Below are 57,671 nucleotides of genomic sequence, written 5' to 3'. Positions count from 1 at the left end.
CTGGAACAGCGCGCGGCGTTTCTCTGACACATTCTCGGTGGCGCGTGTCTGCTCGTCGGTTCGCGGAATGGCCAGATACGACTGCCATGCGGCGTCGGACAGCCGCGCGAAGTCCTGGGCCGTGGCGGCGCGGGCCTTGGCATCGGCCGCCTCGGTGGCAAAGGCCGCCTGGTCCAGCAGCACACGCACCAGCAGTTGATTCGAGCGCGCCTCCGCCAGATACGTGGCGGCCGACAATTGCTGCTGGTAGATCTGGCGCGTGGCGTCGTTGCTACGCGACATGCCGATCCAACCAACGGCACCGACAATCAACAGCAACAAGTTTGTGACAATTGTCAGAAGCCACAAACGGGTTCCAATCGTAGTGTTGCGAAACATGGGGCAGTTCTCTCCGTGACTTGAATATCGGCCACTCCTCCATGGCCGTCGCCCCAATGACGGCATTGTCGTGGCCGACTTGATTGCCTCCCGGTGATAGTCAGTCCTTCATTTTCGTGATGGATCGCAAAACGTTAAGCGGGCGCCACTTGACGTGCGTATGGAGGAAATCCTCGGTGCGAATCTGGCGGAAATATGCACACTTGCGCCATGACATCCTCCATGACATCGGGCGCTACCCCCGCCCAGGGTTTTGACCCCGGCCTGATCCTGCTAGCCTTCGCGCCAGTCTTCGTGCTGACGATTGGCTGGGAGGCCTGGTACTGGTCCAGGCGCGACCGCTCGGTCTACAGTTGGCGCGACACGCTGTCGAACGCCACGCTGGCGCTGATGCACCAGGCATCGGACGCCTTCTTTCTCTGGTTGATGATCCGCACGGTCTACACATGGTGCTACGCCCACGGCCTGCGCGCCGTGCCCCAGACGTGGTGGTCTTTTGCGCTGCTGTTGCTGCTGCAGGACTTTCTTTATTACTGGTTCCACCGCGCCAGCCATCGGGTGCGATGGATGTGGGCGTCGCACGTGGCCCATCACTCGTCGGAAGGCATGAACTTCTCCACGGCGTTCCGGCAAAGCCTGACCTATCCGGTCTCGGGCATGTGGATGTTCTGGATTCCGCTGGCTTTTATCGGATTTTCTCCAGATTGGGTCATCCTGGCCGTCGGCCTGAACCTCGCGTTCCAGTTCTTCGTCCATACGCGGCTCGGACAACGCTGGCCGATCGTTGAGAAGATCGTCAATACGCCAAGTGTGCACCGCGTACATCATGCGAAGAATCCGCAGTACATCGACCGCAACTACGCCGGCGTGCTGACGGTCTGGGACCGCATGTTCGGCACCTTCGTGCCCGAGCAGGAGGCGCCGCAATACGGCATCACGCGCCAGGTCCGTACCTACAACCCGCTGACGCTGACGTTTCACGAATGGCGCGACATGTTTGCCGATGTGCGGCGCGAGCGCGATCTCCGGTATTTGTGGAAGCCGCCGGAGTGGCGAGGACCACGGGCTGCGGCTTCGGAGGTTGATATGCTTGCCCTCTCCCCCGGCCCCTCTCCCGCGAGCGGGAGAGGGGAGCAAACCTAAGTCGGGCGACGAAAAAAAACCGCGCCACATGGGCGCGGTTTTCGTTTCCAAGGACCGGCCAGCAGGCCGGACGCCGGAAATCAGTTCGCGTCGCGCGAAGCACGCTTGCGCTCGTGCTCCTTCAGGTGACGCTTGCGCAGACGGATGCTCTTCGGCGTGATTTCCACCAGTTCGTCGTCGGCGATGAATTCCACCGCGTATTCCAGCGACATCTGGATCGGCGGCACCAGGCGCACCGCTTCGTCGGTACCCGACGCGCGCACGTTGGTCAGCTGCTTGCCCTTGATCGGGTTCACGACCAGGTCGTTGTCGCGGCTGTGGATGCCGATGATCATGCCTTCGTACAGCGCATCGCCCGGCTTCACGAACATGCGGCCGCGATCCTGCAGCTTCCACAGCGCGTAGGCCACGGCGTCGCCGTCGTCCTGCGAGATCAGCACGCCGTTGTGGCGCTCGCCCAGGCCGCCTTCGCGCACCGGCGCGTAGTCGTCGAAGATGTGGCTGATCAGGCCCGTACCACGGGTCAGCGTCAGGAATTCACCCTGGAAGCCGATCAGGCCACGCGCCGGAATGCGGTATTCCAGGCGGGTACGGCCCTTGCCGTCCGACGCCATGTCGAGCAGTTCGCCCTTGCGGCGGCCCAGCTCTTCCATGACCGAACCCTGGTGGCCGTCTTCGACGTCCACGGTCAGCAGTTCGTACGGCTCGTGCTTGACGCCGCCGATGTCCTTGAACACCACGCGCGGACGCGACACGGCCAGCTCGTAGCCTTCACGGCGCATGTTTTCCAGCAGAATGGTCAGGTGCAGTTCGCCACGGCCCGACACTTCGAAGATGGTGTCGTCGCCGGTATCGGCCACGCGCAGCGCCACGTTCGACTTCAGTTCGCGGTCCAGACGCTCGCGCAGCTGGCGGCTGGTCACGAACTTGCCTTCACGGCCGGCCAGCGGCGACGTGTTGACGCAGAAGTTCATCGTCAGCGTCGGCTCGTCCACCTTCAGCATCGGCAGCGCGTCCTGGGCTTCCGGGGCGCACACGGTGCAGCCGATGCCCAGTTCCTCGATACCGTTGATCAGCACGATGTCGCCGGCTTCCGCCTCGGCCACGATTTCGCGCTCCAGGCCGCTGAACTTCAGCACCTGGTTGATACGGCCCTTGATCGGATTGCCTTCCGGGCCGAACTTGACCACCACGTCCTGCAGCGGCTTGGCGCGGCCACGGGAAATGCGGCCCACGCCGATCTTGCCGACGTAGCTCGAATAGTCCAGCGAGATGATCTGCATCTGCAGCGGGCCGTTCGGGTCGTCGTTACGCACCGGTACCTTGTCCAGCACGGTCTCGAACAGCGGCTTCATGTCGCCGTCGCGCACGTCCTCGGTCAGGCCGGCGTAGCCGTTCAGGCCCGACGCGTAGATCACCGAGAAATCGAGCTGGTCGTCGTTGGCGCCCAGCTTGTCGAACAGGTCGAAGGTCTGGTTGATCACCCAGTCCGGGCGGGCGCCCGGGCGGTCGATCTTGTTGATCACCACGATGGGCTTCAGGCCCAGGGCCAGTGCCTTGCGCGTCACGAAACGCGTTTGCGGCATCGGGCCTTCCACGGCGTCCACCAGCAGCAGCACGCCGTCGACCATCGACAGGACGCGCTCCACTTCACCGCCGAAGTCGGCGTGGCCCGGGGTATCGACAATGTTGATGTGCGTGCCGTTGTACTCGACGGCACAGTTCTTCGCGAGGATGGTAATCCCGCGTTCCTTTTCCAGGTCGTTCGAGTCCATCACCCGTTCGGCGATTTGCTGGTTGTCGCGGAAGGTGCCTGCCTGGCGCAGGAGTTGGTCGACCAGGGTGGTCTTGCCATGATCGACGTGAGCGATGATGGCGATATTACGGATGGCGCGGGTCATTCGGCGTCCCCTGAAGGCGGAGCTATCGGAAAAAATTAACCCGACATTCTAGCATGTTGCAGCGCAGAACACCCTATTGCTGTCCAGCATAGATCAAGACGCGTCATTGCGTTTTCCGCAATAACAAATTTCAGTGCTTGAACATCACTTGCGGCATGCTTATATTTGCCCAGGCAAAGATTGCAGCGACAAGAGATGACCTACCCGACACCCCTACCCCCGCCCGAAGACCTGTTCGACCCGGCCGACTATGAAATCGGCAAGAGCGTCGGCTACCTGCTGGGGCGCGCCAAGAACACGCTGTCGCAGGGCGTGGAGCAGGAGGTCAGCAGCCTGGACATGACCCAGGCCCAGGCAAGCTGCCTGATGATGCTGGCCAAGGGCGAGGCCACCACGGTGACCGACCTGGCCCGCAAGCTGAACACCGATGCCGGATCGGTCACGCGCCTGCTGAGCCGCATGGAAAAGCGCGGCCTGATCGCGCGCACGCGCCGCGACGACGACCGCCGGGTGGTGGACCTGTCGATCACCCCGGCCGGCAACGCCATGGTCGAAAAGCTCCCGGCCGTCTTCTGCAATGTCATGCGCCGTCATTTCGAGGGCTTCACCCATGACGAGATCGAGGCGCTGCGCGGCATGCTGCTGCGGATCCTCGCCAACCACGGCGGCCCCGACCCGGCGGGCTGTCCCTTCGAGCGCAACACAGGATAGGCGGGCCGCCCCGACACCGAAGAAGAATTCCAATCGTCAGACACGCCATTCCTGAAATCGCCAGACCGCGTCACAGTTCACCGCCTATGACCACCGCTCATTCTCTTTCCCACCGTGCCAGCCGCGCGGGCCAGCTTCGCCGCACGGGCACGCTCGCGCTGACCGTGCTGGCCGCTGCCGTGCTGGCCGGTTGCGCCGCGCTGGGCAATTCGCACAGCACGCAGACCATGACCGACGCCGGCACGCTGGCATCGCCGCAGACCTTCGCCAGCGAACACGGCCAGTGGCCGTCGCAGGACTGGGTCGATCAGTTCCACGATCCGCAACTGCGTGCGCTGGTGGACGAAGCCATCCAGGGCAATCCGAACCTGCAGGTGGCCTTTGGCCGCCTGGAAGCCTCGCGCGCGATGGCCGATGCCACGCGTTCGGCGCTCTACCCCGGCGTGGACTTTGAAGGCAGCCTGGTGCGCCAGCGTTTCTCGGAGACCGACCTGTTTACGGGCACGCCGCTGGCCGGGTCATGGCAGAACCAGTCGCGCCTGCAGCTGGGCCTGTCGTGGGACCTCGATTTCTGGGGCAAGAACCGCGATGCGCTGGAAGCCGCGCTGTCCGATGACCGTGCGATGGAAGCCGAGACCCAGGCCGCACGGCTGATGCTGACCACATCGGTGGCCCGCGGCTACAACCGCCTGGCCGCGCTGTACGCGCAGCGCGACGTGGCCGAACGCGCCATCGCCCAGCGCCGCGACCTGACCGACCTGTCGCGCCAGCGCCTGGCCGCCGGCCTCGACACCCAGGTGGAAACCACCCAGGCGCGCGGCACCGTGGCCGCCGCCCAGACCGACCTGCAACGCGTTGACGAGGAAATCGCGCTGGCGCGCAACCAGATCGCCGCGCTGCTGGGCAAGGGGCCCGACCGCGGTCTGCAGATCACGCGGCCCACGCTGCTGGCCAACGCCACGCCGCAACTGCCCGACGACCTGACCATCGGCCTGATTGGCCGCCGCCCGGACATCGTGGCCGCGCGCTGGCGCGTGGAGGCTTCGTCCAAGGACATCACCGTGGCGAAGAAGGAATTCCTGCCCGATGTGAAGCTGACCGCCTTTGCCGGGGTGGCCTCGCTCGATCCGTCGAACCTGCTGATGAGCATGAGCCGCACGTTCGGCGTGGGGCCGTCGGTCACGCTGCCGATCTTCCAGGGCGGCCGCCTGCGCGCCAACCTCAAGGGCAAGTACGCGCAGTACGACATCGCGGCGGCCAGCTACAACCAGACGCTGGTCGACGCGCTGCGCGAGACCGCCGATACCGTGACCAGCATCCGCAGCGTGGACCAGCAGATCGAGACGCAGCGCGAGGCGCTGAACCTGGCCGAACATGCCTACGCACTGTCCACCACGCGCTACAAGGCCGGCCTGGGCACGCAGCTGACGGTGCTCAACGCCGAAAGCAACGTATTGCAACAGCGCCGGCTCGCCACCGATCTGCAGGCGCGCCGGCTGGACCTGCAGATGAGCCTGATGAAGGCGCTTGGCGGTGGCTACCAGGAAGCCGAGGGCGCCAGTCACGGCGCATCCGGCAAGCCTGCAAGCGCGGCCCCGGGCACGCAGGGTTGAGGGCAGCGCCTGACGGAAACGGCTGAAACCAGACAAGACGACACATCGCAGAGATTCGAGAGATCCCATCATGAGCACCAACCAGCAAGCAGCCCCCGCGGGCGACAACAACGGCAAGCGCAAGCGCCTGCTCGTTTCCCTGACCGCCGCGGTCGTGGTGGCCGGCATCGGCTATGGCCTGTACTGGGGCCTTTACGCCCGCCATTTCGAGAACACCGACGACGCCTACGTCGCCGGCAACGTCGTGCAGGTCACGCCGCTGGTGGGCGGCACCGTGGTGTCGATTGCCGCCGACGATACGCAGCTGGTGACCGCCGGCCAGCCGCTGATCCAGCTCGATCGCGCCGACACCCAGGTGGCGATGGAGCAGGCCGAAGCCCAGCTGGCCCAGGCCGTGCGCGAGGTGCGCACGCTGTACGTCAACAATGGTTCGCTGTCCGCACAGGTGGCGTTGCGCGAAGCCGATGTGGCCAAGGCGCGCGATGACCTGCGCCGCCGCCAGGCCATTGCCGGTTCGGGCGCGGTGTCGAGCGAGGAAATCGCCCACGCCCAGACCGCGCTGAAGGCGGCCGAGTCGGCGCTGGTTGCCGCCCGCGAGCAACTGGCCTCGAACCAGGTACTGACCGACCAGACCACGGTGGAAAAGCACCCGAACGTGCAGCGCGCCGCCGCCAACCTGCGCTCGGCCTATCTGGCGTTCGCGCGCTCGACGATGCCGGCGCCCGTGACGGGCTACGTGGCCAAGCGTTCGGTGCAGGTGGGCCAGCGCGTGGCGGCCGGCACGCCGCTCATGGCCGTGGTGCCGCTGGATCAGGTCTGGGTCGACGCCAACTTCAAGGAAGTGCAGATCACGCATATGCGGATCGGCCAGCCGGTGGAACTGGAAGCCGACGTCTACGGATCGAAGGTCAAGTACACGGGTCATGTGGAAGGCTTTTCGGCCGGCACCGGCGCCGCGTTCTCGCTGCTGCCGGCGCAGAACGCCACCGGGAACTGGATCAAGGTGGTGCAGCGCCTGCCGGTGCGGATCGCGCTGGACGCGCAGCAACTGAAGGACCACCCGCTGCGCGTGGGCCTGTCGATGAACGTCACGGTCGACGTGCGCAAGGAAGAAGGCGCGTCGCTGGTCAGCGCCAAGTCCGCCAGGCCCCTGCAGACCGATGTGTACGACAAGGTGGCGCAGGACGCCGACGCGCTGATCGCCCGCATCATCGCGGTCAACAACGGCGGCCGCCCGCCGGCGCCGGGCGCGGCGGGTGCCGCAAGCGCGGCCAGCGCGGCCGCGGCGCGTGCGGCGGCCAAGCCCGCCCGTACCTGAATCGATCCGATCCGACCTGTTTGACTGGCTGACTGCCCATGGCAAATTCCACCACCGCGACGCCGGACAGCGGCGCGGCACCGGCCCCGAAGCCGGCGCCCGCCCGCCCCGCCGCGCATCCGCCGCTGACCGGCGGCAAGCTGATTCTGGGCACCATCGCGCTGTCGCTGGCCACGTTCATGAACGTGCTCGATTCGTCGATCGCCAACGTGTCGATCCCGGCCATCTCGGGCGACCTTGGCGTGTCGCCGAACCAGGGCACCTGGGTCATCACGTCTTTCGCGGTCGCCAACGCAATCTCGGTGCCGCTCACCGGCTGGCTGACCACGCGCTTTGGCGCGGTGCGGCTGTTCGTGCTGTCGATCCTGCTGTTCGTGGTGTCGTCGTGGCTGTGCGGCGTGGCGCCGAACCTCGAAACGCTGCTGGCCGCCCGCGTGCTGCAGGGCGCCGTGGCCGGCCCGATGATTCCGCTGTCGCAGGCCCTGCTGCTGGCCAGCTATCCACCCGCCAAGAGTTCGATGGCCCTGGCGCTATGGGGCATGACCACGCTGGTCGCGCCCATCATGGGGCCGCTGCTGGGCGGATGGATCTCGGACAACATGACCTGGCCGTGGATCTTCTACATCAATGTGCCGATCGGCATCGTCACCGCCTGGGTCACGTGGTCGATCTACCGCGAGCGAGAAACGCCCACCAAGATGCTGCCGATCGACCGCATCGGCCTGGCGCTGCTGGTGATCTGGGTCGGCTCGATGCAGCTGATGCTGGACAAGGGCAAGGAGCTCGACTGGTTCCATTCGGGCGTAATCGTGGCGCTGGGCGTGACCGCCGTGGTCGGCTTCCTGTTCTTCCTGGCCTGGGAACTCTACGAAAAGCATCCGATCGTCGACATTCACCTGTTCAAGGGCCGCAACTTCGCGGCCGGCGTGGTGGCGATCTCGGTGGCTTACGGCCTGTTCTTCGGCAATCTCGTGATCCTGCCGCTGTGGCTGCAGACCATCGTCGGCTACACCGCCACCGATGCCGGCCTGGTGACCGCGCCGGTGGGTATTTTCGCCATCATCCTGTCGCCGATCATCGGCCGGGTGCTGCCGAAGATCGACGCACGCTGGGTGGCCACCACGGCGTTCATCACGTTCGGGGCGGTGAGCTTCATGCGGGCCGGCTTCACCACGGGCGTGGACACGCGGGCGCTGGTGATCCCCACGCTGATCCAGGGCGCGGCCATGGCGATGTTCTTCATCCCGCTGACGTCGATCATCCTGTCGGGCCAGCCGCCCGAGAAGATTCCGGCAGCCTCGGGCCTGTCGAACTTCGTGCGGATCACGTTCGGTGCCATCGGGGCGTCGATCTCGACCACGGTCTGGGAAAACCGCTCGGCGCTGCATCATGCGCAGCTGGTCGAACAGGTCAACCCGTACAACCCGACATACCAGGCCCAGCTCGATCACCTGATGGCAATGGGCATGTCGAAGATGCAGGCCATCGGGCTGATCGAGCGGAACATCTCGCTGCAGGCGTCGATGCTGGGCGCCAACGACATCTTCTGGATCTCGGGCGTGCTGTTCTTCGCGCTGATCGGCTTTGTCTGGCTGACCAAGCGTGCCAAGGGTGGCGGCGGCGCCGACGCGGCCGGGGCGCACTGACCGGCCGGCTTGCGGCATGTGGCATGCGCCACGCGGCATGAAAAAAGGGCATCGATGCTGGTCGATGCCCTTTTTCTTTGGGATGCTTGCCGTCGGAGCCGGTAAAACTCAGAGTTTTACGAGCCGCTCGGGCCGCAGCGCGCCTTCCTTCATCCGCGCCACGCCCAGCAGTTTGCCTTCGGCATAGACGCGCGCCAGCGTGCCCGCTTCCGGCGCCTGGCCTTCGGGCAGGTCACGGTGCGCGATACGTTGGCCCTGCAGGAAGCGTCCGGCCGACACCGCATCCAGATGAACCGGCGGGCAACGCTGCAGCAGCGCGTCTACCGGCGCGAGCAGCGTCGGACGCACATCGTCCGCCTGTGCGTCGATCTGTTCCAGCGTTACTGCGCCGTCCAGCGTCAGGTCGCCCACGCCCGTGCGCCGCAGCCCGGTCAGATGCGCACCGCAACCGAGCGCCTCGCCGATATCTTCGGCCAGCGTGCGAATGTACGTTCCCTTGCTGCAGGTCACTCGCATCGTAAAACGGCAATTTTTTAGATCGACTTCGAGCAGCGTGATCGCGCGGATGGTCACCTGGCGTGCCGCGCGCTCCACGGTCTGCCCTGCCCTCGCATATTCGTAGAGCGGCTTGCCGTCCCGCTTCAGCGCCGAGTACATCGGTGGCACCTGTTCGATCTCGCCCGTGAAGCCCACGATTGCCGCATCGAGCGCCGCACGGTCGCACGTGACCGGACGTTCGCTGACGATATCGCCCTCCGCATCGCCGGTGGTCGTGGTCGCCCCCAGGCGCACGGCGGCTTCGTAGGTCTTGTCGGCATCGAGCAGATCCTGCGAAAACTTGGTGGCCTCGCCAAAGCACAGCGGCAAGAGGCCCGTGGCCAGCGGATCGAGCGTACCGGTATGGCCGGCCTTGTTCGCGCGCAGCAGACGCTTGGCGCGCACCAGCGCATCGTTGGACGACAGGCCAAGCGGCTTGTCGAGCAGCAGCACGCCATGCACGTCACGGCGCGGCAGCCGGGGCGGACGGTTGGCTTGGGAATCGGTCATTGCGGGGGGAAGAGGTTTGCGGCGCCAGCCCGGAGGCCGGCTCGCGAGAAAACGGCAAAAAACGCCGATGCCTTATTCGTCGTCCTTGGCGCGCGTCGAATTGGCTTCGTTGATCAGCTTCGACATCTCGATGGCATGCTCCACCGACGTATCGTGATGGAAATGCAGCGTCGGGACGGTATGGATGTGCAGGCGCTTGAACAGCAGCGAATGCAGGTAGCCAGCCTTTTCCCGGAGGACGCCGGCCGCCACTTCGGGCTCTGCGCCGAGCACCGTGAAGTAGACCTTGGCGTGCGCGTAGTCGGGCGTCAGCGCCACCGACTGCAGCGTGACCAGCCCCAGGCGCGGATCGCGGAGCTCGCGCTGGATCATCTCGGCCAGTTCCTTCTGGATCTGGTCGGACAGGCGCAAATTACGGGAGGAGATATTGCCTTTCTTGGCCATGCAAAACTTTTTGCTTTACCGATGATGTGAAAACGGCAGGCCGGAGCCTGCCGTCTTTGCGTATCGCCTTACAGCGTACGCGCCACCTCGGTGATTTCGTACACCTCGAGCTGGTCGCCTTCCTGAACATCGTTGAAGTTCTTGATCGACAGACCGCACTCGAAGCCCTGCTTGACTTCCTTGACGTCGTCCTTGAACCGCTTGAGCGAGTCCAGTTCGCCGTCGTGGATCACCACGTTGTTGCGCAGCACACGGACCAGCGACGTACGCTTGACCAGGCCGTCGGTGACCATACAGCCGGCCACGGCGCCAACCTTCGGCACGCGGAAGACCTGGCGGACTTCCACCTGACCGATCGTGGTCTCGCGCTTCTCCGGCGCCAGCATGCCCGACATGGCCGCCTTGATCTCGTCCACAGCATCGTAAATGATGTTGTAGTAGCGGATGTCGATGCCATTGTGCTCGGCCAGCTTGCGCGCACCGGCGTCGGCACGCACGTTGAAGCCGATGATCACCGCCTTCGAAGCGGTGGCCAGGTTGACGTCCGATTCCGAGATGCCACCCACGCCACCGTGCACGATCTGCACGCGCACTTCGGCGGTCGACAGCTTCTGCAGCGACTGCACCAGTGCTTCCTGCGAACCCTGCACGTCGGCCTTCACGATCAGCGGCAGCGTCTGGACTTCGCCCTCGGCCATCTGCTCGAGCATCGTTTCCAGCTTGGCCGCCTGCTGCTTGGCCAGCTTCACGTCGCGGAACTTGCCTTGACGGAACAGGGCGATTTCACGCGCCTTGCGCTCGTCCGGCAGCACCAGCACTTCCTCACCGGCGGCAGGCACTTCCGACAGACCCTGGATTTCCACCGGGATCGACGGGCCGGCTTCCTTGGCCGGCTTGCCGTTTTCGTCCAGCATGGCGCGCACGCGGCCATAGGCACTGCCGGCCAGCACGACATCGCCGCGCTTGAGCGTACCGCTGCTCACCAGGATCGTCGCGATCGGGCCCTTGCCCTTGTCGAGCTGGGCTTCCACCACCAGACCCTTGGCCGGGGCGTCCACCGGGGCGCGCAGTTCCAGCACTTCGGCCTGCAGCAGCACGTTCTCGAGCAGATCCTCGATGCCCTGGCCAGTCTTGGCCGACACCGGCACGAACGGCGAATCGCCGCCGTACTCTTCCGGCACCACCTGTTCCGCCACCAGTTCCTGCTTGACGCGGTCCGGGTTGGCTTCCGGCTTGTCGACCTTGGTGATTGCCACCACGATCGGCACGCCGGCAGCCTTGGCGTGCGCAATCGCTTCCTTGGTCTGCGGCATCACGCCGTCGTCGGCCGCCACCACCAGGATGACGATGTCGGTCGCCTTGGCGCCACGGGCACGCATGGCCGTGAAGGCCTCGTGACCCGGGGTGTCCAGGAACGTGATCACGCCACGGTCGGTTTCGACGTGGTACGCGCCAATGTGCTGCGTAATGCCGCCGGCTTCGCCTGCGGCAACCTTGGTGCGGCGGATGTAATCCAGCAGCGAGGTCTTGCCGTGGTCGACGTGACCCATCACGGTCACCACCGGCGGACGCGGCAGCAGCTCGGCATCGGTCTGCTCTTCGCCTTCCGTCACCAGCAGCAGGGCTTCCGGATCGTCCAGCTTGGCGGCATATGCCTTGTGGCCCATTTCTTCCACCACGATCATGGCGGTTTCCTGGTCCAGCACCTGGTTGATCGTCACCATCTGGCCGAGCTTCATCATCTGCTTGATGACCTCGGATGCCTTGACGGCCATCTTGTGGGCCAGATCGGCCACCGAGACGGTCTCGGGCACGTGCACTTCGCGCACCACCGGCTCGGTCGGCGCCTGGAAGTTGCTGCGGCCATCGTCACCATGCTGCTTGCCGCCACGGCCACGCGGGCCGCTGCGCCAGCCGCCGGTACCGCCCGACGAATCGCCACGGGTCTTCAGGCCACCGCCCTTGCCCTTGCCACGGCTGTCGTCCTGCCAGCTGCCGCCGCCCTTGCCCTTGCCACCCTTCTTGTCAGCGGTGGCAGTGGTCGTCGTGGCGGCCGGCGCGGCGGCGGTCTTCTTCTCGTCCTTCTTGACTTCGGTGCCAGCCGGCTTCACCGGCTTGTGCAGCGTGCCGGTCTGCTCGGCCTTCTTTTCCTCGGCCTTGCGCTCCGACGGCGCCTTCAGCACGCGGGGCGGCGCATTCAGCATCTGCTGGATGGCGCGGGCCTCGGCTTCGGCGGCTTCGCGGCGACGGCGCGCGGCGGCGTCCTGCTCGGCACGTGCCTTGTCGGCCGCAGCCTTGGCGCTGTCCTGCTCGGCGCGGGCCTTGTCGGCGGCAGCCTTGGCGTCGTCGGCGTTCTTCTGCGCCTGGGCGCGTTCGGTGGCCAGACGTGCCTTGTCTTCTTCAGCCTTCTTGCGCGCGGTTTCCTCGGCGGCGTCGGAGGCTGCCTGGGCGGCAGCGGCTTCCTCGGCAGCCTTCTGGGCCAGCAGTTCAGCCTGGCGGCGCTGTTCGGCCTCCAGGGCTTCCTGCCTGGCGCGGCGGTCGGCTTCCTCGCGCTCGGCGGCCTCGCGGGCCGCCTGGGCTTCGGCTTCCTGGCGTGCCAGGGCCTCGGCCTGCTCGCGGCGCTGTTCCTCGTCGCGACGGGCCAGCTCGGCAGCCGCCTCGGCTGCGTGGGCGTCGGCACCGTCGTCGTGCGATTCGACGTCGTCGCGCTTGATCAGCACGCGCTTCTTGCGCACCTCGACCTGCACGGTGCGGGTCTTGCCGGTGGAGTCGGATTGACGGATTTCGGACGTTTCGCGCTTGGTCAACGTGATTTTCTTGCGTGCGCTGTCATCGGCCTGACCGTGCGACCGCTTCAGGTAATCCAGCAGCCGGGTCTTGTCCGATTCGGTAATGATGTCTTCAGGCGTCGCCTTGCCCACCCCAGCTGCCTGCAATTGTTCCAGCAGTGCAGCAGGGCTGCGGCTCAGTTCTGCGGCCAGTTGGGCAACTGTTGTGCTTGCCATTCAAACCCTTTCAATGCTCGGTTTCTACGTCGGGACAATTCGTGTGCGGAAAGCGCGTCCGGGCGTTGAACCCGGACGTGTCCCTCAGTTAAACCAATGTTCCCGTGCTTTCATGATCAGCGCCTTGGCTTCATCCTCGCCAACGCCGGCCATCTCGACCAGCTCGTCCACGGCCAGTTCGGCCAGGTCGTCACGCGTATGGATGTTGCCTTCGGCCAGTTTGCCGATCAGCTCGGGGGTCAGGCCGTCGAGCGAACGCAGATCCTGCGACACCTCTTCCACCTTTTCTTCCCGGGCCAGTTCCATCGTCAGCAGCGCATCGCGGGCGCGGTTGCGCAGCTCGTTGACGGTGTCTTCGTCGAAGGCCTCGATTTCCATCATTTCGCTGATGGGCACGTAGGCCACTTCTTCCAGCGTGGAGAAGCCTTCCTCGATCAGGATGTCCGCCACTTCCTCGTCCACGTCCAGCTTGGCCATGAACAGCTTGCGCACCACTTCGCTTTCCTCGGCCTGCTTCTGCGCCGATTCTTCCTGCGTCATGATGTTGATCTGCCAGCCGGTCAGCTCCGACGCCAGGCGTACGTTCTGACCGCTGCGGCCGATGGAGACGGCGAGGTTTTCCTCGTCGACCACCACATCCATGCTGTGCTTCTCTTCGTCGACCACGATCGACTGCACCTGTGCCGGCGCCAGCGCGCCGATCACGAACTGCGCCGGGTCTTCAGACCACAGTACGATGTCCACGGCCTCGCCGCCAATCTCGTTACGCACCGCCGTGACGCGCGTGCCACGCACGCCCACGCAGGTGCCGATCGGATCGATGCGCTTGTCGTGCGCCACCACGGCGATCTTGGCGCGCACGCCCGGGTCGCGGGCCGCCGCCTTGATTTCCAGCAGGCCCTGTTCCATTTCAGGCACTTCGTTCTCGAAGAGCTTGATCAGGAACTCGGGCGCGGTGCGCGACAGCTCGATCTGCGGGCCACGCGCGGCGCGGTCCACGTTCAGGATGTACGCACGCACACGGTCGCCGGTGCGCAGGTTTTCCTTCGGAATGATCTGGTCGCGGGCCAGCAGCGCTTCCACGCGGCCGGATTCGACGATCAGACCCTTCTTGTCGGCGCGCTTGACCGTGCCGGTCATGATCTTTTCGCCGCGATCCAGGTAGTCGTTCAGGATCTGCTCGCGCTCGGCGTCGCGGATACGCTGCAGAATCACCTGCTTGGCGGCCTGCGCGCCGATACGGCCAAACTCCACCGACTCGATCTGCTCTTCGATGAAATCGTCCAGCTGGATGTCGGCGTTCTGGTCGCGGGCTTCGAACAGCAGGATCTGCTTGTCCGGTTCCTGCAGACCCTGTTCGTCGGGGACGACAAGCCAGCGGCGGAACGTTTCGTGCTCACCGGATTCACGGTCGATATGCACGCGGATATCCACGTCTTCCTCGAAACGCTTCTTGGTGGCCGAGGCCAGCGCGGCCTCCAGTGCACCAAAGACCACATCCTTGTCAACGTTCTTCTCGCGCGCTAGCGCATCGACGAGCAACAGAACTTCGCGGCTCATTGCTTGTTCCCTTTTCTTTGATTTCCCTTGAAGTCGATCACAGGCACCAGACGGGCCTTGTCGACATCGGATATGGCGAATTCCAGCAGTGCAGCGCCGTCCTTGCCCTCGAATTCCAGGCCGATCTTCTCGGCCCCGGCCTCGCCTGCGGGTTCGCGCAGGATGCCGACGAAGTTCTTCTGGCCGTTGACCGGCAGGCGCAGCGTGACCCTGGCTTCCTCACCGGCGAAGCGGACAAAATCGGCCAGCTTCTTGAGCGGACGGTCCAGGCCCGGCGACGACACTTCGAGGCGCTCGTAGTCGACGTTCTCGACCATCAGCACGTGCGTGAGCTGGCGGCTGACTTTCTCGCAATCCTCAATGACGATGCCGGTTTCAGGCTGATCGATATAGACACGCAGAAGTCCGGCCGGGGCACGCTCAAGCTCAACCAACTCGTAGCCCATGCCGTTAAGGGTGGTTTCGATCAAATCTGCCAGATGCACTGTATTCCCGAGTAGTGGCTTTCAATACCTTGGCAGACACCGGACAACACAACGTTCTGAAATCGAGGTTCCGAAACGGCCTGTAAGCCCTGCCTGCCCATCATCCCCACCAAACCAGCGCGTCATGTGACGCAATCCAGCCGCAAGCACAAACGGGCGAACAAAAAAAAAATGGGCGCAATGCCCATCATTCGCCCATCCTCGCCGAGGATGATACTTTTGAATAGACTTGGATTATACGCGGATTATGACTAAAAGGCAAAAGCCTGCTGGGATCCGCGCCGGAACGCGGCCGATCCCGGACTTTTCCGGCATCGGCCCCTTCCGAATCAGCGTTGACCGCTCCGGCCACCGCCGCGCGGCCGGCGATTGCCGCCGCCACCACCGCCGCCGCCCTTGGCGGCCTTCGGCATCACATTGCCGTTGACGTCACCGCCGCCCCGGCGCTGGCGGTTTCCGCCTGCGTTTCCCGCATTTCCGGCGTTGCCGCCCATGCCGCCGCGTCCGCCACGCCCGCCGCCAGCACCCTTGCCGCCCGCGGCGCCACGCATGCCGCCCGTGCCGCCCGTGCCGCCCGTACCGCGCAGGGCGCCGGCGCCACCCAGGCCGCCACTGAACTTCGTCGTGTGCGACGTCAGCGGTGCCGGCCCCGACGGGATGTAGCCCATCGAGGTCTGCATCGGATCAGGCTGGCCCCGCCCGGCGTTGCCGCCGCCGCGGTTGCCGCCTGCCTTTTCAAAGCGCGGCAGGCCGTCCATGCCCGTGTGCATTGGCATGCCCGCAATGGCGGCTTCGGTACGCGCCTTGCGGCCGCCCACCTTTGTCACGCCACCCTTGCCACCGCCCTGCTCGGCCTTGGCCGGCGCCTTCAGGCCGATGTTGGCCATCAGGTTGCGCACGTCCGTGGCTTCCAGCTCCTGCCAGCGGCCGCGCTTGAGACCACGCGGCAGCAGGAACTGGCCGTAGCGGGTGCGGATCAGGCGCGACACGGTCAGGCCGACGGCTTCGAACATCCGGCGCACTTCGCGGTTCCGGCCTTCGGTCAGCGCCACGTGATACCACTGGTTCACACCCTCGCCACCGCCGTCGGCGATGCGCAGGAAGTTGGCCTCGCCGTCGTCGAGCTGAATGCCATGCAACAGCGCCTGGCGATCGGCTTCCGCCAGTTCGCCCAGCGTCCGCACCGCGTATTCGCGCTCCACGCCGTAGCGCGGATGCATGAAGCGGTTGGCGATATCGCCGGACGTGGTAAAGATCAGCAGGCCTTCGGTGTTGAAGTCCAGGCGGCCCACCGCCACCCACTTGCCGTTCTTGATGCGCGGCAGGCTGTCGAATACGGTCGGACGGCCTTCCGGGTCCGACTGGCTGACGATCTCGCCGGACGGCTTGTGATACAGCAGCACACGCGGCGGCTTGGTCGTTACCTTGCGATGAATCAGCTTGCCGTTCACGCGGACCTGGTCGGCCGGCAGGATGCGCTGGCCGATATGCGCGGGCAGACCGTTGACGGACACCCGGCCCTGCAGGATCAGCTCTTCCATCTCGCGGCGCGAGCCCAGGCCGCCTTCGGCCAGCACCTTGTGCAGCTTCGGCGCATCGTCATCCGACGTCAGTTCGCGCACCGGCTTGGCCTTGGTGCGCGGCACGACGGTATCTTCCTCGTCGAACTGCTCGGAGATCACGAAGCGGAACACGTCCTCGGCACCGGCGGCAGCCTTGGCGCCACCGGTCTTGCCGGCCGGCTTCGCCGACTTGTCGCCCTGACGCTGTTCGCCACGGGCGCCCTGCTTGCCGGCACCCCCCTGATTCTTGCGCTGGCCATTGCGATTGCGCTTGCCGGCCTGTTCGGCCGCCGGCTTGTTGTCGCCGTCGACCAGTGCGGCCTTGCGCTGCGGCTGCTGGCGGCGCTTGCGCTGACCAGGCTGGGCCTGTGCCTCGCCACCGTCTGCCTGCCGCGCCTCTGGCGCACCGGCATCGGCGGCAGGCGCCGGCTTGCGGCGACCACGGCTACGCGGCGCGGCGGGCTGGGCGGTTTCGCCCCCCTCGGCCGGTGCCGGCGCGTCGCCATCGGCGCGACCCGCGTCCCGATCCTGCGCGGCCTGGCGGCGCGAAGCCACCAGATTGCGCAAACCGCGGCGGAGCCCCTTGCGGCGCGGCGCGCCGTCGGCGTCATTTCCCGTATCGGGGGCGCCGGTGTCACCCGGCACGTCCGGCTGGCGGACGTCTTGCTCAGCGGAATCAGACAAAGTATTCACTATCGATGTTGCATGTTGTTCAGTTGGACACACGCTCGTCGTCGTCCTCGGTCGAGAACGGCATATCGCCATTCCGGTCCGCAGGGTCGGCGGGCGCCGCTTCGGGCGCCCCGGTGTCCATGTGGAAGCCGTTGGCATGAGCCACCGGCGCGTCTTCCTGCCCGTCGTCTTCAGGCATCCGGGCGGCGCTGATATCGTCTTCGGAGGCATCGCCGTCGGCGACTTCCTCGCTGGGGGCGGCAGGCCCCGCTTCGTGTTGCTGTCCCGCCTCGACAGGCCCGGCGCCCACCTCCGGCCCGGCGGCCTCGACGGTCAACGCGGCTGCCGGTTCGGCAAACGCTTCCTCGTCGCCGGCAGGCGGGTTAGCCGTGGCGATTTCTTCAAAATCGATGGCCTGCTGCTCCAGGAGCGCCGCTTGCGCCTGCGCCTGGGCATCCTCCAGCGGGGGCAGTTCGTCCAGCGAACGCAGGCCAAGGTCATCCAGGAACGCCTTGGTCGTCGCGTACAAGGCGGGACGACCGGGCACGTCGCGATGGCCGATGACTTCGATCCAGCTGCGATCCTCGAGTTTCTTGATCACGTCCGTGCTGACCGTCACGCCCCGGATTTCCTCGATATCGCCACGGGTGACAGGCTGGCGATACGCGATGATCGCCAGGGTCTCCATGACCGCACGCGAGTACTTGGGGGGCTTTTCCGGATTCAGCCGGTCGAGAAATTCCCGCATCTCGGGGCGGCTCTGGAAGCGCCAGCCGCTGGCCAGCGCCACGAGTTCGACCCCGCGCGGCTGCCAGTCCTGCCGCAGTTCCTCGAGCAGCACTCGGATCGTGTCGGCACCGACGTCGTCGGCAAACAACCGTCGCAGATCGCCAACGCGCAGCGGCTCCTGCGCACAGATCAGCGCGGTCTCGAGGACGATCTTCGCCTCTTGGGTATTCATGTGATTGCGTGCAGCCTGTCTTTGCACCTGCCCCCGGACGAATCCCGGAGCACTGGAGATTGCAGATACAGCGAGGCCGAAGCCGCCGCCATTTCATCGCGCAGCCAGCTCGCCTGCCTAATGCAGCGCAGCCGTGCGCACCTCGTTCTTTTGCATCGAAATGCCGGGTCGATCCGGCAGGAGATCGTCCGGCGCTGGCCAGTTTCACCAGTCAACGGACCTCTTGCGTCGCGCCTTCTCCCTTCGGGGCGGACATTCGCCAGGGCCACCAGATGGCCAAGACGGCAAGAAACAAAACGGTATCGGCTCAGGCAACCCTGCCCTGACCGGCGCCATTTCCCAACCGCAGCCGGTCTTTTAACCAGATCTTTTGAACCGGATGGACTGTTGAGACGTTCTCGGCGCACCGGAGTGGCCAAAAACCCTGGGCACGCTCCCCAGATCAGGAATGCGGCCCCAGCGGCGCCCCGAGCAATGGTGCGGCGCGATACCGTGGTTCCGTCGATTGTATGGCATTCCCGGCCCCGCCCGCAACCCGCCCTTGTGGCCGATTCAGAACACCACGCAAAAGCCGTGTTGGGCCAGCGTGTCCGGGAGCCAGATCGACCGGGCCACGCCGAGCACGCCGAAGCCGATCACCAGCAGCCCCGACGCGACCCGCACCACAGGTTTGCGCGAGAGTTGCCGCAGGTACCCCGACAGCCCGGAGATCACCAGCAGGTTGGGCAGCGTGCCGAGCCCGAACGCGCCCATCACCAGCGCGCCCGACACCGCGTTGCCTGCCAGCAGTGCCAGCGCCAATGCGCCATAGATCATTCCGCAAGGCACCAGCCCCCAGGCCAGACCCATACCGTATCGGCGCAACAGCGGCGTTGCGCGACGCTCGCCACGTAGCCGCACCGGCAGTCGGGCGGTCATGGCCCGCGCACGCTGCACCACGTGCACGGCGGCCAGAGAGGCGAGCCGCTCGATCCAGTCGGAACGCATCACGCGTCCACGCAACAGCCACACACCGGTGAGTACCAGCATCATGCTGCCCCCGGCATAAAGCCATCGCTGCAATGGCAGATACTCCTGCCGCCACGCCGTCGCACCGACAGCACCCATCACCGCACCCAGCAGCATGTATGTCGTGATGCGGCCTGCATGCATGATGCACAGCGCAGTCCACCACTGACGAGCGGTACGGTGTATGACAATTGCCACATCGCGGTGCTGTTTCTGCTCCGCGGCAATAGCAATTCCTCCACACATGGCCGCGCAATGCATGCCACCGAGCAATGCCATCAGAAAAACGCTTAAAAGCACACCAAAAGGCAACTGTTCCTCGCTTCTGCGTCACATGACGCTGTAAAATGCCTGCATCGCGCCCTCGCTGCAAGCGCATTCATAACGAGCACTTCAATTGTTGACTTCCATTCCCGTCACCGAGATGTCGCCCCGTTGCTCAACGTGTGCCATGGGCCAGCTTTGCCTGCCCGTGGGCATGTCGCAACAAGACCTGGCGAAGATGGACACGCTCGTGCAGGAACGCGTGCGTGTTCACAAGGGCGAAACGCTTTACCGGATGGGCGAACCGCTCAATGCGGTCTACGCCATTCGCTTTGGCACACTGAAGACGCACGTCACGATGGAAGACGGGCGCACACAGATCACGGGCTTCCATCTGCCCGGTGAAGTCATCGGCCTCGATGGCCTCAGCGAGATGCAGCACGCCTCCGACGCCACCGCGCTGGAAGACGCCGAAGTCTGCGTCGTACGCTACGACGACCTGCAATCGCTGTCGAGCATCCTTCCCTCGCTGCAAGGCCAGTTCCTGCGCCTGATGAGCAAGGAAATCTCGCAGGACCAGGTCATGCTGATCACGCTCGGATCGATGCGCGCCGAAGAACGTTTGGCTGCGTTTCTCGTCAACATGTCCGAGCGTCTGTCGGCGCGCGGTTATTCGTCCACCGAGTTCGTGCTGCGCATGAGCCGCGAGGAAATCGGCAGCTACCTGGGCCTGAAACTCGAGACCGTCAGCCGCCTGTTCTCGCGCTTTGCCGAAGCAGGCCTGATCCAGATTCGTCAGCGACATGTGAAGCTCGTCGATATGGCAGGCATCAAGCAGGTGTACAGCCGGTCCTGCTGAAAGCCAGGGCCACGCATCACGACAAAGGCCGCGCCGGAGCCATCCAGCGCGGCCTTTCTGTTTGCAGCGCCTGTTCTGCATTGCTATTCGAGTTCATCGGTGTCGCTGAGCTTCACCGGCATCGTGTACAGCGTGAGCCCGCTGGACAACGCGCAGAACAACCACGCGACCAGGAAGCCAACGGTGTAGATCGCCTGCCGGGAAGCTTCTACCGGTTGTCCGAAGAAGCTGAGGTCTCCGGGATCCACCACCGAGAACACCACCGCCGTGGCCGCACCGCCCATCAGAAACGCCGGCCATAGCACCCACATCAGCCAGCGCAGTCTCATGGGCGCCTCGCAGCGGGTTCAGCGCGATCGGCACCGGCCTTCTCGACCACTAGTCCGTGGCGCGTGGCATCGTTCACCGGCACATCGGCATGGGTGTTTGCCAGCCAGATCGTGATACCGCAAGCGACCATCGCCAGCAGCGGACCACTCATCAAAATCCAGGGCCATGGCTCCCTGTACCAGGGCTTTGCGGGGTGTTGGGTCATTGCGCTCTCCTATTGGCATTCGTCCCGGCTCACCATCCGTGACAGCATCACAGATCGCGAGGCACGATGAAACTCGTGCTTTGCCGGATATCCACTTTCCGATCGGTTTCGGTCTCGGCGGTGACCGTCACCTCGATCTTGTGCGTACCCTGCTTCGCATCGTCGATCGGCACACGAATCCGGATCGGCAGCAGCCGGTTCGACGTGGGCGACAGCGATTCCGCGCCATGGTCGTACTCCACGACCATGCCCTGCAACGCGTCGCTCTGCGCCTGCACGTGAAACTTCATCGGCGCCTCGGTGGCGTTGATCAGTTGCAGCCGGTACACGTTTTCGATCCAGCGCCCTTCCACTTCGCGCCCGAGCGCGCCACGATCGCGAATGATGTCGACCTTGAGCGGCGCGCGCATGGCCAGCGATGTGACGAAGCCTGCCGTCAAGGCGAGCCAGATCGCCGTGTAGACAATCGTGCGCGGACGCATCAGCCGCTTGCGGGCGTCCGATGCCGACAGCTTCTTGCGCATCGCGTTTTCCGATGTGTACCGGATCAACCCGCGCGGATACTCCATCTTGTCCATGACCTGGTCGCAGGCGTCGATGCACGCGCCGCAGCCGATGCACTCGTACTGCAGGCCGTCGCGGATGTCGATCCCGGTCGGACACACCTGTACGCAGATGCTGCAGTTCACGCAGTCGCCCAGGCCAGCCGCGTGGTGGTCCGCCTTGCGCGACCGGCTGCCGCGCGGTTCGCCACGGCCCACGTCATAGGTCACGACGTAGGTGTCGCGGTCCACCATCACGCTCTGGAAGCGCGCGTACGGGCACATGTACTTGCACACCTGCTCGCGCATGAACCCGGCGTTGCCCCACGTGGCAAACGCATAGAACAGCATCCAGAACGCCTGCCACGGACCGAGGGTCCAGTGCAGGACCTCGCCGCCCAGTTCGCGGATCGGTGCGAAATAGCCGATGAACGTAAAGCCCGTCCACAGCGCGATCAGGATCCACAGCGCGTGCTTGGTCGCCTTGAGACGAATCTTGCGCAGGCTCCACGGATCGCCGTCCAGCCGGATGCGGGCGATGCGGTCACCCTCCACCCGGCGCTCGATCCACATGAAGATCTCGGTATAGACGGTCTGTGGGCACGCGTACCCGCAGAACAACCGTCCGGCGATGGCCGTGAACAGGAACAGTGCCAGCGCCGAGATGACCAGCAGCACCGCCAGGTAGATCACGTCCTGCGGCCACAGCACAAGGCCGAAGATGTAGAACTTGCGGGCGCCGAGATCGAACAGGACGGCTTGCCGGTCGTTCCATTGCAGCCACGGCGTGCCGTAGTAGACCAGTTGCGTGAGGATGACCAGCCAGACCCGCCAGCTCGAAAAAGCGCCCGTGACCGAGCGCGGGTAGATTTTGCGCCGGACTTCGTACAGGGCCTCTTCGGTGGCGTCGGCCGCCGGCTTTGGCGGCGGTGCGGGCCGCCAGGCGGCCTCGCTTGATTCGCGTGTAGTGGGGGGAGATTCCAGGGGCGCGCTCATTGTTCAGCCCTCATGCCCCCGGTCCGGATGGCGTGGCCTCCGGACCCCGGGGGACGGTTTGTCATTGCCCTGTGGATGCGGCGTTCGCGTTGCTGTTCGACAGGCCCCAGACGTATGCCGTCAGCATGCGAATCCGTTCGGGCGTCAGGATTTCCTCATGAGCCGGCATATGGCCGTTGTGCCCCTTCAGGATGGCCTCGACGATCACGCCCTCCGAACTGCCATACAGCCACACGTTGTCGGACAGGTTGGGCGCGCCAAGTGCCTGGTTGCCCTTGCCGCTCGCGCCATGGCAGGCCGCGCAGGTGGACTTGAACGTGCTTTCGCCGCGCGACGCCCGGATCGGGTCGTAGGTCAGCCCCGACAGCGACCGCACATACTGCGCCGTATCGCCGGCCAGCTTGGCATCGATCGTGCCGGCAAACGGCGGCATCACGCCGTTGCGGCCCTTCGCGATCGTTTGCTGGATCGTGTCGGGATCACCGCCATACAGCCAGTCGTTGTCGGTCAGGTTCGGGAAGCCGCGGCTGCCGCGCGCGTCCGAGCCATGGCACTGGGCGCAGTAGTTCAGAAACAGGCGCTGGCCGATTTCGCGCGCATCGGGGTCCGCGGCCACCTGCTTGACATCCATCTTCAGGTACTTGGCGTAGATCTCGTGCTGCATCTTCTCGGCCGCTTCCCGATGCGCGGCAAGTTCGCCCTGCGTCGAGAACTTCAGCACGCCGGCGTAGGTGCCCAGGCCCGGATAGAGCACCAGGTATGCCACGCTGAAGACGCAGGCCAGCAGGAACATCCACATCCACCAGCGCGGCAGCGGATGGTTCAGTTCGCGCAGGTCGCCGTCCCAGACGTGACCGGTGTCGTCGGTGGTACTGATGCCCTTCGGCATCTTCCGTTGCGAAAACAGCAGCCATACGCACCAGACAATACCAATGAGCGCGATGGCCGTGATGTAGTAGCCCCAGAAATCGGAAATGAAATCGCTCATGGTTACTAGTTCCGGCTTGGATTGTTATGTTCGTCCGGCAAGGCAAACGGCAGCATCGCCGATTCCTCGTTGGCAGCCTTGCGGCCCGCCGACCACGCCCACCAGCAGATGGCCAGGAACGTCAGCATCGACAGGACGGTGGCAATGGAAGTCACGATCACCATGGCGTTACTCCTTGGCGGGTGCGGCCGTCTCGGCCGCGGGCGCTGCCGCGGCGGGCGCGGGGGCCGTATCCAGACGGACATTGCGACGGTTCAGGCCCAGACCCTGCAGGTACGCGACCATGGCGTCCTCTTCGGTCTTGCCCACCAGCTCTTCCGGTGCGCCAGCGATGTCGGCATCGGTATAGGGCACGCCCAGACGCTGCAGCGCACGCATGCGGGCCTGGACCGAATCGGTCGGCAGCGGCGTCTTTTCGAGCCACGGATACGACGGCATCACCGATTCGGGCACCACGTCGCGCGGATTGCGCAGGTGAATGCGCTGCCAGTCGTCGGAATACCGGCCGCCCACGCGGGCCAGGTCGGGGCCCGTACGCTTCGAACCCCACAGGAACGGGTGGTCATACACCGACTCCCCCGCCGTGGAGAAATGGCCATAACGCTCGGTTTCGGCCTGGAGCGTGCGCACCTGCTGCGAATGGCACCCCACGCAGCCTTCACGGATATAGATGTCACGCCCCATCAGCCGCAACGGCGAATACGGCGTGATGCCCGGATCGGGCTGGGTGGTGGAGTGCTGGAAAAACAGCGGCACGATCTGCACCAGACCGGCAATGCTGACCACGATGATTGTCGCGATGATCAGCCAGCCGACGTTCTTTTCCAGCGTCTCGTGCCTGAAAAATCCTTGATTCTGAGACATTGTTTGCGTCCTCGGCTCTGGTCAGTGGGCGGAAGCCGGCAGGCTGGCCGGAATCGGCGCGTCCACGGCCGGCTTGCCGGCGATGGTGCGGAACACGTTGTAGGCCATGATGAACATGCCACCCAGGAAGCACAGGCCACCGGCCAGTCGGATCAGGTAGAACGGATACTTGGCCTTGACCGCTTCCACGAACGCGTAGGTCAGCGTGCCGTCCGGCTGCGTGGCGCGCCACATCAGGCCTTCCATCACACCGGCGATCCACATCGAGGCGATATAGAGCACCACGCCAATCGTGGCCACCCAGAAGTGCAGTTCGATCAGGCGCGTGCTGTACATCTGCTTTTCGCCGAACAGGCGCGGGATCAGGTAGTAGAGCGAGCCAATCGAGATCATCGCGACCCAGCCCAGCGCGCCCGAATGGACGTGGCCGATCGTCCAGTCCGTGTAGTGCGACAGCGCGTTCACGGTCTTGATCGACATCATCGAGCCCTCGAACGTGGCCATGCCGTAGAACGACAGCGCCACCACCAGGAACTTGAGGATCGGGTCAGTACGCAGCTTGTGCCACGCGCCGGACATGGTCATGATGCCGTTGATCATGCCGCCCCACGACGGCGCGAGCAGGATTAGCGAGAACACCATGCCCAGCGACTGTGCCCAGTCGGGCAGCGCGGTGTATTGCAGATGGTGCGGGCCGGCCCACATGTAGGTGAAATTGAGCGCCCAGAAGTGGACGATCGACAGGCGATACGAATAGATCGGCCGCTCGGCCTGCTTCGGGATGAAGTAGTACATCATCCCCAGGAAGCTGGTGGTCAAGAAGAAGCCCACCGCGTTATGGCCGTACCACCACTGGATCATGGCGTCCTGCACGCCCGCATAGGCGGAATACGACTTCCACATCGACGCCGGCATCTCGATGTTGTTGACGATATGCAGGATGGCGATGGTCAGGATGTAGGCGCCGAAGAACCAGTTGGCCACGTAGATGTGCCGGGTCTTGCGCTTGACAATCGTGCCGAAAAAGACGATGGCGTAGGCCACCCAGACCAGCGTGATGAGGATGTCGATCGGCCATTCGAGCTCGGCATACTCCTTCGAGCTTGTGATGCCCATCGGCAGCGTGATCGCGGCGGCCACGATGACGATCTGCCAGCCCCAGAACGTGAATGCCGCGAGCGGTCCGCAGAACAGGCGTGCCTGGCAGGTGCGCTGCACCACGTAATACGACGTGGCAAACAGTGCGCTGCCGCCAAAGGCGAAGATCACTGCATTGGTATGCAATGGTCGCAGTCGGCCGAACGACAGCCACGGCGTATTGAAATTCAGATCCGGCCAGATCAGTTGCGCCGCAAGCAGAACGCCTACGGCCATGCCGACGATGCCCCAGACAACGGTCATGACGGCAAACTGCCGCACTACACCGTAGTTGAAGGTGTCGACGCGTGGAGACGCGGTGGTGACAGCCATTCAGACCCCCAAGCTAAGTAAGAATAAACCTATTGACTGTGTGACTTTAGAAAAACAGCGCGCTCGTCGCGTTGACTTCAATCAATCCTTACGCACCACGCACGAACTGTTTTCGCCGGGTAATGTCTGTGCACCGGTCTTGCACCAGGACGCATCGGCCGATTCGCCCTACCGGGCTTGTTCGGGCCCCTGCGGCTTGTCGTTATCGAGCAGGATCGATTCGGCGGGCCGGTCCAGGTCGTCGTACTGACCCGCATGCAGCGCCCACCACAAGACCCCGGCGATCAATGCCACCAGCACCAGGCTCATCGGCACCAGCAGATATAGCGTTTCCATCAGGCTTTCCCCTCCCGCGCTTCCGGGGCTTCCGGCACTTCGGGCGCCGCTGCCTTGACGCGCAGCAGCCGCCACGCATTGGCCACCACCAGCAGCGATGACACCGACATGCCGATCCCGGCCATCCAGGCCGTGACGTGGCCCGTCGCGGCCAGCGGGATGGCCACCACGTTGTAGGCAAAGGCCCAGCCCAGGTTCTGCCGCACCACGCGGCGCGCGCGGCGTGCGGCGGCAACGGCGGTGGCGATCTCCGCCACCCCGCCGTGCGTCAGCACCGCATCGGCCCCCGCCTGCGCCAGCGGTGCACCGCTGCCGATGGCGATCGATACCTGCGCCTGCGCCAGCACCGGGGCATCGTTGATGCCGTCGCCCACCGCCAGCACCACCGCGCCGCGCTGCTGCAGTGCGGCCACGTACTCGCGCTTGCCTTCTGGCGTCACGGCGCCCAGGGCGGTATCCATGCCGAAACGGCCGGCCCACCAGCGCACGGCCGCCGTGCCATCGCCCGACACCAGGTGGCAGCGCACGCCCAGCGAATCCAGCGCGCGCAGCAATGCACGGGTCTGGCCGCGCTCGACATCGGCGAGCAGGAAGCAGGCGAGCAAGCCGGTGGTGTCGCCCAGCCACACCTGCGTGGCGCCCGGATGGCTCCCGTGCCCGCATTCATCGGCCTCTGCGCTCGATGAGAGGGCGGCCGCGTACTCGCGGCGCCCCAGGCGAAGCCGGCAGCCGTCGACCGACGCTTCGAGCCCCTGCCCCGGCACATTGCGCAGTTCGCTCACAACGGGATGATCCGCGTCCGCGTCGTCGCAGGACTCAGCGAACGCCCGCGCAATCGGATGCTCGCCGCCGCGTTCCATGGCGGCCGCGACGCGTTGGCAAGCCAGGGCATCGAGCGCCCCGAACGTCTGCGTGGACACCAGCGCAAAGCGCCCTTCGGTCAGCGTGCCGGTCTTGTCGAGCACCACGTCGGTCACCCGGGCCAATGCTTCGAGGGCATGCGCGCGTGTCAGCAGCATCCCGCGCCGGGACAGCGCCGCCCCCGCGGCCGCCAGCGCGGCCGGCGTGGCCAGCGACAGCGCACAAGGGCAGCTGACGACCAGCACCGCCACCGTTACCAGCAAGGCGCGCGACGGATCGATCCATAGCGCCCAGACCGCCCCGGTCACCACGGCCATGATCAGCAGCGTGCCGACGAACCAGCCGGCCACGCGATCGGCCACTTGCGCCAGCCGGGGCTTGTCCGCCAGCGCACGGTCGAGCACGGCGACGATCTCCGCCAGCCGCGTTTGCGCGCCAATCCGCTCGATACGTATTTCCAGCGGGCTGGCGGCATTGAAGCAGCCCGCCAGCACCGCGTCGCCTGTCGCGCGCTTCACCGGGCGCGCCTCGCCCGTCAGCATCGATTCATCAAGCTCGCTCGCGCCGGCCAGCACCACCCCGTCGGCGGGCACGATCTCGCCTGCCTTGACGCGGATGCGGTCGCCCGGCTGCAATCTGGCGACCGGGATGCGCTCGCCCGCCCCGCCGGCCTGCGCCAGCCGCTCGCAGGTGGCTGGCAGCTGCCGCGCCAGCATTTCCGCGCCGCTGCGCGATGCCTGGCGCACGCGCAGTTCCAGGTAGCGCGCCAGCAACAGGAACGCGACGAACATCGTCACGGAATCGAAATAGACCTCGCCCACGCCGCGCGCGGTGGCAACGGCGCTGGCCAGGAACCCGGCCGCCACGCCAATCGCGACCGGCACGTCCATGCCCATGTGGCGGTGGCGCAGCGACCGCCAGGCGCCGGCAAAGATCGGCCACGCGGAATAGAGAACGACCGGAACGGTCAGTGCGAAGCTGGCCCAGCGCATCAGCTGCAGCTGGCCGGGATCGATCGTGGCCTCATGCGTGTAGAGCGGCCACGCGTACATCATCACCTGCATCATGCCGAGCATGGCCACCGCCATCCGCATCAGCAGGCTGCGGCGTTCGCGGCGGTCCTGCTGGTCGGAGCGCGACACCTCGAACGGCCACGCCGCATAGCCGATATCGGCCAGGCTGGACAGCAGGTTGGCCACGCCTTGCGAGGCGTCGCGCCAGCGCACGATCACGCGGCGCGTCGCCACGTTGGCCACCACCGATTCCACCCCGTCGAGCTGCCCCAGATGCTGTTCGATCAGCCAGGCGCAGGCAGCACAGCGGATGTTTTCCGGGGCCAACGTCACCTCGGAACGGCCCTCTCCCGCCGGTCGCACGAACTGGCCGCGCAGTTCCGGGCTGTCGTAGGCCGCCCAGACCGGCTCGGCTTCGCGCCGCGCTTCGGCGTCGATCGGCCGCGCAAAGCGCGTGACATCGCCATAGAGATGACCGAAACCGGCCGCGTGCAGCGTCTGCGCCAAGGTCTGGCAGCCGCCACAGCAAAAGCTGCGCGATTGGCCGTCAATCTGGGCGACAAATGGCACGGCGGCCTTCAGCGGCTGGCCGCAATGGAAACAATCGGTGGAGTCAGAGGCTATTGACGCAGAAGACGCCAATGCCCGCCCGGGAGAACGGGCGTCCGGATGGTCGGCAAAGGTACTGGCCGGAACGGCGGCAGATACCAGACCTGGCGCGAGGGGGGCGGGAGTTGGAGACGACATGGCGCGCTTTTATTACCCAGTGGATACTAGGTACCTTGCGCGCGCCCTACCTTGATACAAATCAAACTTGGGGGAACGATCTCAGAATCGCCCCCGCAGGTGTCCGACAAACAACGGAGGCTTGCCGGATGCCTTGACGTGCCTGGACTTCAGGCCGGTCAGGTCAGCGAAGTGTCCATCACCCGGCGTTCCGACTCCAGGTATTCCCGCGACTGCATCTCGATGATCCGCGACACGGTCCGGTGGAACTCGTTGGCCATCTGCCCTTCCGTGTACAGCTCGTCGGCCGGCACTTCGGCCGAAATCAGCAGCTTGACCTTGTGGTCGTAGAACACGTCGATCAGCCAGGTGAAGCGGCGCGCCTCCGACGACATCCGCGGCGTCATCTTCGGCACGTCCGAGAGAATCACGGTGTGGAATTGCGAGGCAATTTCCAGATAGTCGTTCTGCGAACGCGGTCCGCCGCACAGCGTGGCGAAATCGAACCAGACCACGCCGTTGGCCTTGCGCAGCGCCTTGATCTCGCGATGCTCGATATGGAGAATCGGCGATTCATCGGCAGTTCCCGCGATCGACACGAACGCGTCGCGCAGTGCGGCGCTTGCCTCGCGGCCCAGCGGCGTGTGGTACGCCTGCACCTGTTCCAGCGCCCGCTTCCGGTAATCGATGCCGGCGTCGACATTCAGCACGTCGAGCTTCGTCTGCAGCAGGTGGATGGCCGGCAGCACGCGGTCGCGATGCAGGCCGTCCGGATACAGCAGGTCCGGGCGATAGTTCGAGGTCATCACAAACTGCACGCCGTTGTCGAACAGCTGCTGCAGCAGGCGGTGCAGGATCATGGCATCCGCCACGTCGCTGACGTGAAACTCGTCGAAGCAGATCAGCCGGAATCGGCGCGCAATGCGCCTGGCCAGTTCGTCGAGCGGATCGGCGCGGCCCCGCAGCTCCTCGAGCTCGCGATGCACCTCGCGCATGAATTCGTGGAAATGCAGCCGGGTCTTGCGCACCACGGGCACGCAGGAATAGAAGCTGTCCATCAGGAACGACTTGCCGCGCCCCACCCCACCCCACAGGTACACGCCCTTGGGCACATCCGGGTGTACCAGCAGCTTCTTCAGCGCGTTGTTGCGGCGGCTCTTGTACGCCACCCACTCGTCGTAGCACTGCTGCAGCCGGGCCACGGCGCGCAATTGCGCCTCGTCGGACTGGTAGCCGCGCTGCTTGAGTTCGTGTTCGTAAAACTCGGTGACGTTCATGTCGGGGCTCGGAAATGCCGGGGGGCTTCAAGCGAAAACGGCGCGCCGCAGGAATCGCGGCGCGCCGGTGTTCACCAGGAGGTGAACGGGTATTACATGTTCAGCTGACGCTTGTCGACGGCCAGCGCGGCTTCGCGCATGACTTCCGACATCGACGGGTGCGGGTGGCAGACACGACCGATGTCTTCGCTTGCCGCCTTGAACTCCATGGCCACCACGGCTTCGGCGATCAGGTCCGAAGCATTGGCTGCCACGATGTGCACGCCCAGGATCTCGTCGGTCTTGGCGTCGGCCAGCATCTTGACGAAGCCGTCGGCCGCGCCCATGCCCAGTGCACGGCCGTTGGCCATGAACGGGAACTGGCCCGACTTGTACTCGCGGCCTTCTGCCTTGAGCTGTTGCTCGGTCTTGCCGACCCACGCGATTTCCGGGAACGTGTAGATGACCCACGGAACCGTGTTGAAGTCGATGTGCGGCTTCTGGCCGACGATGCGCTCGGCCACGGCCACGCCTTCGTCTTCCGCCTTGTGGGCCAGCATCGGGCCACGCACCACGTCGCCGATGGCCCAGATGCCCGGCACCTTGGTCTGGCAGTGGTCGTCGACTTCGATGAAGCCACGCTGATCCACGCCCAGGCCAACCGCTTCCAGGCCCAGGTTGTCGGTATTGGGCACGCGGCCAACCGATACGATCAGGCGATCGACTTCCAGCGTCTGGTCCTTGCCGTCCTTGTCGGTGTAGGCAACGGTGACGTTGTCCTTGCCGGCCTTGACTTCGTTGACCTTGACGCCCAGGTTGAACTTCAGGCCCTGCTTGGTCAGCAGCTTCTGGGCTTCCTTGGCCACGCCTTCGTCGGCGGCGCCCAGGAACGCGGGCAACGCTTCCAGCACGGTCACGTCGGCACCCAGGCGGCGCCAGACCGAACCGAGTTCCAGGCCGATCACGCCAGCGCCAATCACGCCCAGCTTCTTCGGCACCGTCTCGAACTTCAGCGCGCCTTCGTTGTCGCTGATTAGCTTGTTGTCGACGGGGATACCCGGCAGATGGCGGGCCTTCGAGCCCGTGGCGATGATGACCTGCTTGGCGGTCAGCGTTTCGCCGTTCACTTCGACCTGGAAGCCTTCGGCGGCCTTGCCTGCGAACTTGCCGTAGCCCTTGAACAGCGTGATCTTGTTCTTGCGGAACAGGAACTCGATGCCCTTGGTCATCTTGCCGACGATGTCGTCCTTGCGCTTGAGCATCTTGGCCACGTCGACCTTGACGTCGCCCACGGTGATGCCGTGGTCGGCCAGGTGGTGCGAGGCGTTCTCGAACTCTTCCGAGGAAGCCAGCAGCGCCTTGGACGGGATGCAACCCACGTTCAGGCAGGTGCCGCCCAGGCGGGCTTCGCCCTTGGGATCGTCATAGGCGTTGCCTTCCAGGCAGGCCACGTTCAGGCCCAGTTGGGCAGCACGAATGGCGGCGATGTAGCCGCCGGGGCCGGCGCCGATCACCAGCACGTCGAATTGTTTGCTCATGGGAAATATCTCTTTGGCACGTCATGCCCGCGCCAATATGGCAGGCATCCGGCGGCATCGTGCAGATGCGCTCGCCGGGTCCCCGCACCGTAGTGCGGGGACGACGACAAACGAAAGACGGAGTGTCTGTCTGGGGACAGGACCGATTACAGGTCCAGCAGCAGGCGGGCCGGATCTTCCAGCGCTTCCTTCATGGCCACCAGACCCAGGACGGCTTCGCGGCCGTCGATGATACGGTGGTCATAGGACATGGCCAGGTAGTTCATCGGACGGATCACGATCTGACCGTCTTCCACCACGGCGCGGTCCTTGGTGGCGTGAACGCCCAGGATGGCCGATTGCGGCGGGTTGATGATCGGGGTCGACAGCATCGAACCGAACGTACCGCCGTTCGAGATCGAGAACGTACCGCCGGTCAGGTCGTCCAGCGACAGCTTGCCGTCACGGGCCTTGGCACCGAACTCGGCAATCTTCTTCTCGATGTCGGCCAGGCTCATCTGGTCGGCGTTGCGCAGGATCGGCACCACCAGGCCACGCGGCGAACCAACGGCGATACCGATGTCGAAGTAGCCGTGGTAGACGATGTCGTTGCCATCCACCGAAGCGTTGATGATCGGGTACTTCTTCAGCGCGTGGACGGCGGCCTTCACGAAGAACGACATGAAGCCCAGCTTCACGCCGTGTTCCTTCTCGAAGCGATCCTTGTACTTGTTACGCAGATCCATGACCGGCTTCATGTTCACTTCGTTGAACGTGGTCAGGATGGCGTTGGTCGATTGCGACTGCACCAGGCGCTCGGCGATGCGGGCGCGCAGGCGGCTCATCGGCACGCGCTCTTCCGGGCGGTCGCCCAGCGCGGCGAAGTCGACCTGGGCCGACACTTGCGGCAGGGCCGGCTTGGCAGCGGCCGGAGCCGGCGCAGCCTTGGCGGCCGGCGCCGAACCGGCGGCCAGCACGTCACCCTTGGTGATACGGCCGTCCTTGCCGGTGCCGGCCACTTGCGAGGCCGACAGGCCGCCTTCGGCCATCAGCTTGGCAGCCGACGGCATGGCGATGGCGCCAGCGGCAGCGGGCGCGGCAGCCGGGGCAGCGGCCGGAGCCGGTGCGGCGGCGGCGGGAGCCGGGGCGGCGGCGGCCGGAGCGGCGGCGCCAGCAGTGGCTGCCGTGTCGATCTTGGCGATGATTTCGTCGGCAACAACGGTGTCACCGTCGTTCTTGACGATCTGCGACAGCACGCCAGCCGACGGGGCCGGCACTTCCAGCACAACCTTGTCCGTTTCGATTTCGATCAGGATTTCGTCCTGAGCAACGGCTTCGCCCGGCTTCTTCTTCCAGTTCAGCATGGTCGCTTCGGCGACCGATTCAGACAGTTGCGGAACCTTGACGTCAACAATAGCCATGGTTTGTTAAATCCTCGATGTATGCGTGTGTGTTTCGTTTCAGGCAGGTAGTCCCGCGGCGCGCATCCCTGAGCGCCGCCGCGGGGTACCAACGAATTACTTGGTCAGAACAAAGCCCTTGAGCTTGGAGAACGCGGCTTCCAGCAGCGCCTTCTGTTGCTCGTTGTGCTTTGCGTAGTAGCCCACCGCCGGCGAAGCCGAGGCGGGACGACCGGCATAACCGAGCTTCTGGCCTTCCGTCATGTTTTCCATGATGTAGTGCTGGACGAAGAACCAGGCGCCCTGGTTCTGCGGTTCGTCCTGGCACCACACGATTTCGGTCGCGCCGGGGTATTTCTTGAGTTCCGCGGCCACGGCCTTGTGCGGGAACGGATACAGCTGCTCCAGGCGGATGATCGCCGTGTCGGTCGCCTCGCGTTCCTTGCGGGTGTTGACCAGGTCGTAGTAGACCTTGCCCGAGCACATGATCACGCGCTTGACCTTGCTGGCGTTCAGTTCCTCGTGATCGGGGATCACGGTCTCGAAATGGCCCTTGGCCAGATCGGACAGCGGCGACACGGCGTCCTTGCTGCGCAGCAGCGACTTCGGCGTCATGATCACCAGCGGCTTGCGGAACAGACGGATCATCTGGCGGCGCAGCAGGTGGAAGATCTGGGCCGGCGTGGTCGGCTGGACCACCTGCATGTTGTGGTCTGCGCAGAGCTGCAGGAAACGCTCGATACGGGCCGAGCTGTGTTCCGGACCCTGGCCTTCGTAGCCGTGCGGCAGCATCATCGTCAGGCCCGAGGCGCGGCCCCACTTCACTTCACCCGACGAGATGAACTGGTCGATCACCACCTGGGCGCCGTTGACGAAGTCGCCGAACTGGGCTTCCCAGATCACCAGCGCGTTCGGTTCGGCGGTCGAGTAGCCGTATTCGAAGCCGAGCACGGCCTCTTCCGACAGCACCGAGTCGATCACCGTGAACGGTGCCTGGTTGTCCGACACGTTCTGCAGCGGCACGTACGAACCGGCATCCCAGCGTTCGCGAGCCTGGTCGTGCAGCACGGCGTGACGGTGCGTGAAGGTACCGCGGCCGGCATCCTGGCCGGTGATACGCACCGGGTAGCCCGAAGCGACCAGCGAGGCGAAGGCCAGGTGTTCACCCATGCCCCAGTCCAGCATCTGCTCGCCCTTGCCCATGTTGGCACGGTCCTTGATGACCTTGTCCACCAGCGGGTGCAGCTTGAGCTGTTCCGGGATCGTGGTGATGCGCTCGGCCAGACGCTTCAGTTCCGTCATCGGAACGGCGGTGTCGGCGGCATCGGTCCACTTGCGGTTCAGGAACGGCATCCAGTCGACGGCGAACTTGTTCTTGAAGTTCGACAGGACCGGGTCCACCGTGTGCTTGCCGGCGTCCATGGCGGCACGGTAGCCCTTGACCAGCTCGTCGCCGAAGTCGGCGGCGGTCAGGTTCTGGGCCACCAGCTTGTCGGCGTACAGCTTGCGCGTACCCGGGTGCTGGCCGATCTTCTTGTACATCAGCGGCTGCGTCATGGCAGGGGTGTCCTGCTCGTTGTGACCCAGCTTGCGGAAGCAGATGATGTCGACCACGACGTCCTTGTTGAATTCCATGCGGAAGTCAACGGCCAGCTGCATGGCGTACACCACGGCTTCGGGATCGTCGCCGTTCACGTGCAGCACCGGGGCCTCGATCATCTTGACCACGTCCGTGCAATACAGCGTCGAACGCGCATCGCGGGGGTCAGACGTCGTGAAGCCGATCTGGTTGTTGATGACGATGTGCATCGTGCCGCCCGTGCCGTAGCCGCGGGTCTGCGCGAGGTTCAGCGTTTCCATCACCACGCCCTGGCCTGCAAAGGCGGCGTCGCCGTGCACCTGCACCGGCAGCACTTCCTTGTGACCGGCGTCGCCACGGCGTTCCTGGCGGGCCTTCGACGAGCCTTCCACCACCGGGTTGACGATTTCCAGGTGCGACGGGTTGAACGCGAGCGACAGGTGAACCGGGCCGCCTTCGGTCGAGACATCGCTCGAGAAGCCCTTGTGGTACTTCACGTCGCCAGCCGGCAGGTCATCGACGTGCTTGCCTTCGAATTCGGCGAACAGGTCGGCCGGCATCTTGCCCAGCGTGTTGACCAGCACGTTCAGACGGCCGCGGTGGGCCATGCCGATCACGATTTCCTGCACGCCCTTGGTACCGGCGTGCTGGATCAGTTCGTCCATGGCGGCGATGAAGCTCTCGCCACCTTCCAGCGAGAAACGCTTCTGGCCGACATACTTGGTGTGGAGGAATCGCTCCAGGCCTTCGGCCGCGGTCAGGCGGTCGAGGATGTGCTTCTTCTTCTCCAGCGTGAACACGGGCTTGGAACGCGTGGTTTCCAGGCGCTCCTGCCACCAGCGCTTCTGCGCCTGGTCGCTCACGTACATGAACTCGGCGCCGATGGTGCCGCAGTAGGTCTCACGGAGGTTGTTGAGCAGCTCGCGCAGGCTCATCGACTCCTTGCCGAAATACGTGTTGCTGGCATTGAAGACGATGTCGAGGTCGGCCTCGGAAAAACCGTAGAACGCCGGATCCAGGTCAGGCAGGGGCGGACGCTCCTGGCGCTTGAGCGGATCGAGGTCGGCCCAGTGCGAACCGATGTTGCGGTAGGCGGCGATCAGCTGCGTGGCAGCGACGCGCTTGCGACCCATGTCGGAGTCGGCCGAGGCAACGATGGTCTTGATGGGGCCCGCCTTGGCGCGCTCGGCGAACGAGGCGACGATCGGTGCGTGGGGGATATCGCGGGCGTTGGAACCATCCACAGCCGGGACATTCTGCATCGCGTCGAAATACGCGCGCCAGTTGTCGGGAACCGAGCTGGGATTCTGGAGATAGGCCTCGTACAGCTCTTCCACATAGGGGGCGTTGCCGCCGAAGAGGTACGAATTGCTTTGATACTGCTGCATCATGGGGCGCTCACTATTCTCCGGGTATGCCGGAGTTAAGCGGGTTCATCAACCTTCCGCGACACGGCCTGACCGGTTAGCGGATTGCAAACAACTCTTGGGGGTCCTGCGGTTACCACCTTGAACGAACGGCACCCGGGGGTGCCGTCTGTCTCGGTCTCGCCGCCAGACCCGAAAGGGCAAGTTGTGCGGGAAGGACCTAAGTCTTCACTCGCAGAGCATAGCATGTAATCCCCCAGACAGTGGGGACTTTTCGTGATGCAAAATCGAGACAGTGTGTTCAGGAACGTTACGGTTGCGGTTCGATCCGGTCAACCGCATCGGTAATGAGGCCATCGAGCCCCCAGGACAGCAGATCCTGGGCGCGCGAACGGTCGTTGACCGTGTAGCACAGGACCTTGAAGCCGGCCGCATGGGCGTCGGCAATGACCTTGGCGTCGAGTTCGCGATGATTCGAATCCAGCGCCACGCAGTCCAGACGCCGCAGCCGGTCGAGCCAGTCGGCCGGCAGCTTGTCCAGCAGCAATGCACGCGGCAGGCCCGGCGCGGCCAGGCGCGCCGCTTCGAGCGCGACCTCGGAAAACGACGATAGCAAAGGGGGTACCGCGGCGCCCTTCCACAGCGAAAGTGCGTCGAGCGCCACCGCAGCACCAGTGCGATATTCGGCACCCGGCACCGGCTTGATCTCGATATTGACCAGGAAGCCGTTGGCCTGCGTATAGCGGGCGATGGCCGCCAGCGTGGGCACGGGCTCGCCGGCAAAGGCCGGGCTGTGCCAGCTGCCGGCGTCCAGCAAGGCGATCTCGCCCGCCGTCAGCGCATCGACGCGCCCGTGGCCGGACGTGGTCCGGTCCAGCGTGGCATCGTGCATCAGCACGGGCTTGCCGTCGCCGGACAGCTTCACGTCGAACTCGAACATCCGGTAGCCAAACGACGCGCCGTGGCGAAACGCCGCCAGCGTGTTCTCGGGCGCCAGCTTGCCGGCGCCACGGTGCGCGATATGACGCGGATATGGCCAGTTCGTCCGGATATCGCTCATGCCAGCGCCTCGATCCGCCTGCCGTGCTCCATGTCGAAGAAATGCAGGTGGTCGGCCGATGCCGTGATCGGCAGCTTGTCGCCGGCACGCACCGGCATATGGCTGTCCAGCCGCACCACGATCGGCTGGCCGCCGAGCGTGCCGTACGCGAACGAGTCGGCGCCCAGCGCCTCCACCACGCGCACATCGACCTCGGCAATCGCCTCGTGCGTCGCGCACGGCTCGATGTGCTCGGGGCGCAGCCCCATCAGCGCCTGCTCGGGCAGGTGCAGGCCCATCGGCAGATGACCCAGCGTGGCCGCCGCGCCCTGCCCTTCCTTGGGCAGCACGCGCATCTGCGCCTCGCCGCCGGCGGTACCCTGCCCCGCGCCATTGCGCGCCACCGGCACCAGGTTCATCGGCGGCGAGCCGATAAAGCTGGCCACGAACGTGCTGGCCGGGCGCGAATAGACTTCCAGCGGCGTGCCGATCTGCTCGACACGCCCGCCGTTGAGTACCATCATGCGGTCGGCCAGCGTCATGGCCTCCACCTGGTCGTGGGTCACGTACAGGCTGGTGGTCTTCAGGCGGCGATGCAGGTCCTTCAGTTCCAGCCGCATCTGCACGCGCAGCTTGGCGTCGAGGTTCGACAGCGGCTCATCGAACAGGAACACCGCCGGCTCGCGCACGATGGCGCGCCCCATGGCCACGCGCTGGCGCTGGCCGCCCGACAGCGCGCGCGGCTTGCGTTCGAGCAGCGGGGCCAGTTCCAGGATGCCGGCCGCATGCGTCACCCGCTGCTCGATCTCGGCCTTCGACATGCCGCGGATCTTGAGGCCGTACGCCATGTTGTCGTAGACGCTCATGTGCGGATACAGCGCGTAGTTCTGGAACACCATCGCGATGTCGCGCTCGGCCGGTTCCAGGTCGTTCACGACCTTGTCGCCAATATGCACCTCGCCGCCGGTGATCGTTTCCAGCCCCGCCACCATGCGCAGCAGCGTGGACTTGCCGCAGCCGGACGGGCCGACGATCACGATGAACTCGCCGTCGGCGATTTCCATATCGATGCCATGCACCACCTGGGTGCCGCCGGCGTAGGTCTTCTGTACGTTTCGAAGAGACAGCTTTGCCATGTCTGACCTTATTTTTCCGTTTCCACCAGGCCCTTGACGAACCAGCGTTGCATCAGCACGACCACCACGGCCGGCGGAATCATCGCCAGCATCACCGTGGCCATCACCAGGTTCCAGTCGGTGGCCGCATCGCCCGAGCGCGAGATCATCTGCGTGACGCCCACCACCACGGGCGTCATCGATTTCTGCGTGGTGATCAGCAGCGGCCACAGGTACTGGTTCCACCCGTAGATAAACTGGATCACGAACAGCGCCGCGATGCTGGTGCGCGACAGCGGCAGCACCACATCCCAGAAGAAGCGCAGCGGGCCGGCGCCGTCGATGCGGGCCGCCTCGGCCAGTTCATCCGGAATGGTCAGGAAGAACTGGCGGAACAGGAACGTGGCCGTGGCCGACGCGATGATCGGAATCGTCAGCCCGAAGTAGCTGTCCAGCAGGCCCAGATCCGACACTACCTTGTAGGTGGGCAGGATCCGCACTTCCACCGGCAGCATCAGCGTGATGAAGATCATCCAGAAGAAGAGCTTGCGCAGCGGAAAGCGGAAATAGACCACCGCGAAGGCCGAGATGATCGAGATCGCGATCTTGCCCAGCGCGATGCCCAGCGCCATGATCAGGCTGTTCTTCATCATCGTGGACACCGGCGATGCCGACTCGCCCACGCCCTGGAACAGCACCGTGCGATAGTTTTCGATCAGGTGGCTGCCCGGGATCAGCGTCATGGGGGCATCCAGCACCTGCTCGGCCGTCAGCGTCGACGCCACGAAGGTCAGGTACACGGGGAATGCCACCACGACGATGCCCAGGATCAGCACCACGTGGGTAATGAAGTCCAGTACAGGACGACGCTCTACCATTGCCTATCCTCCTGTCAGTACTGGACCTTGCGTTCCACGAAGCGGAACTGCACCACGGTCAGCGCGATCACGATCACCATCAGCACCACCGACTGCGCGGCCGAACCGCCGATGTCCATGCCACGGAAGCCATCGTGGAACACCTTGTACACGAGCGTGTTCGTGGAGTTGAACGGGCCGCCGTGCGTCACCGCGTCGATGATCGCGAAGGTGTCGAAGAACGCGTAGACCACATTGATCACTAGCAGGAAGAACGTGGTCGGCGACAGCAGCGGGAACACGATCGACCAGAACCGCTTCCACGGCCCGGCGCCATCGATGGCCGCCGCTTCGATCAGCGACTTGGGAATGCTCTGCAGCCCGGCCAGGAAAAACAGGAAGTTGTAGCTGATCTGCTTCCACGCGGCCGCCAGCACCACCAGCGCCAGCGCCTGGTTGCTGTCCAGCAGGTAGTTCCAGTCCACGCCGATCTTGCGCAGCGCGTACGACACCACGCCCAGCGTCGGGTTGAACATGAACATCCAGAGCACGCCCGCCACGGCAGGGGCCACGGCGTACGGCCAGATCAGCAGCGTCTTGTAGCCGGTGGCGGCGCGCACCACGCGGTCGGCAAAGTACGCCAGCAGCAGCGCCACCGACAGGCCCACCACCGTCACGCCGATGGCGAAGACGGCGGTCACCTGGAACGATTCGATGTAGTTCGGATCGTTCCAGAGCGTGACGAAGTTGTCGGCGCCGACAAAATCGAGATGGATGCCGAAGGCATCCTGCTGCAGCATCGACTGCCACAGCGCCTGCCCGGCGGGCAGGAAGAAGAAGACCAGCGTGATGACGATCTGCGGCAGCACCAGCAGATACGGCAGCCACGGCGACCGGAATACGACGCGTTTTTCCATGGGATGGAGTCCGCCCTGAGACTAAACGACCAAACGACCAAACGACTGAACGACTGAACAAACGTCAAGCGGGCGACGGTGTTGCCGCCGCCCGCTCGGGCGCTGCACCGGCCGGGCTTACTCCCGGGCGGTCTTCTGGAAGCGTTCCAGCTGTTCGTTACCGCGTGCCACGGCCGCGTCCAGCGCCGCCTTCGGTTCCTTCTTGCCGGCCCACACCGACTCCAGTTCCTCATCGACGATCGTGCGGATCTGCACCAGGTTGCCCAGGCGCACGCCGCGCGACTTCTCGGTGGTCTTCACGACCATCTGCTCGACCGATACGTCGGCACCCGGGTTCTTGTCGTAATAACCCGATTTCTTGGTCAGTTCATACGCGGCCATCGTCACCGGCAGGTAGCCGGTGGCCTGGTGCCAGTCCGATTGGATCTCGGGCTGCGACAGGAACGTGAAGAACTTGGCCACGCCCTTGTATTCTTCGGCCTTCTTGCCGCCCATCACCCACAGCGACGCACCGCCGATGATCGTGTTCTGCGGAGCCCCCTGCACGTCCGCGTAGTACGGCAACTGCGACACGCCGAACTGGAACTTGGCGTTTTTACGAATGTTGGCCAGCGACGCCGACGAGCCGGTGAACATCGCGCATTCGCCGTTATAGAACTTGGCCTGCGACTCCGACTTGCGGCCGCCGTAGCTGAAATAGCCCTTCTTGACCATTTCCTGCAGGTTCGTGATGTGCTTCACGTGCAGCGGGCTGTTGAACACCAGGCGGGCGTCGGTGCCGCCAAAGCCGTTGTTCTTGGACGCGAACAGCGTGTTATGCCAGGCCGAGAAGCTCTCCAGGTGCACCCAGCTCTGCCAGTCGGTCGTGTACGCGCAGCTGCTGCCGGCCGCCTTCAGCTTGGCCGAATACTGCATGACCTCGGGCCAGGTCTTCGGCGGCGCCGACAGGCCGGCCTTCTTGAAGGCGTCCTTGTTGTAATAGAAGACGGTGGTCGAGCTGTTGAACGGGAACGACAGCATCTCGCCCTTCGACGAGGTGTAGTAACCCGCCACGGCCGGGATATAGGCCTTCTGGTCGAACTTCTCGCCCGATTCCTTCATGACGACGGACACCGGCTTGATGGCGCCCTTGGCGCTCATCATCGTGGCGGTACCCACCTCGAACACCTGAAGGATGGCCGGGGCGCCGCCAGCGCGGAACGCGGCAATGCCGGCGGCCATGGTTTCGTCGTAGTTGCCCTTGTTCACGGGCACGATCTTGTAGTCGGACTGGCTGGCGTTGAACTTGTTGGCGATCTCGTTCACCTTGTCGTTCAGCGCGCCCTGCATGGCGTGCCACCACTGGATCTCTACGGCTGCGTGGGCCGTGCCGGCAAGGGCCAGGCTGGCCACTGCGGCGAATTTCACTGCGAAGCGCGGGAAGGACATGGTATTTCTCCTGAGGCCGTTCGGTGCGACAGTTTTTTTTGAAAAAGCGACCGACTGTATGCATTTTTTGTGACAGGCATGTTACGCCGCTCCGTTGTCATCGAACACCGGGCAAACCCGCCCTTGCGCAAGAGAATGTTGCAGCATATTGACGACAGACAATTGCCACGCCGGGCGCGGTTCGCCACGGCTACAATGCCCCGCCATGACCGTACCGACCTCCTTTTCCGCCCTGCCCGACAGCGCGCTGCGCCGTGTCCGCGGCATCCTGACCGACATCGACGGCACCCTGACCACCGACGGCCGCCTGCCCGCTTCCACCTACGTCGCGCTCGACCGCCTCAAACGGGCGGGGCTGCACGTGATTCCGGTCACGGGGCGCTGCATCGCGTGGGCGGAAATCCTGACCCGCCTATGGCCAGTGGATGCCATCATCGGCGAAAACGGTGCGTTCTATTCGCATCTTGTCGATAACAAACTCATCACACGTTTCCTGGACGACGCCGCCACCCGCGAGGCGAACCTGTTCCGCATCCACGCACTGGGCCAGGAAATCCTGCGCGAAGTCCCCGGCTGCGCGCTGGCCTCGGATCAGGCATGGCATGCGGCGGACCTGGCCATCGACCACGCCGAGGACGTATCGCCGCTGCCGCAGGCCGCCGTGGACCGCATCGTGGCGATCATGCGCGGCGCCGGCATGACGGCCACGGTCAGCTCGATCCACGTCAATGGCTGGTTCGGCCATCACGACAAGCTGTCGATGAGCCGGCTCTGTGTAGAGGAATTACTCGGGGACGACATCGACGCGAGGCGCGACGAATGGCTGTTCATTGGCGATTCGGCCAATGACGTGGCGATGTTCGGGCATTTCCCGCTATCGGTGGGCGTCGCCAACGTGCGCGACATCCTGGACAAACTGCCAGTGAAGCCGGCCTACATCACCGATGCGTCCGGCGGCGAAGGATTTACGGAAATGGCCGAAAGGGTCTTAAAGCTGAAACAGTTGGCATGATGGCCGTCAAGTAATCTCGATTTCCCCTCGTGTGGACGGCGAACCCGCCATCCACGCCGGTATAAGCACCGCTGCGCCGCGATGGCGCCCGGCTTCGCCAACCGACATTCGAGGGGGAATCGTCATGACAAACACGTCGCGCATCCTTGCGCATTCGAAGTCCGTATCCGCAGCACTACTGGCTGCCGCCACGCTCGGCGGCTGTGGCGGTGGTGGCGATGGCGAACCGTCCGCGCCACCCACGACGGTCGCGGCGCCAGCACCCGCGCCAGCCCCCGCACCCGCACCCGAAACACCGCCACCCGCGCCGCTGCCGGACCCGCCCAGTACGGTGTCGCCGGCCTGCAGCAACTGCGGCACTGTCAGCGCGAACACCTATGCGGGCAATGGCGTGGGCGTGTGGCAAGCCATCAACGCCTCTGCCACCCCGGCCAGGATCCCGGTCCGGATCGACGGCCTGAACGGGCAGGACGTCACGCTCGTCTTCACAAACCAGACCGCCGTGCCGAAGATCATGCCCACGATTTCGCTGACGACGCCGCAGGCGTCCCCGGTCGCGGCGAACGCACTGCGATGGAACGAGGATGGCGGGCAGGCCGTCCGGCAACGCATTGCGGACTTCAATCGCGAAGGCTGGGCGGCACTCGCCGGCCAGCGCAGCAACATGTCGGTCTTCTCGGCACGGCAGAGCCAGGCCCCTGCGGTCGTGAACACTACCAGAACCTGGTATCACGCCGACGATACGGCGCGTTCGGCCACGCTGGTGCTCCAGCGCGCCACCAGCGACGGCACCACCGTCAATTTCTGGGTGGAGGAATCAGAAAATACGCCAGACAGGGTGAGCCCTGAAATCGTGGCGCTGCTTGCAGACAGTTTTACGCCCGCCGGACGGCTCTACGACACGCTCATCTCGGTCGGTGGCCCACTGTGGGGGCCGCACGACTATTCCGAGTTGATCCCCGCCACCGGGCAGCCCATCGACATCGTGATCCTGAATTTCAACAACGACGAGCGTCCGACCGGCATGCTCGGGTATTTCTATGGACGGAATGCCATCGCCCGGCATCCAGCCACCAATCCTTACAGCAACGAGTCGGTATCGCTGTACATGGATGCCGAGGCGCTCTATCTGGGCGGCCCCGAGGCCCTGACGGAAATGGTCTCGACGATGATTCATGAAGCGATGCACCTGCAGAGCTTCTACCGCCGAGGCGTGGTCAAGGGCCCCGCGTACATATTTGAACGGTGGCTGGAGGAAGCTTCAGCCATGATGCTGGAGGATCTCGTCAGCGATTCCGTCAGCCCGGACTACAACACGATCCGCGACATGCGCTTTCCGGACTACGTCGGCTACCGGGCCGGTTCCTATAACTGCAGCCTGCTCGACTTCAGGGTTGCATCGGCGTCCTGCAACAGCTATGCCGTTTCCGGATCGCTCGGCGGATTTCTGACCCGGCAGCTCGGACTCGACTTCTATAAAGCCCTGCTGAACGATTTCAGCAGCACCAATTCGGTCCAGGTTCTGGATTCGGCCATCCGCTCGGTCAAGGACACTTCCGGTTTCGGCGAACAGCTACGCGCGTTTGCCGCGACCGCGGGCGCGTTGATGAAAACGCCAAGCCCTGCCGGCTTTGGCTTCCCGGCACGGGTGGACGGTGACTTCAGGTTGCCGCCGATCGATCCCCAGGACCTCCTGCCGATTCGAACGCTGACGCAGTCGGTGCCGCTTCTGCTGCAGCCCTACGGCAGCCTGCCGATCGTCCGCAGTGCCGTGACCGGGACATACAGCGAGACAGTCGAGGTCCCTGCGGGCACATCGCTGTCTGTCGTGGTCCAATAAGGCGTTGGCGGGGTGCGCCGTCACCCCACACTTCCGGAGACCCGGCGTGAAAGCATGCTTCGGCGCAATCCTCGCACTCCTCGCCGCACTGGCCATCACGGCATGTGCCGCCGCCCCGCCCGTCGAGCCGCCGCAGACGCTGGTCGGAGAGATTCAGATCCGGGGTAACGACCCGTTCCCGACGATCATGCTGGAAACGGACGCGTTCGACTTCTGGGAATTGCGCGGCATGACGGTCCGGCAGGCCCGCGCGCTGGCCGGCAAGCGGGTGTCGGCGCGTGGCAGGATTCTGGTGGCGCCCGGGCCCGACGTATGGCTTCCCGCGTTCCAGGTGGATGAGGCGCCCGAGCCGGTCAGTCCCTAAGCGATTCCCGCGTTCCCCATTGAAAAAGGGAGGCCCGACCGAGCCTCCCTTCACGTTTGCGCGTTGCGCGGCACTGCGATCGGGGTTCAGTCGAATCCCAGCTCCTGGAGCTTCCGCGTAATCGTATTCCGGCCAATTCCAAGCCGGGTCGCGGCTTCCACGCGGCGGCCGCGCGTGACGCCGAGCGCGGCTTCCAGCACGGCCTTTTCGAACCGGCGCGTCAGCGCGTCCATGACTTCCGGCTGGCCGGATTCCAGCATCGACTTTGCCTCGCCGGCCAGCAGACTTTCCCAGCTCTGCGTGACGGCCGGCGCGGCATAGGCCGGCGCCATGGCCGACGATGTCGTCACCATGGGCGGACGCGTTGCCACCAGGGTGTCGCCATCCCCGCCCGGTGCGCCCATGCCGTAGTCGGACGTGTCCACTGACTCGTAGTCACCGGCAGGCCGCATGTCGGGCGCCGGCGGACGCGACGCCGACAGGCTTTCGCCATGCCCGGCGTCGATCATCTCGCGCGGCAGGTCCTTGACCTCGATGGTCTGTGCCGGGGCCATCACGGTCAGCCAGTTGCACAGGTTCTCAAGCTGGCGCACGTTGCCCGGGAACGGCAGCGTGCTGACGTAGGTCAGCGCCTCGTCCGACATGCGCTTGGGCTCGACGCCCAGTTCCTTGGCGCTCTTCTGCAGGAAATGCCGCGCCAGCAGCGTGATGTCCTCGGGCCGCTCGCGCAGCGGCGGCAGGCGCAGCCGGATCACGTTCAGCCGGTGGAACAAGTCCTCGCGGAACAGCCCTTCCTTGACCCGCGTTTCCAGGTTCTGGTGGGTGGCGGCGATCACCCGCACATTCGCGCGCAGCGGATTGTGGCCGCCGACGCGATAGAAATTGCCGTCCGACAGCACGCGCAGCAGCCGCGTCTGCAGATCGAATGGCATATCGCCGATTTCATCGAGGAACAGCGTACCGCCCTCGGCCTGCTCGAAGCGGCCGCGCCGCATGGTCTGCGCGCCCGTGAATGCGCCGCGCTCATGGCCGAACAGTTCCGATTCCAGCAGATCCTTCGGAATCGCCGCCGTGTTCAGCGCGATGAACGGGCCGTTGGCGCGCGGGCTGTGCTTGTGCAACGCCCGCGCCACCAGTTCCTTCCCGGTACCGGACTCGCCGGTAATCATCACGGTCACGTTCGATTGCGACAGGCGGCCGATGGCGCGGAACACGTCCTGCATGGCCGGCGCCTGGCCCAGGATCTCGGGCGCATCGACTAGCCGGTCGTCCATTTCCTCCTCGCGCAGGCTTTCCTCCAGCGCGCGACGGATCAGCTCGACAGCCTTGTCGACATCGAACGGCTTGGCCAGGTATTCGAACGCGCCGCCCTGGAAGGCGGCCACTGCGCTGTCCAGGTCCGAGTACGCGGTCATCACGATGACCGGCAGCCCGGGGTGGCGCGCCTTGATCGCCTGCAGCAGGTCCAGTCCCGACCCGCCAGGCATGCGGATATCGGAAATCAGGACTTGCGGCTCGTCCTCTTCCAACGCCGCGAGCACGTCGCGCACATTGGTAAAACTGCGGGAGAGCAGGCTTTCACGGGCAAGGGCCTTTTCCAGGACCCAGCGGATTGATTGATCGTCGTCGACTATCCAGATCGGCTTCATGTGCGTCGCTTGTCTGCTCGGTGTCATGTGGTCTCCCGTATGACCCGCTGGATCGCCGCGTGGGACGCGTCGATGTCTGGATCGGCGGTCAGTGCAGCGGCAGCAGGATACGGAAGTCGGTACAGCCCGGCCGGCTCTCGCATTCGATCAAGCCCTCGTGCTGCTGCACGAAGGTTTGAGCGAGTGTGAGACCGAGACCGCTACCGCCATCCCTCCCCGACACCAGCGGATAGAAGATGCGTTCGCGAATGTCCTCGGGGATGCCCGGGCCGTTGTCTATCACATGCAAGTCCAATGCCAGCTTGTACAAACGCTTGGCAATCGTGACCTGGCGGGCCACCCGGGTCCGCAGGACGATCTGCGCGTCGCCTTGGGCGATGCGCTCGTGCAGCGCCTGCGCCGCGTTGTGGACGATGTTCAGCACGGCCTGGATCAGTTGCTCCATGTCCCCGCGCAGCTCCGGCAGGCTGGCATCGTAGTCGCGCACGATATCGAGCCCGTTCGGGAATTCGGCCAGCACCACCGAGCGCACCCGCTCCAGCACTTCGTGGATATTGAGTTCGGAGACGATGTGCGGGTGACGATGGGGCTCCAGCAGGCGGTCCACCAGCGTCTGCAGGCGGTCCGATTCCTTGATGATGACCTGCGTGTACTCGCGCAGCGCACGCTCGGGCAGCTCGAATTCCAGCAGCTGCGCCGCCCCGCGGATACCGCCCAGCGGGTTCTTGATCTCGTGCGCCAGATTTCGGATCAGTTCCTTGTTGGCCGATGTCAGGTCGATCAGGCGTTCCTCGCGGTCGCTGCGCACCTTCTGCTCGTTAAGCAGGATCTCGACCAGCGCCGTGCTGGAATTGCCCTCGATGCCGCCCACCACCACGTGGGCGTGCAGCGGTTCCTGCAGCGGCGGGCGCAGCACCAGGTCCTGGCGGCGCACGTCCACCTGCCGCGCCATGACGGAGTCGATCATGGTGTCGAGCTCTTCCGACGCGCCGAACAGGTCGGGCAGCGTCAGTTCCACCATGGCCTTGCGCGACATGGCAAAGCTGGCCTCGGCGGCCGGATTGGCGTAGACCACCCGCAGCCCCGGCTGGCGCACCAGCAGTACCGGGTTGGCCACCACGTCCAGGCCGGGATGCAATGCGAAATCGCCCAATGGCAGGATATCGGCATCACGCACTTCCGGGGCCTCTGAACCAGCCACGTCCGGCTTGCGGTCGGCCCCGGTAACCTTGCGCGAAACTCCGCGAATCAGGCGACGCATCGGTTTCAATCCTTCAGATTCGACAGTTCCCGCCGAAGCGAAGCCACATTGGCTTCACTACGCGCAACGTCATCGCGCAGCCGTGCCGTGCGATCCAGATACTTTTGATAATTACGCTCGCCGCCCTGGCGCTCCGGCTCGCCGTTGTTGTACTCGGCGCGCAGCCCGGCCAGCCTGGCTTCCTCGGACTGCAGCTCCTGCTCCAGCACCGTGCGGCGTTCGCCATCGCGGGTCTTCTGCGTGGCACTGTCCACGCGCGGGAATGCCGCCGGCGACGTGGCGGCCGGCCTGGCGGCCGCCGTGGCGCCACCGCCGCCGGTACGCGTGCCGGGCACCGTCATCACGTCGGGCAGGTTGAGCTTCTTGCAGTCCTTGCCGCCGCCGCTGCCGTTGCGGTACTCGGGCACGCCGTTGGGGCCCTTGCACATGTACACGTCCGACGACTGCGCCGCGGCCGGCGCGGCCCAGACGGCCAGCGCCACGGCGGCCATCGTCACCAGAATAGGGAAACCCACACGCATTTGGTGCGGCAGCGCGCCGCCGGCCATGCTGAAACCGTTGTTCGAAATGGCGTTCATGAACATCGACATGAAGGTTGGGAAAAGGAGCCCCATTCTAGCGAGCAACGTCGCCGCAAAACAAAAAGGGACAGCCGAAGCCGCCCCTTCCTGGTGCAAGTGTTGCCCGGTCACAACCTGGCAACCCACTTATCGCTTTACAGCGAGTAGTACATGTCGAACTCGATCGGGTGAGTCGTCATGCGGAAACGCGTGACTTCTTCCATCTTGAGTTCGATGTACGCATCGATCATCGAGTTCGAGAACACACCGCCGCGGGTCAGGAACTCACGGTCGTTGTCCAGGTACTCCAGCGACTGGTCGAGGCTCGAGCAGACGGTCGGGATCTTTGCGTCTTCTTCCGGCGGCAGGTCGTACAGGTTCTTGTCGGCAGCTTCGCCCGGGTGGATCTTGTTCATCACGCCGTCCAGGCCGGCCATCAGCAGTGCCGAGAAGCCCAGGTACGGGTTCATCAGCGGGTCCGGGAAACGCGTTTCGATACGGCGGCCCTTCGGGTTCGCCACGTACGGAATACGGATCGAGGCCGAACGGTTGCGGGCCGAATAGGCCAGCTTCACCGGGGCTTCGAAGCCCGGCACCAGGCGCTTGTACGAGTTCGTGCCCGGGTTGGTGATGGCGTTCAGGGCGCGGGCGTGCTTGATGATGCCGCCGATGTAGTACAGCGCGAACTCCGACAGGCCGGCGTAGCCGTTGCCTGCGAACAGGTTCTGGCCGTCCTTCCACACGGACTGGTGAACGTGCATGCCCGAACCGTTGTCGCCCACGACCGGCTTCGGCATGAACGTGGCGGTCTTGCCATAGGTGTGCGCAACGTTCTGGATCACGTACTTCTGCAGCTGCGTCCAGTCGGCGCGCTGCACCAGCGTGCTGAACTTGGTGCCGATTTCGTTCTGGCCCTGGCCCGCCACTTCGTGGTGGTGCACTTCGACCGGAATGCCCAGCGATTCCAGAATCAGGCACATTTCCGAACGCATGTCCTGGAACGTGTCGATCGGGGCAACCGGGAAGTAGCCGCCCTTCTTGCCCGGACGGTGACCGCTGTTGCCGTGCTCGAATTCCTTGCCCGACGACCACGGTGCTTCTTCCGACTGGATCTTCACCGAGCAGCCCTGCATGTCGATGTTCCAGGTCACGCCGTCGAAAATGAAGAACTCGGGTTCCGGACCGAAGAAGGCGGTGTCGCCCAGGCCGGTGCTCTTCAGGTAGGCCTCGGCGCGCTTGGCGATCGAGCGCGGGTCGCGGTCGTAGCCCTTGCCGTCCGACGGTTCAATCACGTCGCAGGTCAGGACCAGGGTCGGTTCTTCATAGAACGGGTCGATGTAGGCGGTACCCGAATCCGGCATCAGCAGCATGTCCGAGGCTTCGATACCCTTCCAGCCCGCGATGGACGAACCGTCAAAGGCGTGGCCGCTTTCGAACTTGTCCTCGTCGAAGTGCGACGTCGGCACCGACACGTGCTGTTCCTTGCCCTTGGTATCCGTGAAGCGGAAATCGACGAACTTGACGTCGTTTTCCTTCACGAGCTTCATCACATCTGCAACGCTCTGCGCCATGCCTATCTCCTGGAAATTCGAGGCTGTGTCTGAGAAAGCCATTGTTGGTGCGACCTCCGGACCTGCCGATCTGGCCGCCCCAAAAGGGACGAGGGATGTTAGCAGAAAGCGTGCCAACGCCTGGCCCCAGCGGGGCGCCAATCGCACAGACTTCCCGAAAAACGTGCATCTGCCTGTCAGGCCGCACCGCGACGGGGGAGGCGGATTGCATGCAATCCCGGCTGCCGGCCTGAGCCTGCCTGGCTTTGCCGCCGCGGCTCGCCAGCCCCGACATCCATGACACACCATTATGGTGCATCATTCAAGTCATAGCACCGTGACAGTGCCAAACCGTGAGAAATGCACCAGTTTGGCACCAAAACGGCGCATCCGGTTTGCCACCATTTTTCGGGCCGCTCGCAACGGCCGGGCGCTAGAATAGCGCCGATTCGGGCTGGCTCCCAGCAAAGATTGGGCTTTCTTGCGATCGCCCCCCCAAGCCGTCCGAGCGCGCCAGTTTTGATCGCTTTCTTATTGACTTCGTCACACAGAATGACTACCCGAGACACCCTCCTCCAGGCCGCCCACGCACGTCGGCAACAGGGCCAGCTACCCTACTACGGCGCCCTCTCCCCGCAGGAAGCCTACGCGCTGCTGCAGGCCGACCCGAAGGCCGTACTGGTCGATGTACGCACCCAGGCCGAACTGGACTGGGTGGGCGGCGTGGCGCTGCCCGACGAACAGTTCGCGCATGTCGAATGGTCGACCTACCCGGGCGGCACCCAGAACCCCAATTTCGTGGCCGAACTGAAGGCGCGCGTGCCGCAGGACGCCCCGGTGCTGTTCCTGTGCCGCAGCGCGGCCCGCTCGAAGCATGCGGCGCGCGTGGCGACCGAGGCCGGCTACACGCTGGCCATGGATGTGCTGGAAGGCTTCGAGGGCCCGCGCGACGAGGAACACCACCGCAAGACCGTGGAAGGCTGGTGCTTCCGCGGCCTGCCGTGGCACGGCGCCTGAGTCCGGGCAACGCCGGCCAACGCCCCACGAGGCCCCACACGGCAAACAAAAAAGCGCATCACCACCGTGATGCGCTTTTTTTAGGCCAGTCGAGCTGACGCCCCGCCCTACTGCTCGACGATCTCGAATCCCATCGCGCGGACACCTTCGAGCAGCATCGCGTAGGCCGGCGGCACCAGGTCGGCTGGTCCCTTCACCCCCAGGTCGATATGCCGCCGCCCAAGGCGGTCGCCTCGGGTCACGTCGCCCACCGACGGCAGGCTGAACACGCGGATGCCCGGGAACGTGGCCTCCACCTGCTCCATCAGCGGCGTCAGCGTGGATTCCGGTGCCTCGAACACGTAGAACGCCCGCGACTGCTCGGCGTCCAGGTGGAACAGGTGCGTGTAGTAGTGGTCGAGCACCCACTCCATCATCGGCCAGGCCATCACCGGGAAGCCGGGCATGAAGTGGTGATCGGCCACCGAGAAGCCCGGAATCCGGTTGTAGCTGTTCGGGATGATGCGCGCGCCCACCGGAAATTCGCCCATCTTGAACCGATGCTGGTTCTCGGGCGCATTCAGGTCGGCCTTGACCGGATCGCCGTTGGCGGTCTCCGCGATGCGCAGCGCGATCTGCTCGCGCGCCTCCGGGTGCAGTGCCAGGTCCACGCCCAGTGCCGCCGCCGCGCACTGGCGCGTATGGTCGTCCGGTGTGGCGCCGATGCCGCCCGTGCAGAACACGACATCGGGACCTGCGAACGTCCGCCGCAACGTGGCGGTAATGCGCCCGCGTTCGTCGCCCACGTACTCGGCCCAGTCCAGCGCCAGTCCGCGCTCGCCGAGCAGTTCGATGGCGCAGCGCATGTGCTTGTCCTCGCGCCGTCCGGAAAGGATCTCGTCGCCGATGACAATCAAACCGAAACCCATGATGCCCCTCTTGGTTGAAGACTCAGGATGGAAAGCTCACGCTGCCGTGGCGTCTGCCATCACGACTGCCCGATCTGGCGCACGTCGGACGGCGCCAGGTCGATCACGTCGCCCGGCGTCGGTGGCGGCGGTGCCGCAGCGGCCCGTTCGGCACGCAGGTCCGCCAGCGCGCGCAGGCAGAAGTGGCCGAACCACAGCGCCGAGAAAATGAAGATCAGCACGTACAGCCAGAGCGTGCCCGCCAGCACGACCGGAAACAGAAAGATGATGACAGCCGACCATACCCACAGCAAGGTGGGGGCGGAGCCCAGCAGGCCCACCACCACGCCGATCGTCAGCAGCGGAATGCGGTGGCGCTTCATCAGCGTCTTGCGCTCCTCGGCCGTGGCGTGCTCGGACAACGCGTCGTACGTCATGACGCGGTAGGTCAGCCAGCCCCACAGCACCGGCGGGATCAGCGCAAAAAACGGCGGAATCAGCCACAGCGGCAGCGTGACCAGCACCAGCAGCAGGAAGACCACCGTATTGCCCAGCGCCTGGAACACGCTGCCGGCAATGCTGCCGCCGTGGGCCTTCTGCAGGTCCGGATAGGCGCGCTCCAGGTGCTTCACCACGGCAGGCACCGAGAACAGGCTGATGAAGATCAGCATCGACGCAATGACCAGCGGAATCGCCAGCGTCAGCACGAACAGCGGCGCCACCACGGTGCGCAACGACTGCAGGCCGAGCCAGTCCAGCATGGAGTAGATCCAGCTCGTGAAGACCGAACCTTCCAGCAGCGCGCGGGCGGTGCCCATGATCGGGTCCCAGCCCCACCAGATCAGGCCGCCCCACAGGGCCGTGGCCAGGACAAACGGGATGACGGTCAGCATCAGCATGCGCGGATGCAGCTGGCTGACCACGGCGCGCCCAAACGCGCGAAGGATATCGTTCATGCAGCGATCTGCGAAAAAGAGTGTTCAGGAAAGCCACCAGAGCCTAGCACAGCCCAGGGGGCCTTCCCATCACCCCAGACGCAAAAGCCGCTTGATGCCCAGCCATTGCTGGGACAGGAAGCCGCCACCATAGTTGCGCCCGCGCCCCGTGGGCGGCGGCAGTTGATCGCGGATGCCGGTGGGATAGTAGACGTCGGTGAAGACGGCGGTGCGGAACAGCATGTCCCACCACGGGAAGATCACGCCGTAATTGCAGCCGCCCAGCCGCACCGGCCGGCCATCGCCGCCGGCGCGCTCGTGGCCCAGCCCGACCGCATGATGCGTGCGATGAAAGCGCGGCGAGATCAGCAGCCGCTCGCCCAGCCAGCCGAAGTGCAGCTTCAGGTTGGCGTGCTGCAGGCTCTGCAGCAGTTGCGACAGCGCCACCAGCAGCACGTACTGCGACGGCTCCACGCCGACGGCCAGCGCGGCCGTGGCGAACACGGCGTCGCGCAGGATGTCGTCGAGCAGGTGGTTGCGGTTGTCGCTCCACAGCGTCATCTGCTGCTGGCTGTGATGCACCGCGTGCAGGCTCCACCACCACCGGTAGGTGTGCGATAGCCGGTGATACCAGTAGTCGAGCAGGTCGAACAGCAGCAGGTAGACGAAGAAGCTGACCAGCGGCACCGACGTCACGCCCGGCCACCAGTCTTCCACGTTGATGCGCTGCCAGCCCAGCAGGCGCAGTTGACCTTCCAGGCCGTCCATCAGCGGCGCCAGCAGGAAGAACATGGCCAGCCGGAACAGCCCCAGGCGGTGGATCACCGTATAGAACATGTCGGTCCGGATGGCGCGCCGGTCGGTCACGGCCTCCACCGGACGCAGCTTTTCGAGCGGCCCCAGGATCAGCACCATGACGGCGATCTGCACCACGCCCACCAGCAGCCATTCGGTGCCGGTAAAGGCGTCCTCCGCATAGCCGCCAAAACCGAGGTTGTAGACCACGGGCAGGATCACGTCCTGGAAGACCGTGGCCTCGATCTGGCCGACCCAGAGATTGAGCCAGTTAGTGAAGGCGTCCCACATTACCGTTTCGACCCGGAAATTGGTTGCGCGCCGGCTTCCACCGCGCCGTGCTGCGCGATCCAGTTCTTGTATAGCGGATGTTCGCGCAAGGTGGCAAAGCAGAATCCCTTTTGCTCCAGCCCCGTCAGCAGTGGATCGAGGACGGCCGGCGCCCACGGGTCCTTGCGCGACCAGATGCCCAGGTGGGCCATCGTAATATCGCCATCGCGCAGGTCACGCAGTGCCTTGTCCAGCAGCGCCTGGTTCGGAAATGTCTCCGACGACAGCTCGTCGCCCAGGAAGCCGGCCGGCGCCCAGCCCACATGCCGGAAGCCGCACTGCTCGGCCCACGCCAGCGTCTGCGGCGCGGTGCGGCCGCCCGGGGCGCGCCACAGCGGCACCATCGGCTGGCCCGTCATCGACTGGAACGCCTGCGCACTGCGGCGCAGTTCGGTACAGAACGACGCCTCGTCCATGACCACATCGCGGCCGCCCTGCGCGCCGAACTGCGGACGCATGGTGACCTTGCCGCCCTTGACGCTGCGCAGGTACACATGGTCGTACGTATGGGTGCCGAAGGCGTGGCCGTCAGCGGCCAGCGATTTCCAGTACGGCGCCCACGCCGGGTCCAGCGAATTGTCCTTGTTGATGGTCGGTTCGCTGGCCAGGAAGAAGGTGGCGCGAATATGGTGGCGGCGCAGCGTGCGGGCAATCAGCTCGGCCTGGCTCATGCTGCCGGTGTCGAAGGTCAGGTACAGCGTGCCGGCGCGGCACGCGCCAGCCTCCTGTCCAACCGCCCCGGCGGCCAGCGCCACGCCGGCCACCGAAGCCGCCACCGGTGCCAGCACCAGCGCGGCAATGCGCGAAATCATCCGGCGCATGTTGTCCTCAGACTTGTCAGGTCAATATCAATACAGCGGCGCGCGGGTCTTGAAATAGATGCCGTGCGGCGACTTGCCCACGCGAATCGTCTTCACCATCTTGCGGCTGGCCACGTCGATCAGGCCCACCGAGCGCGCCCAGCGGAACGTCACCCACAGCGTCTTGCCGTCGGCGGTCAGTTCCATGTCGTCCGGGCCGGGCAGCAGGCCCGTGATATCGCCCACCTTCGACAGCGTCTGCTGGTCGATGATGCTGATCGATCCCTGCACGCGGTTGGTCAGGAACAGATGGCGCTTGTCGCCCACGGCGCGGAAGTTGTGCGCGCCCTTGCCGGTCTGGATCTGCTTGACCACGGTGCGCGTGCGCCAGTCGATCACGGCCACGTAGTCGGCACCGGTCATGCCCACCAGCAGGTACTTCTGGTCAGGCGTGACCCATACGCCGGCCGGCGCCGAGCCCGCCTCCATGACCCACATCACGTTGAGCGTGGTCAGGTCGATGGCGGCAATCTGGTTGGAATCCTGCAGCGTGATGAAGGCGATCTTGCTGTCGGCGGTGAAGGCGATATGGCTGGGCGTCTTGGCCAGCGGGAACTGTTTGGCGATCTTGAGCTGATGGCCGTCCCAGCGGTAGACGTCCACGCGATCCAGCCGGTTGCCGGTGGCGATGAACCACTTCTGGTCCGGCGAGAAGCCCACCTGGTACGGATCGTCGATGCCCGGCACGCGCTGCTGCACCTTGCCGGTGACCGGGTCCAGGAAGACCAGGTCGTTGCCGACCGCGTTGGCCACGATCAGCGATTTCTCGTCGGGCGTGGCGATCAGGTGGTGCGGCTCCTTGCCGATCGGGAACGTTTCCAGAACCTTCTGGGTGTCCTTGTCGATCAACGTGACGCTGGCGTCACCGGAATTCAGGATCGTCACCACCTCTGCCCGGGCGGACGCGGAGACCATTGCCAAAGCCAGGGCGCCTATCGACAACACCCCCGCCACAACACGACGCAATGCAAGCATAAGACCGCCATTTCTACACGAATCGCGCATTCTAACGTTTCGTCTGACGGTTGCGATGACGAGTACAACGGATTCTTAAGCGTAACTTACATTTGGATACATGTGAGCGGCACTTTCCATCGCGAACGCCCGCTGCGCCTCGGTTTTCCCGGTCATCGCTGGATCGACTCCCAGACCTTCTGCAGCCGCTTGACCGAGATGGGCTGTGGCGTGCGCAGTTCCTGGGCAAACAGCGCCACGCGCAGTTCTTCCAGCATCCATCGGAATTCGTCCAGCCGCACGTCGGCGGCACCCCTGCCCTGGCTGCGCAACTGCTTTTCGGCGCGCTGCCATTGCTGGACCAGCGGCGCCATATCCTGGATGCGCTGGCTGTCGCGGCCCGGGTCGCCCTTGAGCTTGTCCACCCGCATCGCCATGCCCTTCAAATAGCGCGGATAGTGGACCAGCTGCGTGTATGGCGTATCGATCACAAACGACTTGTTCATCAACCGGCCGAGCTGGGCTTCCAGGTCCTGGTAGGCCGAACCGAACGGCTTGGCCTGCAACAGCTTGCGCGGCAGCGATGCATATTCGGCCAGGATGGTGCCGACCAGCCGCGCGATTTCCTGCGCCAGCAGCGACAATCGCGCCCGGCCTTCGTCCTTGCGGGCATTGAACTCGGCCTCGTTGCGCGGCAGCGGCGCCTGCAGGCAGGCGCGCTCCAGCGCCATCAGCACGATCTGGTTGCGCAATTCCTCCTGCGTGCCCAGCGTCATGTACTGCATGGCCATCTGCTGCAGGTTCGGAATGTTCTTTTCGATGAACTTGACCTGTTCGCGCAACTGCAGCGCGAACAACCGCCGCAGGCCCGCGTGGTGGATGCGCGCCGCCTCCTGGGGATCGTCGAACACCTCCACGTCACAGTGGTCGCCACGGTCCACCAGCGCCGGGTAGCCGAACAGCGTCTGGTTGCCCTTGCGGATTTCCAGCAGTTCGGGCAATTCGCCAAACGACCATGAGGTCAGGTTCTCGTACTGCCCCGCCTCGACGGCCGGCACATCGCGCGCGGCGATGTTCTGGAACGACTGCTGCGCCTGCCCGCCCAGTTCGGCGCGCAGTTGGGCCAGGTTGCGGCCCATATCCAGCTGGCGACCGTGCTCGTCGATCACCTTGAAGTTCATCGTGTGGTGCGCCGGCAGCGTTTCCAGCTTGAAGTCGGCGCGCCGGATCATCGTCCCGGTCTGCTCGCGCACGTCTGCGATCAGCACGTCGAGCAGGTCGCCCTCGCCGAACGGCTGGCGGTCGACAAACCCGGCCGCGTAATCGGGCAGCGGCACGCAATGGCGGCGCAGCTTCTGCGGCAGCGACTTCAGCAGCAGATGCACCTTTTCCTTGATCATGCCCGGCACCAGCCATTCGGCGCGCTCGGGCCTGACCTGGTTCAGCGCGTACAGCGGCACGGTCAGCGTCACGCCGTCGCGGTGGCTGCCGGGCTCGAAGTGGTACGACAAGCCCATGTCGATGCCGGCGACCGGCAGGATCTTCGGGAACAGGTCGGTGGTGATGCCGGCCGCCTCGTGCCGCATCAGTTCGTCGCGGTTCAGGTACAGCAGCTTGCGGTCCCTGGCCGATTCGGCCTGGTACCACTTCTCGAAGGCCACCTGGTTGTGGATGTCCGTCGGAATGGCCTTGTCGTAGAACGCGTAGATCAGCGCATCGTCCACCAGCACGTCCTGCCGGCGCGACTTGTGCTCCAGGTTCTCGATCTCGCGCACCAGCCGCTGGTTATGGGCGAAAAACGGCAGCCGGGTGTCAAACTCGCCTTCCACCAGCGCGCTGCGGATAAACAGCTCGCGCGCCTCCGCGGGGTTCATCGGGCCGAAATCCACCCGCCGATGCTGGTAGACCGGCAGCCCGTACAGCGTGCCGCGTTCCAGCGCCAGCACCTGGCCGGCCTTTTTCTCCCAGTGCGGCTCGCTCCAGCTCACCTTGAGCAGGTGCTTGCCCACCTGTTCGACCCATTCGGGCTCCACGCGGGCCAGCGTGCGGCCATATAGCCGGCTGGTTTCGACCAGCTCGGCGGCGATGATCCAGCGGCCCACCTTGCGCGCGATCAGCGATCCCGGCCACAGGTGGAACTTGATGCCGCGCGCGCCCAGGTACTCGCGGCCCTTGCCGTCGGCCTCGTCGAGCTTCAGGCCCACGTTGCCCAGCAAGCCCGTCAGCAGCGCCTTGTGCAGCTGCTCGAAGGTCGGCTCGGACTCGTTCAGGCGC

Annotated in this window: 48 protein-coding genes (2 of these 48 running past the window's edge); 10 read left to right on the top strand and 38 right to left on the bottom strand. The window is 64.9% G+C overall.

The features are described from left to right. A protein-coding gene (locus AC3G88_RS04680) for a methyl-accepting chemotaxis protein (RefSeq protein ID WP_488770305.1) crosses the window boundary here: on the bottom strand, positions 1-378 show its beginning. It extends 1,191 nt beyond the left edge of the window; 378 of the gene's 1,569 nt are visible here — the first part of the coding sequence; it begins with the start codon at positions 376-378; its stop codon lies beyond the left edge, outside the window. 222 nt (positions 379-600) lie between these two features. On the opposite strand from AC3G88_RS04680, the gene AC3G88_RS04675 reads away from it, so the two are divergent. Next, the gene (locus tag AC3G88_RS04675) at positions 601-1,521 is read left to right on the top strand and encodes a sterol desaturase family protein (RefSeq protein ID WP_488770306.1); all 921 of its coding nucleotides are present in this window, start codon (positions 601-603) and stop codon (positions 1,519-1,521) included. 80 nt (positions 1,522-1,601) lie between these two features. Here AC3G88_RS04675 and typA read toward each other — a convergent pair whose 3' ends face one another. After that, positions 1,602-3,422, bottom strand: a complete 1,821-nt coding sequence (gene typA / locus AC3G88_RS04670) for a translational GTPase TypA (protein WP_029051050.1) — start codon at positions 3,420-3,422, stop codon at positions 1,602-1,604. 195 nt (positions 3,423-3,617) lie between these two features. On the opposite strand from typA, the gene AC3G88_RS04665 reads away from it, so the two are divergent. From AC3G88_RS04665 to AC3G88_RS04650, 4 genes are all read left to right on the top strand, one after another. Then, positions 3,618-4,133 carry a MarR family winged helix-turn-helix transcriptional regulator gene (locus AC3G88_RS04665; protein WP_488770307.1) on the top strand — a complete coding sequence of 172 codons (516 nt, stop codon included), beginning with the start codon at positions 3,618-3,620 and terminating at the stop codon, positions 4,131-4,133. A gap of 86 nt (positions 4,134-4,219) precedes the next feature. Then, a complete protein-coding gene (locus AC3G88_RS04660) occupies positions 4,220-5,746 on the top strand; it encodes an AdeC/AdeK/OprM family multidrug efflux complex outer membrane factor (protein ID WP_488770308.1) in 1,527 nt (508 codons plus the stop codon). A gap of 70 nt (positions 5,747-5,816) precedes the next feature. After that, positions 5,817-7,064 carry an HlyD/EmrA/EmrK family protein gene (locus tag AC3G88_RS04655; RefSeq protein WP_153945215.1) on the top strand — a complete coding sequence of 416 codons (1,248 nt, stop codon included), beginning with the start codon at positions 5,817-5,819 and terminating at the stop codon, positions 7,062-7,064. 38 nt (positions 7,065-7,102) lie between these two features. Beyond that, on the top strand, positions 7,103-8,710 hold the full coding sequence (locus tag AC3G88_RS04650; RefSeq protein ID WP_488770309.1) for a DHA2 family efflux MFS transporter permease subunit: 1,608 nt from the start codon (positions 7,103-7,105) through the stop codon (positions 8,708-8,710). A 108-nt stretch (positions 8,711-8,818) separates the two neighbouring features. Here AC3G88_RS04650 and truB read toward each other — a convergent pair whose 3' ends face one another. The 8 genes from truB to AC3G88_RS04610 form a co-directional block, all read right to left on the bottom strand. Beyond that, a complete protein-coding gene (gene truB / locus AC3G88_RS04645) occupies positions 8,819-9,757 on the bottom strand; it encodes a tRNA pseudouridine(55) synthase TruB (RefSeq protein ID WP_488893139.1) in 939 nt (312 codons plus the stop codon). 72 nt (positions 9,758-9,829) lie between these two features. After that, complete coding sequence (gene rbfA, locus AC3G88_RS04640) at positions 9,830-10,201, bottom strand: 30S ribosome-binding factor RbfA (protein ID WP_488770311.1); 372 nt, start codon at positions 10,199-10,201, stop codon at positions 9,830-9,832. Positions 10,202-10,269: 68 nt separating this feature from the next. Next, a complete protein-coding gene (gene infB / locus AC3G88_RS04635; RefSeq protein WP_488770312.1) occupies positions 10,270-13,206 on the bottom strand; it encodes a translation initiation factor IF-2 in 2,937 nt (978 codons plus the stop codon). A gap of 84 nt (positions 13,207-13,290) precedes the next feature. Next, positions 13,291-14,766 (bottom strand): transcription termination factor NusA, encoded by a 1,476-nt coding sequence (nusA, locus tag AC3G88_RS04630; protein WP_153945219.1) that lies wholly within the window; start codon positions 14,764-14,766, stop codon positions 13,291-13,293. Then, positions 14,763-15,251 carry a ribosome maturation factor RimP gene (gene rimP, locus AC3G88_RS04625; protein ID WP_029051042.1) on the bottom strand — a complete coding sequence of 163 codons (489 nt, stop codon included), beginning with the start codon at positions 15,249-15,251 and terminating at the stop codon, positions 14,763-14,765. The genes nusA and rimP overlap by 4 nt, the downstream gene beginning before the upstream one ends. Before the next feature lie 329 nt (positions 15,252-15,580). Next, positions 15,581-17,497, bottom strand: coding sequence for a 23S rRNA pseudouridine(2605) synthase RluB (gene rluB, locus AC3G88_RS04620; RefSeq protein ID WP_488770313.1), 1,917 nt, complete (start codon positions 17,495-17,497; stop codon positions 15,581-15,583). A 28-nt stretch (positions 17,498-17,525) separates the two neighbouring features. Next, entirely contained in the window at positions 17,526-18,446 is a 921-nt protein-coding gene (gene scpB / locus AC3G88_RS04615) for an SMC-Scp complex subunit ScpB (protein ID WP_488770314.1), read from the bottom strand. A gap of 552 nt (positions 18,447-18,998) precedes the next feature. Next, positions 18,999-19,766: a sulfite exporter TauE/SafE family protein gene (locus AC3G88_RS04610; RefSeq protein WP_488770315.1), complete on the bottom strand. Its 768-nt coding sequence runs from the start codon at positions 19,764-19,766 to the stop codon at positions 18,999-19,001. Between the two features lie 85 nt (positions 19,767-19,851). Here AC3G88_RS04610 and fnr point away from each other — a divergent pair, with 85 nt between their 5' ends. Next, on the top strand, positions 19,852-20,577 hold the full coding sequence (gene fnr, locus AC3G88_RS04605) for a fumarate/nitrate reduction transcriptional regulator Fnr (protein ID WP_153945224.1): 726 nt from the start codon (positions 19,852-19,854) through the stop codon (positions 20,575-20,577). Positions 20,578-20,660: 83 nt separating this feature from the next. Here the strand turns inward: fnr and AC3G88_RS04600 are convergent, their stop codons facing one another. The 18 genes from AC3G88_RS04600 to ugpB form a co-directional block, all read right to left on the bottom strand. Further along, on the bottom strand, positions 20,661-20,906 hold the full coding sequence (locus AC3G88_RS04600; protein ID WP_487523691.1) for a hypothetical protein: 246 nt from the start codon (positions 20,904-20,906) through the stop codon (positions 20,661-20,663). Continuing rightward, a complete protein-coding gene (locus tag AC3G88_RS04595) occupies positions 20,903-21,112 on the bottom strand; it encodes a hypothetical protein (RefSeq protein ID WP_488770316.1) in 210 nt (69 codons plus the stop codon). Before AC3G88_RS04595 ends, AC3G88_RS04600 begins: the two co-directional genes overlap by 4 nt. A 47-nt stretch (positions 21,113-21,159) precedes the next feature. Next, on the bottom strand, positions 21,160-22,650 hold the full coding sequence (gene ccoG / locus AC3G88_RS04590; RefSeq protein WP_487523690.1) for a cytochrome c oxidase accessory protein CcoG: 1,491 nt from the start codon (positions 22,648-22,650) through the stop codon (positions 21,160-21,162). A 61-nt stretch (positions 22,651-22,711) separates the two neighbouring features. Next, entirely contained in the window at positions 22,712-23,638 is a 927-nt protein-coding gene (gene ccoP, locus AC3G88_RS04585; RefSeq protein ID WP_153945227.1) for a cytochrome-c oxidase, cbb3-type subunit III, read from the bottom strand. A 5-nt stretch (positions 23,639-23,643) separates the two neighbouring features. Further along, a complete protein-coding gene (locus AC3G88_RS04580) occupies positions 23,644-23,802 on the bottom strand; it encodes a cbb3-type cytochrome oxidase subunit 3 (RefSeq protein ID WP_153945228.1) in 159 nt (52 codons plus the stop codon). 4 nt (positions 23,803-23,806) lie between these two features. Next, positions 23,807-24,502, bottom strand: a complete 696-nt coding sequence (gene ccoO / locus AC3G88_RS04575) for a cytochrome-c oxidase, cbb3-type subunit II (RefSeq protein ID WP_153945229.1) — start codon at positions 24,500-24,502, stop codon at positions 23,807-23,809. 21 nt (positions 24,503-24,523) lie between these two features. Continuing rightward, complete coding sequence (ccoN, locus tag AC3G88_RS04570) at positions 24,524-25,972, bottom strand: cytochrome-c oxidase, cbb3-type subunit I (protein ID WP_153945230.1); 1,449 nt, start codon at positions 25,970-25,972, stop codon at positions 24,524-24,526. Between the two features lie 168 nt (positions 25,973-26,140). After that, entirely contained in the window at positions 26,141-26,308 is a 168-nt protein-coding gene (ccoS, locus tag AC3G88_RS04565) for a cbb3-type cytochrome oxidase assembly protein CcoS (protein WP_488770317.1), read from the bottom strand. Then, positions 26,308-28,929: a heavy metal translocating P-type ATPase gene (locus AC3G88_RS04560; RefSeq protein WP_488770318.1), complete on the bottom strand. Its 2,622-nt coding sequence runs from the start codon at positions 28,927-28,929 to the stop codon at positions 26,308-26,310. The genes ccoS and AC3G88_RS04560 overlap by 1 nt, the downstream gene beginning before the upstream one ends. Before the next feature lie 158 nt (positions 28,930-29,087). Beyond that, positions 29,088-30,185, bottom strand: a complete 1,098-nt coding sequence (gene zapE, locus AC3G88_RS04555) for a cell division protein ZapE (protein WP_153945233.1) — start codon at positions 30,183-30,185, stop codon at positions 29,088-29,090. A 92-nt stretch (positions 30,186-30,277) separates the two neighbouring features. Then, positions 30,278-31,702 carry a dihydrolipoyl dehydrogenase gene (gene lpdA / locus AC3G88_RS04550; RefSeq protein ID WP_488770319.1) on the bottom strand — a complete coding sequence of 475 codons (1,425 nt, stop codon included), beginning with the start codon at positions 31,700-31,702 and terminating at the stop codon, positions 30,278-30,280. A 146-nt stretch (positions 31,703-31,848) separates the two neighbouring features. Then, on the bottom strand, positions 31,849-33,102 hold the full coding sequence (gene odhB / locus AC3G88_RS04545; protein ID WP_092594059.1) for a 2-oxoglutarate dehydrogenase complex dihydrolipoyllysine-residue succinyltransferase: 1,254 nt from the start codon (positions 33,100-33,102) through the stop codon (positions 31,849-31,851). A 96-nt stretch (positions 33,103-33,198) separates the two neighbouring features. Further along, positions 33,199-36,051 (bottom strand): 2-oxoglutarate dehydrogenase E1 component, encoded by a 2,853-nt coding sequence (locus AC3G88_RS04540; protein ID WP_153945236.1) that lies wholly within the window; start codon positions 36,049-36,051, stop codon positions 33,199-33,201. Between the two features lie 286 nt (positions 36,052-36,337). Then, on the bottom strand, positions 36,338-37,087 hold the full coding sequence (gene ugpQ, locus AC3G88_RS04535; RefSeq protein WP_488770320.1) for a glycerophosphodiester phosphodiesterase: 750 nt from the start codon (positions 37,085-37,087) through the stop codon (positions 36,338-36,340). Then, positions 37,084-38,202, bottom strand: a complete 1,119-nt coding sequence (locus tag AC3G88_RS04530) for a sn-glycerol-3-phosphate import ATP-binding protein UgpC (RefSeq protein WP_488770321.1) — start codon at positions 38,200-38,202, stop codon at positions 37,084-37,086. Before AC3G88_RS04530 ends, ugpQ begins: the two co-directional genes overlap by 4 nt. Before the next feature lie 8 nt (positions 38,203-38,210). Then, positions 38,211-39,059: a sn-glycerol-3-phosphate ABC transporter permease UgpE gene (gene ugpE / locus AC3G88_RS04525; protein WP_488770322.1), complete on the bottom strand. Its 849-nt coding sequence runs from the start codon at positions 39,057-39,059 to the stop codon at positions 38,211-38,213. A 14-nt stretch (positions 39,060-39,073) separates the two neighbouring features. Continuing rightward, the gene (gene ugpA, locus AC3G88_RS04520) at positions 39,074-39,955 is read right to left on the bottom strand and encodes a sn-glycerol-3-phosphate ABC transporter permease UgpA (protein WP_092594064.1); all 882 of its coding nucleotides are present in this window, start codon (positions 39,953-39,955) and stop codon (positions 39,074-39,076) included. 117 nt (positions 39,956-40,072) lie between these two features. Next, positions 40,073-41,383 (bottom strand): sn-glycerol-3-phosphate ABC transporter substrate-binding protein UgpB, encoded by a 1,311-nt coding sequence (ugpB, locus tag AC3G88_RS04515; protein WP_092594065.1) that lies wholly within the window; start codon positions 41,381-41,383, stop codon positions 40,073-40,075. 205 nt (positions 41,384-41,588) lie between these two features. Between ugpB and AC3G88_RS04510 the strand changes: the two genes are divergently transcribed. The 3 genes from AC3G88_RS04510 (at position 41,589) to AC3G88_RS04500 (ending at position 44,599) form a co-directional block, all read left to right on the top strand. Then, the gene (locus AC3G88_RS04510) at positions 41,589-42,395 is read left to right on the top strand and encodes an HAD-IIB family hydrolase (RefSeq protein ID WP_488770323.1); all 807 of its coding nucleotides are present in this window, start codon (positions 41,589-41,591) and stop codon (positions 42,393-42,395) included. 124 nt (positions 42,396-42,519) lie between these two features. Further along, positions 42,520-44,235, top strand: a complete 1,716-nt coding sequence (locus AC3G88_RS04505; protein WP_488770324.1) for a M30 family zinc metallopeptidase — start codon at positions 42,520-42,522, stop codon at positions 44,233-44,235. 46 nt (positions 44,236-44,281) lie between these two features. Beyond that, positions 44,282-44,599 carry a hypothetical protein gene (locus AC3G88_RS04500; RefSeq protein WP_488770325.1) on the top strand — a complete coding sequence of 106 codons (318 nt, stop codon included), beginning with the start codon at positions 44,282-44,284 and terminating at the stop codon, positions 44,597-44,599. A gap of 86 nt (positions 44,600-44,685) precedes the next feature. On the opposite strand, the gene ntrC is transcribed toward AC3G88_RS04500, so the two are convergent. The 4 genes from ntrC to AC3G88_RS04480 form a co-directional block, all read right to left on the bottom strand. Continuing rightward, complete coding sequence (ntrC, locus tag AC3G88_RS04495) at positions 44,686-46,248, bottom strand: nitrogen regulation protein NR(I) (RefSeq protein ID WP_488770326.1); 1,563 nt, start codon at positions 46,246-46,248, stop codon at positions 44,686-44,688. An 88-nt stretch (positions 46,249-46,336) separates the two neighbouring features. Beyond that, positions 46,337-47,509 carry a nitrogen regulation protein NR(II) gene (gene glnL, locus AC3G88_RS04490; RefSeq protein ID WP_487523684.1) on the bottom strand — a complete coding sequence of 391 codons (1,173 nt, stop codon included), beginning with the start codon at positions 47,507-47,509 and terminating at the stop codon, positions 46,337-46,339. 5 nt (positions 47,510-47,514) lie between these two features. After that, positions 47,515-48,087 carry a DUF4124 domain-containing protein gene (locus AC3G88_RS04485; RefSeq protein ID WP_488770328.1) on the bottom strand — a complete coding sequence of 191 codons (573 nt, stop codon included), beginning with the start codon at positions 48,085-48,087 and terminating at the stop codon, positions 47,515-47,517. Positions 48,088-48,224: 137 nt separating this feature from the next. Beyond that, a complete protein-coding gene (locus AC3G88_RS04480) occupies positions 48,225-49,640 on the bottom strand; it encodes a 3-hydroxylaminophenol mutase (protein ID WP_092594071.1) in 1,416 nt (471 codons plus the stop codon). Between the two features lie 531 nt (positions 49,641-50,171). Here AC3G88_RS04480 and AC3G88_RS04475 point away from each other — a divergent pair. Next, positions 50,172-50,636, top strand: a complete 465-nt coding sequence (locus tag AC3G88_RS04475) for a rhodanese-like domain-containing protein (protein WP_488770329.1) — start codon at positions 50,172-50,174, stop codon at positions 50,634-50,636. A 107-nt stretch (positions 50,637-50,743) separates the two neighbouring features. Here AC3G88_RS04475 and AC3G88_RS04470 read toward each other — a convergent pair whose 3' ends face one another. The 6 genes from AC3G88_RS04470 to hrpA form a co-directional block, all read right to left on the bottom strand. After that, the gene (locus AC3G88_RS04470) at positions 50,744-51,544 is read right to left on the bottom strand and encodes a competence/damage-inducible protein A (RefSeq protein WP_488770330.1); all 801 of its coding nucleotides are present in this window, start codon (positions 51,542-51,544) and stop codon (positions 50,744-50,746) included. Between the two features lie 59 nt (positions 51,545-51,603). Continuing rightward, the gene (locus AC3G88_RS04465) at positions 51,604-52,479 is read right to left on the bottom strand and encodes an EI24 domain-containing protein (protein WP_488770331.1); all 876 of its coding nucleotides are present in this window, start codon (positions 52,477-52,479) and stop codon (positions 51,604-51,606) included. A 69-nt stretch (positions 52,480-52,548) separates the two neighbouring features. Continuing rightward, a complete protein-coding gene (locus AC3G88_RS04460) occupies positions 52,549-53,544 on the bottom strand; it encodes a sterol desaturase family protein (protein WP_400395232.1) in 996 nt (331 codons plus the stop codon). Next, on the bottom strand, positions 53,544-54,404 hold the full coding sequence (locus AC3G88_RS04455) for a polysaccharide deacetylase family protein (protein ID WP_488770332.1): 861 nt from the start codon (positions 54,402-54,404) through the stop codon (positions 53,544-53,546). The genes AC3G88_RS04460 and AC3G88_RS04455 overlap by 1 nt, the downstream gene beginning before the upstream one ends. 27 nt (positions 54,405-54,431) lie before the next feature. Then, entirely contained in the window at positions 54,432-55,418 is a 987-nt protein-coding gene (locus tag AC3G88_RS04450; RefSeq protein ID WP_400395226.1) for a YVTN family beta-propeller repeat protein, read from the bottom strand. A gap of 152 nt (positions 55,419-55,570) precedes the next feature. Further along, positions 55,571-57,671, bottom strand: the 3' portion of a protein-coding gene (gene hrpA, locus AC3G88_RS04445; protein ID WP_488893138.1) for an ATP-dependent RNA helicase HrpA. 2,045 nt of this gene lie beyond the right edge of the window; the window shows 2,101 of its 4,146 coding nt (coding positions 2,046-4,146); the start codon falls outside the window, past its right edge; the stop codon is at positions 55,571-55,573.

The sequence above is a fragment of the Cupriavidus sp. 86D6 genome (assembly GCF_057815095.1).
The sequence above is the reverse complement of the archived record's forward strand: the minus strand, read 5'-3'. Positions and strand labels throughout refer to the sequence as shown.

Bases quoted from the DNA above. Each gene is read 5' to 3' on its own strand.
- AC3G88_RS04675 (WP_488770306.1), top strand. From the start codon at position 601: ATGACATCGGGCGCTACCCCCGCCCAGGGTTTTGACCCCGGCCTGATC.
- typA (WP_029051050.1), bottom strand. From the start codon at position 3,422: ATGACCCGCGCCATCCGTAATATCGCCATCATCGCTCACGTCGATCAT.
- AC3G88_RS04665 (WP_488770307.1), top strand. From the start codon at position 3,618: ATGACCTACCCGACACCCCTACCCCCGCCCGAAGACCTGTTCGACCCG.
- AC3G88_RS04660 (WP_488770308.1), top strand. From the start codon at position 4,220: ATGACCACCGCTCATTCTCTTTCCCACCGTGCCAGCCGCGCGGGCCAG.
- AC3G88_RS04655 (WP_153945215.1), top strand. From the start codon at position 5,817: ATGAGCACCAACCAGCAAGCAGCCCCCGCGGGCGACAACAACGGCAAG.
- AC3G88_RS04650 (WP_488770309.1), top strand. From the start codon at position 7,103: ATGGCAAATTCCACCACCGCGACGCCGGACAGCGGCGCGGCACCGGCC.
- truB (WP_488893139.1), bottom strand. From the start codon at position 9,757: ATGACCGATTCCCAAGCCAACCGTCCGCCCCGGCTGCCGCGCCGTGAC.
- rbfA (WP_488770311.1), bottom strand. From the start codon at position 10,201: ATGGCCAAGAAAGGCAATATCTCCTCCCGTAATTTGCGCCTGTCCGAC.
- infB (WP_488770312.1), bottom strand. From the start codon at position 13,206: ATGGCAAGCACAACAGTTGCCCAACTGGCCGCAGAACTGAGCCGCAGC.
- nusA (WP_153945219.1), bottom strand. From the start codon at position 14,766: ATGAGCCGCGAAGTTCTGTTGCTCGTCGATGCGCTAGCGCGCGAGAAG.
- scpB (WP_488770314.1), bottom strand. From the start codon at position 18,446: ATGAATACCCAAGAGGCGAAGATCGTCCTCGAGACCGCGCTGATCTGT.
- AC3G88_RS04600 (WP_487523691.1), bottom strand. From the start codon at position 20,906: ATGAGACTGCGCTGGCTGATGTGGGTGCTATGGCCGGCGTTTCTGATG.
- AC3G88_RS04595 (WP_488770316.1), bottom strand. From the start codon at position 21,112: ATGACCCAACACCCCGCAAAGCCCTGGTACAGGGAGCCATGGCCCTGG.
- ccoG (WP_487523690.1), bottom strand. From the start codon at position 22,650: ATGAGCGCGCCCCTGGAATCTCCCCCCACTACACGCGAATCAAGCGAG.
- ccoP (WP_153945227.1), bottom strand. From the start codon at position 23,638: ATGAGCGATTTCATTTCCGATTTCTGGGGCTACTACATCACGGCCATC.
- AC3G88_RS04580 (WP_153945228.1), bottom strand. From the start codon at position 23,802: ATGGTGATCGTGACTTCCATTGCCACCGTCCTGTCGATGCTGACGTTC.
- ccoO (WP_153945229.1), bottom strand. From the start codon at position 24,502: ATGTCTCAGAATCAAGGATTTTTCAGGCACGAGACGCTGGAAAAGAAC.
- ccoN (WP_153945230.1), bottom strand. From the start codon at position 25,972: ATGGCTGTCACCACCGCGTCTCCACGCGTCGACACCTTCAACTACGGT.
- ccoS (WP_488770317.1), bottom strand. From the start codon at position 26,308: ATGGAAACGCTATATCTGCTGGTGCCGATGAGCCTGGTGCTGGTGGCA.
- AC3G88_RS04560 (WP_488770318.1), bottom strand. From the start codon at position 28,929: ATGTCGTCTCCAACTCCCGCCCCCCTCGCGCCAGGTCTGGTATCTGCC.
- zapE (WP_153945233.1), bottom strand. From the start codon at position 30,185: ATGAACGTCACCGAGTTTTACGAACACGAACTCAAGCAGCGCGGCTAC.
- lpdA (WP_488770319.1), bottom strand. From the start codon at position 31,702: ATGAGCAAACAATTCGACGTGCTGGTGATCGGCGCCGGCCCCGGCGGC.
- odhB (WP_092594059.1), bottom strand. From the start codon at position 33,102: ATGGCTATTGTTGACGTCAAGGTTCCGCAACTGTCTGAATCGGTCGCC.
- AC3G88_RS04540 (WP_153945236.1), bottom strand. From the start codon at position 36,051: ATGATGCAGCAGTATCAAAGCAATTCGTACCTCTTCGGCGGCAACGCC.
- ugpQ (WP_488770320.1), bottom strand. From the start codon at position 37,087: ATGAGCGATATCCGGACGAACTGGCCATATCCGCGTCATATCGCGCAC.
- AC3G88_RS04530 (WP_488770321.1), bottom strand. From the start codon at position 38,202: ATGGCAAAGCTGTCTCTTCGAAACGTACAGAAGACCTACGCCGGCGGC.
- ugpE (WP_488770322.1), bottom strand. From the start codon at position 39,059: ATGGTAGAGCGTCGTCCTGTACTGGACTTCATTACCCACGTGGTGCTG.
- ugpA (WP_092594064.1), bottom strand. From the start codon at position 39,955: ATGGAAAAACGCGTCGTATTCCGGTCGCCGTGGCTGCCGTATCTGCTG.
- ugpB (WP_092594065.1), bottom strand. From the start codon at position 41,383: ATGTCCTTCCCGCGCTTCGCAGTGAAATTCGCCGCAGTGGCCAGCCTG.
- AC3G88_RS04510 (WP_488770323.1), top strand. From the start codon at position 41,589: ATGACCGTACCGACCTCCTTTTCCGCCCTGCCCGACAGCGCGCTGCGC.
- AC3G88_RS04505 (WP_488770324.1), top strand. From the start codon at position 42,520: ATGACAAACACGTCGCGCATCCTTGCGCATTCGAAGTCCGTATCCGCA.
- ntrC (WP_488770326.1), bottom strand. From the start codon at position 46,248: ATGAAGCCGATCTGGATAGTCGACGACGATCAATCAATCCGCTGGGTC.
- glnL (WP_487523684.1), bottom strand. From the start codon at position 47,509: ATGCGTCGCCTGATTCGCGGAGTTTCGCGCAAGGTTACCGGGGCCGAC.
- AC3G88_RS04485 (WP_488770328.1), bottom strand. From the start codon at position 48,087: ATGAACGCCATTTCGAACAACGGTTTCAGCATGGCCGGCGGCGCGCTG.
- AC3G88_RS04480 (WP_092594071.1), bottom strand. From the start codon at position 49,640: ATGGCGCAGAGCGTTGCAGATGTGATGAAGCTCGTGAAGGAAAACGAC.
- AC3G88_RS04475 (WP_488770329.1), top strand. From the start codon at position 50,172: ATGACTACCCGAGACACCCTCCTCCAGGCCGCCCACGCACGTCGGCAA.
- AC3G88_RS04470 (WP_488770330.1), bottom strand. From the start codon at position 51,544: ATGGGTTTCGGTTTGATTGTCATCGGCGACGAGATCCTTTCCGGACGG.
- AC3G88_RS04465 (WP_488770331.1), bottom strand. From the start codon at position 52,479: ATGAACGATATCCTTCGCGCGTTTGGGCGCGCCGTGGTCAGCCAGCTG.
- AC3G88_RS04460 (WP_400395232.1), bottom strand. From the start codon at position 53,544: ATGTGGGACGCCTTCACTAACTGGCTCAATCTCTGGGTCGGCCAGATC.
- AC3G88_RS04455 (WP_488770332.1), bottom strand. From the start codon at position 54,404: ATGCGCCGGATGATTTCGCGCATTGCCGCGCTGGTGCTGGCACCGGTG.
- AC3G88_RS04450 (WP_400395226.1), bottom strand. From the start codon at position 55,418: ATGCTTGCATTGCGTCGTGTTGTGGCGGGGGTGTTGTCGATAGGCGCC.